Origin of the sequence: Phocaeicola sp. ICN-14070 (genome assembly GCF_037892625.1) — a bacterium.
GTDB lineage: Bacteria > Bacteroidota > Bacteroidia > Bacteroidales > Bacteroidaceae > Phocaeicola > Phocaeicola plebeius.
In genome coordinates this window covers 1-41,857 of the sequence record NZ_JBBKBF010000035.1, presented here as the reverse complement: position 1 = coordinate 41,857, position 41,857 = coordinate 1, and the positions used below count along the sequence as shown (strand labels likewise).

The following is a 41,857-nucleotide window of genomic DNA, read 5'->3' as shown; positions in this document are numbered from 1 at the left end:
CCTTATCTGACAGGAAAGATGGGGTAACTGTCAGGGATGACAGGTAAAAAAAGGGGCAAGCTGAAATCAGCAGGCCCCCCTTGATTGTTATTTGTATGAAAAATTTGGGTTATTGGGCAACTAGTACTTCCGGCTTTTGTTTGTTGCTTTTCAAGATATGCCATACTTCTTCTTCTGTTCCGGAAAAAGGACCGGATTTCTCCAGCTTGATAGTAGACATGGCAGCTGCGAAACATCCTGCTTCTGCGTATGAAGCTCCTTTGTTTCGCATATAAAGATAACCAAGTACGTAGGTATCACCGCATCCGGTGGCATCTACTACTTCTTTAGGAGCGTATGCCGGAATCTTATAGAACTTTCCTTCTGCATAAATAAGTGAGCCAAGGCTTCCTAAAGTCAGCAGGACTTCTTTCACACCCCATTGAGCCAGTTGCTTTGCTGCTTTTTCAGGGTCTTTGAATCCCGTCAGCACTTCAGCTTCATGTTCATTGACTTTCAAAATATCAATGTATTTCAGGGCTTTTTTCTTTTCATGCCAGTCTACAGGGAATACGTGCTCACCTTCCACTTTCCGGAGATAGCCTTGTGCGTCGACAGCCAATGTACCTTTCTGAGCCAACTCCTTTACTACTTCAAGTGGAAAGTCATCCGCCAGCAAACTTCCTAAATGGAAGATGTGTGCATTTTCATCTTTTAAAGCATCTGCAGTGAAAGGGTCAGCCTTAGCCAATACACGCTGGGAACGGTTGTCCTGATTCTCTTCGTATGTATTTTCAAAATATACGGTGTGACGGCTTGGCAGGACTTCTACTTGAAGCCCTTCTTTTCTCATTTCTTCAATAATGCCATATTCACTAGGAGCCACAGCAGTAACCAGCTTGTAGTTTTTGAAATCTTTCAGTCTACGTATACCGTGTGAAAAGTAGTAAGAAGTGCCTCCCGGCATGTAAGTCGTTTGTTTTGGAGTTACAATTTTGTCTAATGTAATGTGTCCAATGCAACAAATATCATTCATGTAGTTGAGTATTTCTTTAAATGCGTCTGCAAAGATACGCATTATTTTACTCTCTGATAAGTCGGTTAATGGCTTTTTCTTCTGAATTTATGGCTTATTTTTACTTATTAGCAAATAAAAAAGCTCATAAAAGCTTTATTGAATCAAACAAAGTCTTAACTTTGAACAGTTTGTTCCTGCTCTTTGGGATAGATTCTTGAAAAAGACTGAGTTTCAAAGGCAAGAATTAATGTAAAGTTACTAGGAGAAAAAGAAATTTAGAAATGGAAAAAATGAATGTAAAGCCCGCAGAAGGTAAGCTGGGCGTATTGTGTGTTGGTTTGGGAGCTGTGGCTACCACGTTTATGACAGGGGTTTTAATGACTCGTAAAGGATTGGCAAAGCCGGTGGGCTCAATGACGCAGTATGATAAGATTCGTGTAGGGCGTGGAGATGCAAAGAAATATTTGCATTATAATGAAATTGTGCCGATGGCCAAACTGGATGATATTGTTTTTGGTGCATGGGATGTATATCCGGCTAATGCGTATGAGTCGGCTATCAACTGCGAGGTGTTGCGTGAGAAGGATATTAATCCGGTGAAAGATGAACTGGAAAAGATTGTGCCGATGAAGGCTGCTTTTGACCGTAACTACGCCAAACGCCTGGATGGAAACAATGTGAAGGATTGTGCTACCCGTTGGGATATGGTGGAACAGTTGAGAGAAGACATTCGTAAATTTAAGGCAGACAACAACTGTGCACGTATCGTTGTGCTTTGGGCTGCTTCTACTGAAATTTACGTACCGGTTTGTGAAAGCGTACATGGCACCTTGGCTGCGTTGGAGAACGCAATGAAGCAGGATGACCGCGAACACATTGCTCCTTCTATGTGTTATGCATACGCTGCTTTGGCCGAAGGAGCTCCTTTCATCATGGGTGCGCCGAATACCACAGTGGATATTCCGGCGATGTGGGAAATGGCAGAACAGACTAAGATGCCGATTGCCGGTAAGGATTTTAAGACTGGTCAGACATTGGTGAAGTCAGGTTTTGCGCCGATTATCGGTACACGTTGTCTGGGATTGTCAGGATGGTTCTCTACCAATATTTTAGGAAACCGCGACGGTCTTGTGTTGGATGAACCGGCTAACTTCCATACAAAAGAAGTGAGCAAGCTTTCTACACTGGAATCTATTCTGGTACCGGAAGACCAGCCGGACTTGTATTCTGATTATTATCACAAGGTACGTATCAACTATTATCCGCCTCGCAATGACAACAAGGAAGGCTGGGATAATATTGATATTTTCGGTTGGATGGGCTATCCGATGCAGATTAAGATTAACTTCTTGTGCAGGGATTCTATTTTGGCTGCTCCGTTGTGTCTGGATTTGGTATTGTTGAGCGACTTGGCTGCACGTGCCGGACGTTATGGAACACAACGCTTCTTGAGCTTCTTCCTGAAGAGCCCGATGCATGATTATACAGAAGGGGAAGTTCCGGTGAATCATTTGTTCCAGCAATATGTCATGCTGAAGAATGCTTTGCGTGAGATGGGAGGATATGAAGCTGACGAAGAAATTGACTAAGGCTTAATGTCTTTTTTGTAAAAAATAAAACCGGCAATGGAGAGCGCTTCATTGCCGTTTTTTTCGTAGGTGAGAGAAGAAATTATATTCTATTATTCATAAAAAAAGGTAAGAATATCGTTTTTCGGGGAGTGAAATTTGTAAGAGATTATTTCACTCTGTATTTTTACAAACTTGATAAGCTGGACTATTAAGGTGTTAATGAGATATATGATAAAAAGATTGCTTTTTTTAATCGTGTTGTGTCTGGGAGTTGTGAAACTTTCTGCGCAAATCAGTGGAGTTGTTACAGACTCTGAAACGGGTGACCCTATCCCTTATTTGAATGTATATTATGATGGAAAAGGGGTGGGAACTATTACAGATATAGATGGTAAATATTCAATAGCTGCTCATACAGGGTGGAATAAATTGACCTTTTCTATGGTGGGTTATGGTACGGAGGTACGTGATGTGTCTGCCAAGACGAAGACATTGAATGTCAAAATGAAGCCCGACTTGGTGCTGGATGAGGTCGTGGTGAAGCCCAAGAAGGAAAAATATTCTCGAAAGAATAATCCGGCAGTGGAAATGATGAAGAAAGTTATTGCAGCCAAGAAACTGAATGATTTGGGTGTGAATGATTTTTATCATTATAATAAGTATCAGAAGATTACATTCTCTTTAAATAATATTACAACCGACTCGTTGCGTGAATCGAACCTGTTTAAGAAGTATCCTTTCTTCCGTGACCAGGTGGAGCAGTGTAGCGTGACGGGTAAGAATATTCTGCCTATTTCGGTGGACGAGACGGTGACAGAAAAATTGTACCGGAAGAATCCTCACGATGAAAAGACAATTGTAAAAGGTATTAACTCTACGGGAGTCAATGAACTGTTTAATACGGGCGATATGCTGTCGACTGTATTGAAAGATGTGTTCCAGGATATTAATATTTATCAGGACCGCTTCCGTTTCCTTCAGTACCCGTTCGATAGTCCGATTTCGAATGCGGGTATCAATTTCTATAAGTATTACATCATGGATACGGTGATGGTGGACAAGGAAAAATGTTTCCACTTGACTTTCGTGCCCAACAACTCACAGGATTTCGGTTTTACCGGTCATTTGTATATCCTTGCGGATTCTACTTTCCGTGTGAATAAATGTATCATGAATCTTCCGAAGAAGACCGATATAAACTTTGTGGATAACATGATTATTGAACAGAAGTTCGGTCAGTTGTCTACGGGAGAATGGGTGCTGATGGAAGATGACATGCTGTGTGAATTGTCTTATTTGAAGAAAATTTTGGGCTCTTTTCAGGTAAGGCGTACCACGCGATATTCTGATTTTGGATTTGACGAGATTCCTGCCAAGATATTCAAGAAGAAGGGAGATGAGATAAAGGATGTCAATGCCATGATGCGTGACGACTCCTTCTGGAAGGAATATCGTCCGACGGAATTGACGAAGTCGGAGGATAATATGGGGCAGTTCGTGGACAATCTGGCAAAAATCAAGGGATTCAAGTACATCATATTTGTGGCCAAGGCCTTTATCGAAAACTTTGTTGAAACAGGAGTGAAGGGAAGACCCAGTAAGGTGGATATTGGTCCGATTAATACGATGATTTCAAGCAACTACATTGACGGGTTGCGTTTGAGAGCTTCTGCACAAACCACAGCGAACCTGAATCCTCATCTCTTCTTGCGCGGATATTATGCCTATGGTTTTAAGGATGAGAAGTCAAAATACAAGGCTGAGGTGGAATATTCTTTCAACAAGAGGGAATACCTTCCCCGTGAGTATCCGATTAATTCGTTGACGCTGTCGTATTCGTACGATAACATGTTACCGTCCGACAAATTTATGGGAACCGACAAGGACAATGTGTTTACTTCGTTCAAGGTGACATCGGTCGACCAGTATAACTACGAGCGTACGGCCAGCGTGAAGTATGAACTGGAGAAGGAAAGCGGTTTGAAAACGACCTTTATGCTGAAGCATACCAATCTGGAGGCTTGTGGAAAATTGTTTTATCGTACCATGGCACAGGAAAATCAGTTGCAGCAGGATTTGGCATCGGGTGCACTGACAGGAACGGAATGGGTACATTCTCCTTATAATACGAAGGATTTTTCACTGGCTGAGGCTACGCTGGCTTTTCGTTATGCACCGGGAGAAACATTCATCAATACCAAGCAGCGCCGTTTGCCGGTCAATCTCGATGCACCGGTTTTTACGTTGCAGCATACGCTGGGGTTGAAAGGTATCTTAGGTAGTGATTATACCTATAACATGACGGAAATGAGTCTCTACAAGCGCTTTTGGCTGAGTTCTTGGGGAAACATTGATACTTGTGTAAAAGGAGGAATTCAATGGAATAAGGTGCCTTTCCCCTTGCTGATTATGCCAGCGGCCAACTTGTCTTATATTCTTCAGGACGAGACTTTCAGCTTGATTAATAATATGGAGTTCCTGAACGACCGTTATGCGTCGCTGGATGTATCATGGAATTTGCAGGGAAAAATCTTCAACCGTATTCCTCTTCTGAAGAAGTTGAAATGGCGTGAATTTATCGGCGTGAAATGTTTATGGGGTACACTTACCGACAAGAATAATCCGTTGCTCCCGCAGAATGCCAATGATACGGAGCTGATGTTGTTCCCGGGACATTACGATGCAGCGGGCAATTATCATACCTCGAGCTATGTCATGGACCCCAAGAAACCTTATGTGGAGGTAAGTGCGGGTATTCATAATATCTTCAAGTTGCTCCATGTGGAATATGTGCGTCGTTTGAATTACAATGAACTGCCTACAGCCAGCAAATGGGGCATACGCTTCATGATTCGTACCGTATTCTAAATTATACTTTTTGGAGTAAATGCATGTACGGGTTTCAAACTTTTTGTAAATTTGCCATATAATCGAAGACTATATGGTGAAATCAGAGATACAGAATGTAAAACTTCGTTTTGGCATCATAGGCAATTGTGAAGGGTTGAACCGTGCCATTGATGTGGCTATTCAGGTAGCTCCTACAGATTTGTCCGTACTGGTGACGGGAGAAAGTGGAGTCGGTAAGGAAAGCTTCCCTCAGATAGTCCATCAGTTTAGCCGGAGAAAACACGGACCGTATATTGCGGTAAACTGTGGAGCCATTCCGGAGGGTACGATTGATTCCGAATTATTTGGTCATGAGAAAGGGGCATTTACCGGTGCCATCAGCGACCGTAACGGGTATTTTGCCGAGGCTAATGGCGGCACCATCTTTCTGGATGAGGTGGGTGAACTTCCTCTTTCTACTCAGGCTCGTTTGCTTCGTGTGCTTGAAAGCGGAGAATATATAAAGGTCGGCTCTTCCAAAGTGCAGAAAACGGATGTCCGGATTGTGGCAGCCACGAATGTGGATTTTACGGAAGCCATAGCGAACGGACGTTTCCGTGAAGACTTGTACTATCGTCTGAATACGGTGCCTATTAAAGTGCCGGCACTGCGTGAACGTCCGGATGATATTCCTCTTTTGTTCCGTAAGTTTGCCGCAGATTTTGCCGAAAAATACCGTATGCCGGCTATTCAGTTGATGGAGGATGCCAAGCAGTTGCTCGTGTCGTATACCTGGCCGGGTAATATCCGTCAGTTGAAAAATATCACGGAACAAATCTCTATTATTGAAACCAACCGTGAGATTACTGCCGAAATTCTTCGGGGGTATTTGCCTGCTCAACCCGTATCAAAATACCCGACATTGCTGGGTGGCGTGAAGCCGCAAGGTGAAAAGGGTTTCCAGAGCGAGAGGGAGATACTTTATCAGGTGTTGTTCGATATGCGGAGGGATGTAACTGAATTGAAGAAACTGGTACATGACATCATGGCCGAACGTGCAGCTGGTGGAACGGTCACGACTCCGTCGTCTATGCCGGTACATTATATTCCTGAAACTCCGTCCAGCCTGATACAGCCTTCTGCAGTGGTGCTAAATCCTGCCGAAGAAGTGGGTAAGGTATCCAGCGTGACTCCAGTAACGAATGTGTCACAAGTAAATCCGAATGTGAAGGTTACGCATGCAGATGTGTCGGATGATGTGCAGGATACGGAAGAATACATTGAAGAGAATCTTTCACTGGATGAAGTGGAGAAGGAAATGATTCGTAAGGCATTGGAACGTCATCATGGAAAAAGAAAAAATGCAGCGAATGATTTGAAAATTTCAGAACGTACCCTTTATAGAAAAATCAAAGAATATGGACTTGAATAAAAAATATAGCAGACTGAGTAAATATTTTCTGGCCGTTTGTTTGTGTATCCTTACGGCATGTACGGTTTCGTATAAATTTAATGGATCTTCCATTAACTATGATAAGGTGAAGACAATCAGTTTCCAGAACTTTCCGAACCGCTCGGCTGCCTTTGTATGGGGACCGATGGAGTCGATGTTCAACACGGCTTTGCAGGATAAATATATGCAGCAGACTCGTCTGAAACAGGTTCGTCAGGGAGGTGACTTGGAATTGTCGGGTGAAATTACGAACTACGATGCTTACAATAAAGGAGTCGGTTCTGATGGTTATTCTACGATGGCAGAGTTGAGAATGACGGTAAATGTGAGATTTGTCAATAATACCAATCATGCGGAAGATATTTCTGATCAGCAGTTTACTGCCAGCCGTGAATACAATGCCAGCCAGCAGTTGTCGTCCGTGCAAGAAGAGCTTGTACAGCAGATGATTGATGAAATTGTGGAGCAGATATTTAATGCAACTGTAGCCAACTGGTAAGAGCAGGAATGATGGTACAACAACGACTACAGCATTGGATTGAACACCCGGAAGAGCTGGGCACTGAAAGCTTGTATGAATTAAGACAGCTTTTGGTACAGTATCCTTTTTTCCAGACAGCCCGTATTTTGTATTTAAAGAATCTGTATCTGTTGCGTGACCCTTCTTTTAAAGATGAGTTGCGCAAGGGGGCTTTGTTTGTAGCCGATTTGAGCATCCTGTTTTATGCCATTGAAGGGGATAAGTTTGTCATTAACCGGCATGTAGCCGAAAAAGAAAACATATCGTCAGAAACATCTGACAGAACGCTGGACCTGATTGACCGTTTTCTGGCTGATGATAAGGACCTTTCTGTGGAAAAACTCTTTCCTTTGCCGGTAGAAGCAGTGGATTATACCTCTGTGCTGATGGAAAAGGAGGAAAATACAGAAACCGCTTCTGTAAATCCCCTGCGCGGACAAGATTTAATCGACCACTTTATAGAACAGGCGGCCTGTGAAGAAGCCGAAGGAGTGGAGCCGATAAAGGAGACTGCTTTGTTGGAGGAGGAATCTTCTTCAGAGACTGTAGAAACGGAGGAGGTGGTGCCTGATACAGAAAAAGAAGAGTCTGATACGGAAGAAGGTGAAGATTATTTTACGGAAACTTTGGCTAAAATTTATGTTAAACAGCAACGCTATGATAAAGCGCTGGAAATTATTAAAAAATTAAATTTGAAATATCCGAAAAAAAATACTTACTTTGCAGACCAAATCAGGTTTTTGGAAAAATTGATTATTAACGCTAAATCAAAATAAAAGAAAATGTATTTATTATTTGTTGTATTAATGGTGCTTGCTGCTGTATTGATGTGCTTTGTGGTACTGATACAGAATTCAAAAGGAGGAGGACTCTCTTCTAGCTTCGCTTCGTCTAATCAGATTATGGGAGTTCGTAAGACAACTGACTTTATTGAAAAACTGACTTGGGGTTTGGCTGCTTTCATGGTAGTAATCAGTGTAGCTACTTCTTACGTAGTTCCTTCTCAGGCAGAAGGTTCTTCAGTAATCATGGAACAGGCTGTAAAAGAGCAGAAAACAAATCCGTTGAATGCTCCTGCAGGTTTTGCTGCTCCTCAGAAGACTGATGCTGCGGCTACTACTGCTCCGGCTGCCGTAAATGATTCTGCAAAGAACTAAGATAAAAATATGAGATAAGGCACATTCTCTTTTGTGGGAGATGGCGTGCCATAATTGTAGAAACGGGAAGCCTGCTTTTTAAAAACAGGTTTCCCGTTTTTTTATTGTTAATTTTACAGACGATGGAAAACATTCAAAAGAAAGAGCGAATCCTGGCTATTGATGCGTTACGAGGATTCGCGGTAATGGGGATTATCCTGCTTCATAACATTGAACATTTTAATTTTTATTCTTTTCCGGAAACTACCTCTCCGGTGCTTGGCGCTTTAGATAAAAGCTTGTGGGACATGCTGTTCTTCATGTTCTCGGGTAAGGCATACGCTATTTTTGCCTTGCTGTTCGGCTTCACATTTTATTTGCAGAGCCGGGGATCGGAAAAAAGAGGAGAAGATTTTAGGAACCGCTATATGTGGCGCTTGCTGCTATTGCTTGGTTTCGGCTTTGTCAATTCTTTGTTTTTCCCGGGTGAAATCTTGGTGCTATATGCCATTTTAGGTTTTATTCTTGTGCCTGTACGTCATTGGAGCAACAAGGGATTGCTGATACTGGCACTGATATTGATGCTGCAGCCCGTAGAATGGCTGAAAGTGCTGTGTGGTTTTGTCAATCCTGAATATGCACCGAAGCAGATGATTTTCTCGTTGGGCGATGTATATCCTCAGTTAGGAGGTGAATCCTGGTGGGAGATGGTGAAGGTAAATTTCACAATCGGTCAGTTGGCCAGCCTGAACTGGGCCTGGTGTTACGGACGAGTTTTCCAGACCTGCTCTTTGTTCATCCTTGGTTTGTGGATAGGACGTGTGGGATATTTTGATTCTTCTTCTGAAGCTACTCTGACAAAGGCACGTACATTCTGGACTTATGTGTTATGCTTTTCACTTCCTTTGGCGGTGATTTTCTATTTCCTTAAAGGTTTTATATTCTCAATAGCTTCACAGCCTTTGGTACTTGACAGTTTGAAGACCATTTTTAATTCCTGGTATAACTTCTGCTTTATGCTGGCCATTGTATCCGCATTCCTCTTGTTGTATTGGATGGGGAAGGGGCGGATACTGAAGATACTTGTACCCTACGGAAGAATGAGTCTGACCGACTATATCATGCAATCAGTGATAGGCAGTTTCCTGTATTTCGGTTACGGACTGGCCTTGCATAAATCTTGTGGCACTACGTTGAGTTTATTGGTCGGAATCGCATTCTTCCTGGCCCAGCTTGCTTTTGCTCACTGGTGGTTCCGCCATTTCAAACGTGGTCCATTAGAAACTGTCTGGCATCGACTGACCTGGTTAGGAAAGACAAACAGTTAATCATTTTTGTAGATATATAAACAAGACAGGGCTGTTCCAAGAGAATTGGGGCAGCCTTTCTTAGTACGCCCAGCATGGGCGTGCGCTATAGGGTGTAAGTCCCGAACGAGCCCTGATAGTGGGAATCGTTAGCCCAAGGCAAGGGTGTCCAGCCGAAGCCATAGTACCTGTTACTCACCATAATGGGGAAGGGCTGAACCTTAATTATGTAAGATACCTGAATGTTACCTTATGATGGGAAGAAAGCAGAACATAGAAACTCTATCCGACCAATCGGCGCAGAGGGTGGAACCTGAAGTGCTGATTGGTATGCAGACTTTCATTGGGATAACTGAAAATCATCTTACAGCCATTAAACAGGAAAAAGGAGAGTTATTGGAATACATTCTTTCCCCTTCTAATCTAAACCTTGCTTATAAACAGGTAAAGAGTAACAAGGGTAGTGGCGGCATTGACCGTATGGAAGTGGACGAGTTGCTTCCTTATCTTCGTTGCCACAAGGATAAGCTAATAGCTTCCATTTATGATGGTAACTACCATCCGAACCCCGTGCGTCGTGTGGAGATTCCCAAGTCGAATGGGAAGACACGTAACTTGGGTATCCCCACGGTTGTTGACCGTTTGATTCAGCAAGCCATCTCACAAGTGCTTCAACCTCTTTATGAACCTCAATTTTCACCAACCAGCTATGGTTTCCGCCCTCATCGTAGTGCTCATGATGCGTTATTAAAATGTGGCGAATATATCTCTGCCGGTTATGTGTTCACGGTCGATATGGATTTGGAGAAATTCTTTGATACAGTCTGCCATAGTAAGTTGATAGAAATCCTGTCACGTACCATCAAAGACGGTCGTGTCATTTCTCTGATTCATAAATATCTGAACTCCGGTGTACTTATAGGAGGCAAGAAAGAGGCCAGTCCGGTCGGAGTTCCTCAAGGTGGTCCATTGAGTCCCTTATTAAGCAATATAATGCTTAATGAGTTGGACAAGGAGCTGGAGAGACGTGGGCATTTGTTCGTTCGGTATGCTGATGACTTGGTCATCTTTTGTAAAAGCCGTCGTTCCGCCCAACGCACATTGGATAATCTGCTTCCCTTTATTGAAACGAAACTTTTTCTAAAGGTGAATAAGGATAAGACCCATGTTGCTTATATGCGTGACATCAAATTCCTTTCCTATGCCTTTGGTCGTAGAAATGGCAAATGCCAATTCTACATCCATGTCGATAGTATCAAGAAGATGAAGATTAAGATACGTGAACTCACCAGCCGTAATAACGGCTGGAGCTACGAATATCGTAAACAACGTTTGACTTGGTATATCCGTGGTTGGCTCAACTATTTTAAGTTTGCAGGTCTCAAAAGTAGGATAAAGGAATGGGACGGCTGGCTCCGTCATCGCATACGGATGTGTATTTGGAAGTCTTGGAAACGAGTCCGAACCCGGTATCGAAATCTGAAGAAGCTTATTCCCGATGAGAGCCGTGTGCGAATGGCTGCCTTTTGTCGTAAGAAATACTGGCGAATGGCAAGTCATCCCACTGTACAAGCGGCTTTGTCGGATGAGCGTTTGCTTCGAGCTGGTTACCTTACTTTTAAGATGTACTATCATCCTGTGTTTAAAGGTTAATTAGGGAACCGCCGTATGCCGAACGGCACGTACGGTGGTGTGAGAGGTCGGAACGGGAATTAATCCCGTTCCTCCTACTCGATTATGTAGAATAATATGTTTTCCCTGTACTTTCAGGGAAATACTTCAGTACTGTAAAGGAAGTACTGAAGTACTGCCGAAGAAGTACTCCGGTACTGCCGAAGGAGTACTGGCTTTGATTAAAGAACTGTGAATTCAGCTTTTATGGTTCTCAAAAAGAAAAAAATAGAGGCCATCCTCGTGATTGAGGTGGCCTCCGTTAGTGATGAAAGCTATACTTTCAATTATTTCTTGAAGTATCTGTTGTACAAGCCTTCGAAACCTTTTCCGTGACGAGCTTCGTCCTTAGCCATTTCGTGAACAGTATCGTGGATAGCATCCAGGTTCAGCTGTTTAGCACGAGTAGCGATACGTTTCTTGTCTTCGCAAGCACCGCATTCAGCGTTCATACGTTTTTCAAGGTTTGTCTTAGTATCCCATACACAGTCACCCAACAGTTCTGCGAATTTAGCAGCGTGTTCAGCTTCTTCCCAAGCATAACGTTTGAAAGCTTCTGCCACTTCAGGATAGCCTTCGCGGTCAGCCTGACGGCTCATAGCCAGGTACATACCAACTTCAGTACATTCGCCCATGAAGTGGTTGTTCAGGTCTTTGATCATTTCGTCGTCGCAACCTTTAGCTACGCCGATTACGTGTTCGTCTACAAACTGCAAACCACCTTCAGCTTCTTCCATTTCTTTGAATTTAGAAGCAGGAGCTTTACACAACGGACACTTTTCAGGAGCTGTTTCACCTTCGTAAATGTAACCACAAACTGTACAGATAAACTTTTTCATAAGTCAAAAATTTTAAGTAGTTAGTTATAATATTAATAAGTTAATTCTTAGTTATTCATCAATCCTTTTTCAGCACATTCGGGGCAAACTCCCTTATAATACTGATGCACTTCTTCCACGATAAAACCTTCTTTGCGGAAAGGTTCTGCCTCACTGAGATTCTGTGGAATCTCTACATCGTAGATTTTATTGCAGACCTTGCATTGAAAATGCGCATGCGGATGCACATCTCCGTCAAAGCAGGCATTTTTTTCATCTATGGTCAGCATTTTGGCCGCGCCGTGTTCTACAAACAACTTCAGCGTATTATATACCGTTGTTTTAGAGAGCGTGGGGATTTCCTTGCACAAAGCTGTATATATTTCATCGATACATGGATGTGTCTTATGGTTCAACAGATAGTCCATGATGGCGATGCGTTGTACAGACGGCTTGATGTGGTAACTGAGCAAGTATTCGTATGCTGTCATATCTATTTTCAATTATGTAACTGTTACAATTCTAATTCAAAGGCAAATATACAAAGATTTTTTATAACCACAAATACTCTCCTCTGTTTTTTATTTTTTTTGCTTTATGCCTTTTCTTTAAAATCTCCCTCTTTATTCTGTGTAGATGTTCAAATATTCTGTTTATTTTTGCATATCTATTTATATATAACAAATTTATATGAGATTTGGTTTTGTAAAAGTGGCGGCTGTCGTTCCTGCAGTGAAAGTAGCCGACTGCAAATTCAATGCACAACAGACGGAAAAACAGATTGTAATAGCCGATGGAAAGGGGATTCAGATTATTGTTTTTCCGGAATTGAACCTGACAGGATATTCCTGTGGAGATTTGTTTGCGCAAAGTTTATTGCTTGAGCAGGCTGAACTGGCTTTGATGCAGATTGTCAATAATACCCGTCAGCTGGACATTATTTCCATTGTCGGTATGCCGGTCGTGGTCAATTCTACGCTGATGAACTGTGCTGTGGTTTTTCAGAAAGGTAAGATTCTAGGTATTGTGCCTAAGACTTATCTGCCTAATTATAAAGAATTCTACGAGAAGCGCTGGTTTACTTCTGCCGTGGCTCATCCGGATTCCATGAATGTACGTTTGTGTGGTCAGGTGGTGCCGATGGGTACAAATCTGCTGTTCGATACGCCGGATGTATGCTTCGGAATCGAGTTGTGTGAGGATGTATGGGCGCCTGTACCTCCCAGCTCTGCACTGGCTCTGAAAGGTGCGGAGATAATCTTCAACCTGTCTGCCGATACCGAAAATATCAGCAAGCATCAGTACCTCCGTTCGTTGTTGGCACAGCAGTCAGCTCGTTGTCTGGCTGGATATGTATTTTCATCCTGCGGTTTCGGGGAATCTACCACCGATGTGGTTTTTGCCGGAAACGCATTGATTTACGAGAATGGAAGCCTGCTTGCCGCTTCCGACCGTTTCTCATTTGAAGAACAGCTTGTGGTCAGCGAGATAGATGTGGAGCGTTTGAGAGGAGAACGTCTGACGAATACCACTTTCTCCAGCAGCGTACGTATGTATCGCGATCAGCATCCTATGCAGCATATCTCTACCGCACTTGTTGCTTCCCGCGATTTGACTCTTACCCGTTCGGTAGAGCCTCATCCGTTTGTGCCTTCTGGTGAACGCCAGCTGGACGAACGTTGCGAGGAGATTTTCTCTATTCAGGTAGCCGGACTGGCCAAGCGCTTGGTACACACCAATTGTAAGACGGTGGTGTTAGGTATCTCCGGTGGACTGGACTCTACCTTGGCGCTTTTGGTTTGTGTCAAGACCTTTGATAAGTTGAATCTGTCTCGTAAAGGTATTGTGGGAGTCACCATGCCGGGCTTCGGTACCACAAACCGTACCTACCACAATGCACTTTCACTGATGAGTTCTCTGCAGGTTACTACGAAAGAAATCAGTATAAAGGATGCCTGCATCCAGCATTTCCAGGATATAGGTCAGGATATGTCCGTGCATGATGTGACCTACGAAAACGGTCAAGCCAGAGAGAGAACCCAGATATTGATGGATTATGCCAACAAGATTGGCGGACTGGTAATCGGTACCGGTGACCTTTCAGAGCTTGCTTTGGGCTGGGCCACGTACAATGGTGACCACATGTCCATGTATGGAGTGAATGCCAGCATCCCTAAAACCCTGGTTCGCTACCTGGTAAACTGGGTGGCCCAGACCGGTGTAGATACGCTTTCACGAAACACCTTGCTGGATATTATCGATACACCTATCAGCCCGGAACTGATTCCGGCCGATGAGAACGGCAACATCAAGCAGAAAACAGAAGATCTGGTCGGACCGTATGAATTGCACGATTTCTTCCTCTTCCATTTCCTGCGCTTTGGTTTCCGTCCGGCAAAGATTTTCTATCTGGCCGAGATTGCTTTCCGTGGGGTGTACGACAGCACGACTATCAAGAAGTGGCTTACCAACTTCTATCGCCGTTTCTTTGCGCAACAGTTCAAGCGTTCCTGCTTGCCCGATGGGCCGAAGGTAGGTTCCGTATCTTTGAGTCCGCGAGGAGACTGGCGTATGCCGAGTGATGCCAGTGCTGCATTATGGTTGAAAGAATGCGAAGAACTTCAGGCATAAGTACCTATATATTATAGAAGGAATAAAAAAACAAACCGGGTGTTTCATTAGTCAAGTTGAAACACCCGGTTTGTTTTTATCTGTTTCAGCGAACATATTTGTCAGTAAACGCTTTTACCTTTTCTGTGTACTCATCCGGATACAGCTTGTAGGAGTGTGCGTGATCTACGCCTTCTGTAATCCAGATTTCCTTAGGAGAAGGCTTGGCGGCATACACCTTGTGCACCATCCATGTGGGTACAAAATCATCGTTGTCGCCATGGATGAAGAGCATGGGCTTCGTACAGCGAGCCACTTGTGAGAGGGCAGACGCCTCCTGAAAGTTCCATCCGTTCTGGAGTTGGCAAATCCAGCTGGCCGTATAGAGTAACGGGAAGGGGGGGAGTCCGAAAAGGCCTTTCAACTCTTTGCTGAACTGGTCCCACACGCTGGTATAGCCACAGTCTTCCACAAAGCAGGTGATGTATTCAGGAGTTTTTTCTCCCGACACCATCATTGTGGTGGCAGCCCCCATCGAAATACCGTGAACCACCGCCTTCAGCGAGTCGCCAAACAAAGCCGGAGCTGTATCAATCCATTGCAACACGTCCTTTCTGTCGAGCCAGCCCATCTGTATGGCATCTCCTTCTGTCAGTCCCGTGTAACGCAGGTCGGGCAGCAGAATGTTGTAATCCAGCGAGTGGTTATATAGGTAGCCGATATGGAACATGCGGATGGCATTGTCTGTATATCCGTGTACGATGATGGCCGTACGTCGGGTAGGGCGGGAAGCACGTGCATAAAACGCATGCATCCGGATTCCGTCTGGTGCGGTGATAAACGTATCCCGCAAGGCATGATGCTGTTGCAGGCTGTCCAGCCAGGGAACAATCTGCGGATATTCAGTTCGCATGAACGCTTCAGATTCCTCCATATTCTTTCCCCGGTTTTCCGGGCGGAGTGAAAAGTCTATCAGGTAAAGGCTTCCTCCTATGCAAATACCCACTATCAGTACAAGCAGAATTCCTGCTGTCCAGCCAATTTTTTTCTTCAGTGTCATGTAGGATAAATGTTTAGCTGTTCCAGATGTCCCAAGCCCCAAAAGCCTGTAGCAGGAGCATTTCCAGTCCATTCTTTACGATGGCTCCCTGGTCGCTGCCTTTTTTCATGAAAAGCGTGGTGTTGGGGTTGTACAGCAAGTCATACAGCAAGTGCTGGGGAGTCAGCAGTTCATACGGAATATTCGGACATTCATCTGCTTTCGGATACATGCCCACCGGTGTGCAGTTGACAATCACCTTGTATTCCTGCATGATTTCAGGGGTAATTTCTTCGTAAGTAATGGTCATGTCATTGTGCTTGTTGCGTGAAACGAACAGCACCTCCAGTCCCAGTTGCTTCAATCCTTGATGAATGGCTTTGGAAGCTCCTCCGGTACCCAAGATCAATGCCTTCTTGTGATAAGGTTCCAGCAGCGCTTCGATGGAACGCACAAATCCGATGATGTCCGAATTGTATCCTTTCAGTTTGGTACCTCCCTTGGTGTGTTCCACTTTAATTACGTTTACCGCTCCGATTTCGCGTGCATCCTTATCCAGTTCGTCCAGATAGGAAATAACTTTCTCTTTGTAAGGGATAGTCACATTCAGTCCTGCAAGCGAAGGATTTGCCTGAATGATGTGCGGAAGTTCATCAATGCTTGGAATTTCAAAGTTCACATATTCGGCATCAATATTCTCGGAATGGAACTTCTCATTGAAAAAATTTCTAGAGAATGAGTGTCCGAGCGGATAGCCGATTAAGCCAAATTTTTTCATAAGGTTCAAAGAATTTAGTTATTTGGTAGCGAAATAGAGTGTGCAAGTACCCATTGTCAGGCGCTTGAATTCTACCTGGCTGAAGCCGGCTTTCCGGATAATTTCCTGCATGATTTCTCCTTGGGGGAAAGCCTTGATAGATTCAGGAAGATAAGTATAGGCACTACGGTCTTTCGACAGCAGTCTTCCCAGTGCAGGTATCACCACCTTGGAGTAAACTGCATATCCTTGTTTCATGGGGAAATGTTCCGGTTCCGACAGCTCCAGGATGACCAGATGTCCTCCGGGAACCAGTACCCTGTACATTTCTTTCAGGCCGAGGTCCAAGTGTTCAAAATTGCGGATACCGAATGCCACGGTAATGGCATCGAACCGGTTGTCTGGGAACGACAAAGCCGTACAGTCCTCTTTCGCAAAAGAAATCTGCTTGTCCAGTCCCAGTTGTTTCACTTTTTCCCGTCCTACGTTCATCATGCCTTCCGAAATGTCCGTACCAATCAGTTCGGCAGGTTGCAGCATCTGGCAGGCCTGAATGGCAAAGTCTCCCGTTCCGGTAGCCACGTCCATGATGCGTTGCGGGTGGTAGGGCTTCAGCAGGCGGATGGCCTTTCTTCTCCAGCTTTTGTCGATTCCCCATGACATCAGGTGGTTCAGGTTGTCGTAGGCCGGGGCGATATGGTCGAACATTTTCTCTACCTGAGCAGCCTTGCCCTCATCTTCATTATATGGCTTGATTTTTTCTTGTGGATAGTGAGACATGCGAAAAATATTAGGATGGGATAAATTTTGAATCTCCCTTTAAGGCAGCACGAGCCACCTTAAAAGGAGATAGGGATATTAAAGAGTCAAATAATCTGTTACGTTCTTTTCGATACGTTTGGTCAGGTCTTCTGTTTCACCTTTCACGAAGCTTTCGCCAGTGATGTGTTCGTACAGTTCAATGTAGCGGTCGCTGATAGATTCTACGATAGCCGGAGTCATTTCAGGAACCTGCTGTCCTTCCTTACCTTGGAATCCGTTGGCCATCAGCCATTCGCGTACGAATTCCTTTGACAACTGTTTCTGCGGTTCTTCTTTTTCGAAGCGTTCTTGGTAGCCTTCAGAATAGAAATAACGGCTAGAGTCCGGAGTATGGATTTCGTCCATCAGGTAGATTTCACCGTTGTGCTTTCCGAATTCATATTTGGTATCCACCAGAATCAAGCCGCGTTCAGCAGCCATCTGAGTACCGCGTTCGAACAAAGCTAATGTATATTTTTCCAGTGTGGCATATTCTTCAGGAGTAGCCAGACCTTTCGCCAGGATTTCTTCTTTAGAGATGTCCTCGTCGTGCAATCCCATTTCAGCTTTGGTAGTCGGAGTGATAATCGGGTGAGGGAACTTTTCGTTTTCTCTCATGCCTTCCGGCAGACGTACACCGCAGATTTCGCGCACACCGCTCTTGTAAGCACGCCATGCACTTCCGCACAAGTAACCGCGTACAATCATTTCAACAGGAAATCCCTGACACATTACGCCCACTGTTACCATCGGGTCGGGAGTAGCCAGTTTCCAGTTCGGGCAGATGTCAGTAGTTGCATCCAGGAATTTGGCTGCAATCTGGTTCAGCATCTGTCCTTTATAAGGGATACCTTCCGGCAATACGACGTCGAACGCCGAGATACGGTCGGTAGCAACCATTACCAACTTTTCGTCATTGATGTTATACACATCACGTACTTTTCCATGATACACACTTTTCTGTCCAGGAAAGTGAAAGTCTGTTTTTGTTAATGCTTTACTCATTGTCTTGTTATGTTTAGTAATGAATAGAATTCATTTATGGTTTATGCCTGCGGCGTTTTTTCCGGTTCTTTAGCCGTACGCGTAGTTTTTCTTTCTGCTTTCTCTTTTTCCTCGAATTTTTCGTAAGCTTCCACGATGCGTGTCACCAGTTTATGGCGTACGATGTCTTTCTTGTTCAGTTCGATGAAGCTGATGCCTTTTACACCCTTCAGAATCTTGATGGCTTGCACGAGTCCGGAAGTCTGCGAAGCGGGAAGGTCAATCTGTGTCATATCTCCCGTGACAATCATTTTGGTGTTCATACCCATACGGGTAAGAAACATCTTGATTTGCTGGGTAGTCGTGTTCTGGGCTTCGTCCAGAATAACTACGGCATCATTCAGCGTACGTCCACGCATGAAGGCCAGCGGGGCAATCTGGATGACATTCAGCTCCATGTATTCCTTCAACTTGGCAGCCGGAATCATGTCCTGCAAGGCATCGTACAGCGGTTGCAGGTAAGGATCGATTTTATCCTTCATGTCGCCCGGCAGGAAACCCAATTTCTCGCCCGCTTCCACGGCAGGGCGGCTCAAGATGATTTTTTTGATTTCCTTGTTCTTCAGCGCCCGTACTGCCAGTGCAATGGCGGTATAGGTCTTACCCGAACCGGCGGGACCGATGGCAAAAATCATGTCATTCTTCTCAAACTCCTGCACCAGTTTCAGCTGGTTCTCGCTTCTGGGGATGATGGGCTTACCCGTCACGCTGAACACGATGGCGTTTCCCGCCTTTTCCGTTTTAGGCGCATTGCCTTTTACGATGTCGAGAATCGTTTCCTCATTGAGCGAGTTATATTGCACGCAATATTTTTCCAGTGCAAGAACGGCTTCTTCGAAGGCACACATTTCCTCCTCATCTCCCATGACCTTGATGACATTGCCGCGTGCCACTATTCTCAGTTTCGGGAACAGGGCCTTGATCATTTGTATGTGGGCGTTGTTGGGGCCGTAGAAGATTACCGGGTCGATATCTTCGAGTACAATATGTTTCTCTATCATTTAGCTTGTTCTGATTCGCTTATATGCTTTATTTTTTGCAAAAATAATCATAACTTTTGATTGTAGAATGAGAAAGCAGCAGAAAAATATCCTACTTCAGCTCTTTCATTTTATAGCGTTCGCCGGTTGCTTTTACCAGTTCCTGCAAGAATTCCTTGCTGTATCCCGGACGGTCCAGCGGAGCCGTGTTTCCTGTTTCCGGACGTTGCAGCTGTCCGTTCTGCATGCGTTTTACCGCACCGTCGTTGTAGCGTACAATCAAAAATTCTCCCAACTTCTTCCAGCTGTCTACGGCGGTCTGAGCCGTCATGTGGGTATAGTTGGTCAGGTATTCTTTAGCCTTGGCCGGATTCTGCTGATACAGTTTCAGGGCTGCACTTTCAATGCCTTCCTGCGATTGTGCATAGGTATCTTCCAGTGCATTCTGTACGGTACGCATGTCTTCCACCATCAGGTTGTAGCGTGGACGAATCATGTCGGCCACCCAGTTGTAAATCCAGAAAGCAGAATCCCATGAGAAAGTCACGCAGTCACCGTTCTCCTGCTGATACGGATAAGGCACCTTGTCGGTGTTGCAGTACACCGGAGTGAACACCGTCATGTTGGCATCGTCCAGTCCGAACCAGAGCACACCCCCGATGGCGTCGGGCAGGGTAGAGCGCATCTGCGATACGAATACGAACGCACTCTGCTGAGTAGAGATGGGGCGTTCGTTGAAATATTCCTGACCGTCAACCTTGAACGTCAGCGGAGACAGACGGTAAGGCATCTGGAAGCAGCCGGCTCCCATGTCTTTTGTAATGTCGAGGGCCGTACCTTCGTAGTGGTCACGCATGGCGTGCTGGATGTCGCGTACGGAAACCTTGTTGTCGGGCTTTACGTACAAAGGCATCGGTTCCTTGCTGTCACCTTGAATGTAAGAAAGGTAAGACTGTCCGGTTGATTTGCTGAACATGTTGTAGAAACTCCATACACGTGCTTCGCAGAAACGCAAGCCGCTGAAGTCGAGTGGGCAATAGGCATCGGCAAAGCTGAAATCTTTGTTTACCCCACTGAAATAACCTTTTTCGCGGGCAAATGAAATGACATCGGGCGAGTACAGACAGTTTTCCTTGTCGTTCATGTCAAATTTATGGATGCGGCTCTGGTTGGCATGTGCGGCAATGCAGTCGTCCGGAATGCGTACAGCCACCCATACGGCTCCTTTCACGCCCGGTCCCTTACCAATCATTTCCATAATCCATGCTTCGTTCGGGTCGGCAATGGAGAAAGACTCACCGCTGCTGTAGTAACCGTATTCCTTCACTAAGTCAGTCATCACCTTGATAGCCTCCTTGGCAGTGCGTGAACGTTGCAGTGCCACGTAAATCAGGCTTCCGTAGTCCATGATGCCGGTGCTGTCCACCAGTTCCGGACGTCCGCCGAAAGTGGTTTCTCCGATAGTAACCTGAAATTCGTTCATGTTGCCGATGACATTGTACGTCTGTTTGGCTTCCTTGATTTTACCGAGGTATTTGCCCGAATCCCAGTCGTAGATGTCGCGCATGGTGCCCGGAGCATGCTGTGCAGCCGGGAAATGGCACAGATAGCCGAACATACCGTAAGAATCGGCAGAGTAAGAAACAATGACGGAACCGTCGGCCGAAGCCTTCTTTCCTACGATGAAGTTTGTACATGCCCATCCGTTGGCCATGTATGCTGTCAGCAGAAGGACAGCCAGCAGTAATCTTTTCATTTTCATACGAACAGATTGTTTTTTATGATTTAAAAATAAAAGGCGGTTTTAAAATTTGTATTCCTTGCGTGCCATATTTCCGCATTGGTCGGTCACCGTCACTTCCAGTTTGTGCGGTACCCCTTTCTTTACTTTCTCCGGGTCCTGAATCACTAAAATGCCTTTTTTTAGGCCAAACAATACGAACTTGCCGTCGATGTATACCTTGTAGCTTCCGATGCCCGATTCCATATCCTTTATCCGGAAACGGATATTTCGGCTGGTGCGCCATCCGCCCTGACCGATAGGAGTGATTTGCGGGGCAATGGTATCCACGTCCACAGAGAAGGTGCCGAGTGAGCGTACGCGCGTCTTTATCCATCCGCTGGCGTATTTTCCTCCCATGGAGCTTCGCCATTTTCCGGCTTTCTGCACGATGTAGTATTTCGTGGTGTCGGCCACGGGCATGTGGCGCAGGCCGATGGACAAGTCGCAGTAGCTGTGGATGGGTGTCCGTCCGGCATCCAGTATGTAATCAAAGGCGATACGTGAACTGTCTCCCCGCATGTCCGTACGGAGCGGCACATCCTCGTACACATAATAGCGTGGCACCACCAGTTCCATACCCGGTTTCTGAATGACGTTGGTTTGGTTCCAGTAAAGCATTTCATTGGCTTCCGGCTTGTATTCAGGAATATCCTGCCGTTTACCTTTTACGATAAATTGATAGGTCCTGCGGTTCCCGAAATTGTCTTCCAGTACATACCGGAAGTGATAATCCCTTTCCTCGTCGATGGTCACAGCCCCCCGGTTCTCATTGGTGTGCAGCAGTCGCAGCCGGTTGCCCGGAAGCTTGTAGGAACGCATGATGAGCCGGCGAGTGCGGGTCAGTTCCTCATAGTCGGTAAAGCCGTTGATCATCCGGTTTTCATCGGGTAGTACCTTGTCGGTCGTGCTGTTGAACACCTGCACGGAGTCTACATATAGTGTAACCGAGTGTACCCCGTAGAAATTCGACGTACCGTCCATGTAATCCTTGGCGCTGATGCCGGTATAAATCTCTCCCCATGCGTGTATAGGCTGTTTCAGGTTGCCGATGGCGAGGAGTTTCTTATGGCTGGACCCGTTGACCACCCCTTTTCCCTGTATGGGATAAATACCGATGAGACTGCCTACAGGTGCCTTGCTGTCTTTCAGCAGATGTTTGAAATACGGCATCGGGTCAATATATTCCCCCGTTTCGGTGCGTCGCAGCTCCAGGTGCAGGTGAGGTCCGGCCGAAGCCCCTTCGTTGCCGCTCAGGGCAATGATGTCTCCCTTCTTCACCGGGAATTGTCCGGGCTGGAATTTCAGGTCGCACACAAACGTTTCATGCGCATACTGATATTGACGTACGCAAGCCTGTATGTTTTTTGCGAAGGAAATCACGTGTCCATATACCGAAGTCAGTCCGTTGGGATGCGTCACGTAAATGACCTGTCCGTATCCTCCGTGCAGCACTGCCACGCGCGACACATGACCGTCGGCAATGCAGTGAATCGGTTTTCCCGTAACTCCTTGTGTCTTGATGTCCAGTCCGTTGTGAAAATGGTTCGGGCGAAGTTCTCCAAAATTGGCACTGAGCAGAATCGGAAAATCAAAAGGAGAGCAGAAGTTGCTCTCCTGGACGTGCTGGGCATGTGCAGACAGCATTCCTCCCAAAGCCAGTGCCAGTATCATTTTTTGTCTCATTTTTTCGTATTTGTTAAGCGGTTACAAAGATATTAAGAAATCCTGAAGCTACAATCTTTTTGGAATGACTCTAAAAAATACGAAGGCTTTTATTAGGATAATTTCTTTGAATCTTTTATTTTTGTCTCTCTTATGGAACGATTTATTATTTATTAAACATTATAATCATGGAAAACAATGAATTAATTAAACAGTGTACAGAGAAGGCTCAAACGTGGTTGACCGCAGCATACGATGCCGAAACACAGGCCGAAGTAAAAGCCATGCTTGAAAATCCGGATAAGACCGATTTGATTGATGCGTTTTACAAAGACCTGGAATTCGGAACAGGTGGTTTGCGTGGTATCATGGGAGCCGGTTCCAATAGAATGAACATCTATACGGTAGGTGCTGCCACCCAGGGCTTAGCTAACTACCTGAACAAATGCTTTGCCGGAAAGAATGACATTTCAGTAGTGGTAGGTCACGACTGCCGTAACAACAGCCGCAAGTTTGCAGAAATTTCTGCCGACATCTTTACTGCTAACGGCATCAAGGTATATTTGTTCGAAGATATGCGTCCTACTCCGGAAATGTCATTTGCCATCCGTCACCTGGGCTGCCAGAGCGGTATCAATATCACTGCTTCTCACAACCCGAAAGAATACAACGGTTACAAGGCATACTGGGAAGACGGTGCACAGGTGCTGGCTCCGCACGATAAGGGTATCATCGACGAAGTGAACAAGATTACCAGCGTAAGCGAAATCAAGTTCCAGGGCAATAAAGAACTGATTCAGATTGTTGGCAAGGAAATTGACGACGAATACCTGCGTCAGGTACACACACTGTCTATCGACCCGGAAGTAATCCAGCGTCAGAAAGACCTGAAGATTGTGTATACTCCGATTCACGGTACCGGAATGACACTGATTCCTCAGTCACTCAAATTGTGGGGCTTTGAAAACGTACATTGCGTAGCCGAACAGATGGTGAAGAGCGGTGACTTCCCTACAGTGGTATCTCCGAACCCGGAAAATGCAGAAGCACTGACATTGGCCATCAAGCTGGCAAAAGAAATCGATGCCGACATCGTGATGGCTTCCGACCCGGATGCTGACCGTGTAGGTATGGCTTGCAAGGACAGCAAGGGCGAATGGGTATTGATTAACGGTAACCAGACTTGCTTGATTTTCTTGTACTACATCATCAAGAACCGTATCGCTATGGGCAAGATGAAAGGCAATGAATTCATCGTGAAGACCATCGTTACTACGGAACTGATTAAGAAGGTAGCCGACAAGAACCACATCAAGATGCTTGACTGCTACACCGGCTTCAAATGGATTGCCCGTGAAATCCGTCTGCGCGAAGGTCAGGAACAATACATCGGTGGTGGTGAAGAAAGCTACGGATTCTTGGCAGAAGACTTCGTACGTGATAAAGATGCCGTTTCTGCATGTTCATTGCTGGCTGAAATCTGTGCATGGGCTAAAGATCAGGGCAAGACCTTGTATGACGTGCTGATGGAAATCTACGTAGAATACGGCTTCTCACTGGAAGTAACAGTCAACGTAGTGAAACCGGGTAAGACAGGTGCTGACGAAATCAAGGCCATGATGGACAACTTCCGTGCATGCCCGCCGAAAGAATTAGGTGGTTCGGAAGTAGTACTGGTGAAAGACTATAAGACGTTGAAGGCTACCGACAATACTGGGAAAGCTACAGACCTGGATATGCCGGAAACATCAAACGTACTTCAGTTCTTTACAGCCGACGGTACAAAAGTTTCTGTACGTCCTTCTGGAACAGAACCTAAGATTAAGTTCTACATGGAAATCAAGGGCGAAATGCACTGTCCGAAGTGCTATGCAGGTGCCGTAGCTGATGCAAAAGAAAAAGTAGATGCAGTGAAGAAATCTTTGGGTATTTAAGATGACGGGCGTGTGAGTGCGCCGCCAAAGATAAATTGAAATAAGGAATGTCATTCCCGCAAAGGCTTTCAGGAGTCTTTCTTGCTTCGGGAATGACATTCTTTTTTTGTTGTTTTAGAAAGAAAATGTACCCCTTAAAAAACTTTGTAGTTTGGAAGAAAACGCAAGTACGTTTTACTTCAAACGCAAAGGCATTTAATCTGAAACGCAAAGGAGTTTTACCTTGAACGCAAGTGCGTTCCAGTCTGAACACAAGTGTGCTTTCCTATGGAAGAAAAAATGTGGAAACTCCAAACTTTGTTTATATATTCGAGTTTAAACTGGATGGAACAGCCGAAGAAGCCTTACGTCAGATAAATGAAAAAGACTATGCGCGGGAGTATGAAGCAGACCAACGTAAACTCTATAAAATAGGAGTGGTGTTCTCATCTGAAACAGGTACGATAGCAGACTGGTTGGCAGAGTAGCAGCGGATGTATTTCAGCTGGTAAAATAAGCTTTTCGGTTAATGTATATAGTAAAGGTCGAGTGTAGACTTAAATAAAGCTATTGTATTATAGGAGGATATACAAGAAAAAGGCCGGATTCTCAAAATTGAGACCGGCCTTTAGTTTTAGGTATATAGGAACTAATACCTTTGGTAAAATATGATTATTTCAGCATTTTCTGAGCTTGTTTCAGCATCTTTTCTGCTTGTTTTACGGCATTTTTCAGTTCCTTGCTTTCAGCACCGTTAGCTTTCTTCTGTGTCTTTTCCAACTGAGTAGAAAGTTGTTTTACGCGTGCTTCAGCTTCTTCTTTTGATACTTCAGCTTTCTTTGATTTTGCCAACCATTCTTTCATACCCTGTGCTTTGAGTGAAAGGGTAGCAGTTTCAGCAGCCAGTTCGGCAGCAGTTTCATCTTCCGGAGTAGCAAATGCATGGTGGAAGCCTTTCACGTCGTTCCAGTGTCCGCGAGTAAAGTCGGGGAATGCTACAGCTGCACATCCGTTGTCCATAGAGATGGCTCCCAGTTCGGCCAATGCACACCATTCAGCCAAGTCGTATACGTCCATATCCAATGGCAGACCGTTCTGCAGACAGTATACCATACGGCTGTCCATGATGAAGTCCATACCACCGTGTCCACCTACTTCTTTTGCCATTTCACCGTATTTCTTCAAGATAGGATGCTGGTATTTGTTGACCAGTGCTTCCATTTCTTTTTCCGGAAGGAATGAGTGAGAACTCAGGTTGTCTACTTTCGGCTGTACGCCAGAAGCTTTCATCTGAGCAGCGTCTACGGCATAGCCTTCTACCGGATATTTATTAGCGAATCCTTTTGTTCCTGTCAGCTGATACAGACGGTTGTAAGGCTGAGGATTCATTACGTTGTGCTGGATTTCGATTACTTTACCGTTTTCTGTACGGATAAGTGTAGTAGTGTGGTCACCGTTACGGAATTCATCGCAAGGTTCGCCGGTTGCTTTTTCTACCAATGCTTTTCCGTGTACCGATTTTGTATCCATTGCTACCAGGGTAGTCATACGGTCACCACGGTGAATATTCAATGCCTGAGCTACAGGGCCAAGGCCGTGAGTAGCGTATACGTCGCCACGGTTTTCTTTGTTGTAACGCAAGCGCCATCCCAGTTTGTCTTCTTTTCCGTTTTTCCAGTAGTAAGGCCAGAAATCATCCAGGTTGTGGATGTAAGCTCCTTGTGCGCGAAGTACTTCTCCGAATACTCCCTGCTGTGCCATGTTCAGGGTGTTCATTTCGAACCAGTCATAGCAGCAGTTTTCCAGAATCATACAGTGCTTGCGAGTGGTTTCAGACAGGTTGATAAGTTCCCAGCACTGTTCCAGATTCATAGCCGACGGAACTTCGATGGCTACGTTCTTTCCATGTTCCATGGCATATTTGGCAATCGGGAAGTGGTGATCCCAGTCGGCTGCAATGTATACCAGGTCAATGTCTTCGCGTTCGCAGAGTGCTTTATATCCTTCTGCGCCTGAATATACTGCAGCTTCGGGCAGACAAGCTTTCTGAAGGTATTTCTGACATCTTTCTGCACGTTCTTTTTCATAGTCGCACAAAGCTACGATTTTAGTTCCGGCAATGTGAGTGAAACGTTCCACAGCTCCCGGACCACGCATTCCCAGTCCTACGAAACCTACACGTACAACGTTCATTTTAGGTACAGTCAAACCGATTACGGATTCCTGACCTGCAGGGCGTTCTGGAGATTTTATAACGATGGTACCTTTGTTCCATTCCCACTGAGTGGAAGGTGAAAGGCTTTGAGCAAGCAATTGAGCAGGTGTACAAGTTAAGGTTAAAACGGTGCAAGCACCAACAATCATTTTTCCAAAAAGTTTCATAGCTTTAGTTGTTTTTAAAGTTGAATTTTAATTGGTGGCAAAGATATAAAAAAACATCAATATACAAATGTTTTTTCTAAAAAACGCGCAGATATTAAAAAAAGAATAAGAATTGGTTTCTTTAAATGAAATAAAATAATGTATATTGAGAGGAGTTCTTAAATAAATGAATGTTGAAAAAGGTCTTTCTGTAGGAGGAGAAAAGTTGAAAGCGTGGAGGTTTGTAGGGGGAGAAGCAGTAGGAATATGTATAGTATATAGAAATAATGGAGGTGATAAACTGACAACAAAGAATGTATTGTTTCTTACGAATAATAATTTATTCGAAAAAAAAGTGTCATTTTATTTGCATGTTACAAAAAACCCTTTACCTTTGCATCTGTAAACAAAAAACGAGAAGAGACAGATATGATTACACTGAATACATTGGTAAACCTGGCAGTCCTGCATATTATTCGCGTCGTGGTCGTGGCATCAAGAGGTGAGAAGGTTTCGTGTATGTAATCATGCAGTTGTGATAATATGGAAAGCCTTTCTCACCAGACGATGAGAGAGGCTTTTTAATTAAAGAGTGAGGAAAATGAAACATCAGTTACGTAGTTCGATGAGCACGGAAGGTCGCCGCATGGCAGGTGCCAGAGCGTTGTGGGTGGCCAATGGAATGAAAAAGGAAATGATGGGAAAGCCGATTATCGCCATCGTGAATTCTTTTACACAATTTGTACCGGGGCATACTCACCTGCATGAAATCGGTCAGCAGGTCAAGGCTGAAATTGAGAAGCTGGGATGCTTTGCGGCTGAATTTAATACCATTGCCATCGACGACGGAATCGCGATGGGGCATGACGGAATGTTGTATTCTTTGCCTTCGCGCGACATCATCGCCGACAGCATAGAATATATGGTGAATGCACACAAGGCAGATGCGATGGTATGTATCTCCAACTGTGACAAAATTACCCCGGGGATGCTGATTGCGTCCATGCGTCTGAATATTCCTACTGTGTTCGTGTCTGGCGGGCCGATGGAGGCCGGAGAGTGGGGCGGACAGCATCTGGATTTGATTGATGCCATGATTAAGTCGGCCGATTCGACGGTGAGCGATGAAGACGTAGCTGAAATTGAACGTCATGCTTGTCCGGGATGCGGAAGCTGCTCGGGTATGTTTACTGCCAACTCTATGAACTGCCTGAATGAGGCTATCGGTCTGGCACTTCCGGGAAATGGTACCATCTTGGCAACTCATGCCAACCGTAAGCAGTTGTTTAAGGATGCAGCCGCATTGATTGTAAAGAATGCTTATAAATATTATGAGGAAGGAGACGACAGTGTGCTGCCACGCAGTATCGCCACTCGTCAGGCTTTCCTGAACGCCATGACGCTCGACATTGCCATGGGTGGTTCTACCAATACGGTGCTTCACCTGCTGGCTGTGGCTCACGAAGCGGAGGTGGATTTCAAGATGGACGACATTGATATGTTGTCACGCCGGGTGCCTTGTCTTTGCAAGGTGGCTCCCAATACACAGATGTACCATATTCAGGATGTGAACCGTGCTGGAGGTATCCTGAATATTCTGGGTGAACTGGCCAAAGGCGGATTGCTGGATACTACGGTTCGCCGTGTAGACGGTACGACACTGGCGGAAGCTATTGCAAAATATGCTGTTTGTGTACCGGAAGTCGATGCAGAAGCACAGCGCATTTATTCAAGTGCACCGGGCGGAAAGTTCTGTATTCAGTTAGGCGCACAGAATGCCACTTATAAGGAACTGGATACCGACCGTGCCAACGGATGCATCCGCGACTTGCAGCATGCGTACAGCAAGGATGGTGGCTTGGCTGTATTGAAAGGAAACATCGCACAGGATGGCTGTGTGGTAAAAACAGCCGGAGTGGATGAAAGCATCTGGAAGTTCTCCGGACCGGCCAAGGTGTTCGATTCACAGGAAGCTGCCTGTGAGGGAATCTTGGGAGGTAAGGTTGTGAGCGGCGATGTAGTAGTCATTACTCACGAAGGTCCGAAAGGTGGTCCGGGTATGCAGGAGATGCTGTATCCTACCTCTTATATTAAATCCAAACATTTGGGTAAAGAATGTGCGCTGATTACCGACGGACGTTTCAGTGGAGGAACTTCCGGACTGAGTATCGGACATATTTCTCCGGAAGCAGCTGCCGGAGGTAACATCGGTAAGATTGTAGATGGTGACATCATTGAAATAGATATTCCTAACCGCTCTATCAATGTGAAGCTCTCGGATGAAGAACTGGCTCAGCGTCCGATGACACCGGTGACACGCGACCGGAAAGTTTCGAAGGCACTGAAGGCATACGCCAGCATGGTGAGTTCAGCAGATAAAGGTGGAGTGAGAATCGTAGAATAAAGAGAGGCTTATGAGTAAAGAAAAAATATCAGGTTCGGAAGCATTGATGCGCTCTTTGGAGCATGAAGGCGTGAAGACGCTTTTCGGCTATCCGGGAGGAGCTATCATGCCGGTATTTGATGCGTTGTATGACCATCGCGACAGATTGAATCACATTCTGGTTCGTCATGAACAAGGGGCTGCACATGCAGCTCAAGGTTTTGCCCGTGTATCGGGAGAAGTGGGTGTTTGCCTGGTGACAAGTGGTCCGGGGGCTACCAATACCATTACAGGAATAGCCGATGCCATGATTGACAGTACACCGATTGTGGTGATTGCCGGTCAGGTGGGAGCCGGATTGCTGGGTACGGATGCCTTTCAGGAAGTTGACCTGGTGGGTGTGACGCAGCCGATTTCCAAATGGAACTATCAGATTCGCCGTGCGGAGGATGTGGCTTGGGCAGTGGCTCGTGCGTTCTATATCGCACGTAGTGGACGTCCGGGACCGGTGGTACTCGACTTTGCCAAGAATGCGCAGGTGGACATGACGGATTATGAGCCGGTAAACGTCGATTTCATTCGCAGTTATGACCCGGATCCTGAAACTGATTCTACGGCAGTAGCTGAGGCGGTTGCCTTAATCAATGCAGCCAAACGTCCGTTGGTGCTGGTTGGCCAGGGAGTAGAATTGGGTAATGCTCAGAAAGAGTTGCAAAATTTTGTAGAAAAGGCAGACATCCCGTGTGGATGTACCTTGCTGGGTTTGTCGGCTTTGCCAAGCAATCATCGCTTGAATAAAGGTATGCTGGGTATGCACGGTAATTTAGGCCCGAATGTGAAGACCAACGAATGTGATGTGCTGATTGCCGTAGGTATGCGTTTCGATGACCGTGTGACGGGAAAACTGGAAACCTATGCCAAACAGGCCAAAATAATTCATTTGGATGTGGACCCTTCGGAAATCGGAAAGAATGTGGCGGTAGATGTACCGGTATTAGGAAACTGCAAACGCACCTTGTCTTTACTTACTGAATTGATTCAGCCGCAGAAACATGAGGAATGGATTGCAAGTTTCAAGCCATACGAGGAGAAGGAGTTCAATCAGGTAATCGAAAAAGAAGTATTCCCGAAAGAAGGACCGATTAATATGGGTGAAGTGGTGAATGCAGTCAGCGAAGCTACCCATAATGAAGCGATTTTGGTGACCGATGTAGGTCAGAACCAGATGATGGCTTGCCGTTACTTCAAATTCACTAAACCTCGCAGTATCGTTACTTCCGGTGGTATGGGAACCATGGGATTCTGTCTTCCGGCTGCCATTGGGGCAACATTCGGTCGTCCGGACCGTACGGTGTGTGCCTTTATGGGTGACGGAGGTTTACAGATGACCATGCAGGAGCTGGGCACGGTGATGGAACAGAAGTCTCCGGTCAAGATTATATTGATGAACAACAATTACCTGGGTAATGTGCGTCAGTGGCAGGCTATGTTCTTCAATCGCCGTTATTCCTTTACTCCGATGATGAATCCGGATTATATGCAGATTGCTTCGGCTTATGGAATTGCTTCACGAAGAGTGATGAGCCGTGAGGAGCTGAACGACGGCATTCAGGAAATGTTATCGACCGACAGTCCTTTCCTGTTGGAGGTTTGTGTGGTAGAAGAAGGAAACGTGTTGCCGATGACTCCTCCGGGAAGTTCGGTCAACTATATGTTAATGGAATGTTGAGAGGAGAAGGAGGTGAATTATGAATAGCAACAAGACTTTATATACAATCATCGTTCATTCGGAAAACATTGCCGGTATATTAAATCAGATTACGGCTGTGTTTACCCGTCGTCAGATAAACATTGAAAGTCTGAATGTGTCGGCTTCTTCCATAAAGGGAGTGCACAAATATACCATTACTTGCTGGACTACTCCAGATGTGATAGATAAGGTGGTGACACAAATCGAGAAGAAGATAGACGTGATTCAGGCGCATTATTTCACGGATAAGGAGATTTTCCAGCGTGAAGTAGCCATGTACAAGGTTGCTACTCCGGAGTTTCAGGCCAATCCGGAAGCTTCGAAGGTGATTCGTCGTTACAGTGCTCATATCGTAGAGGTGAATCCTACTTTTTCAATCGTGGAAATGGTGGGAATGAGTGATGACATCACGTCGTTGTATCAGGAACTGAAACAGCTGAACTGTGTGTTGCAGTTTGTACGCTCCGGGCGTATTGCCGTTTCGACAAGTTGCTTTGAACGGGTGAATGAGTATCTGGCACACCGCGAAGAACGGTATCAGAATCAAAAAGATTGAGATATGACAGAGGACAGTAAAGTTGGAACTTACCGGTTTGTAGCCGAACCGTTTCATGTGGATTTTATGGAACGGCTGACTATGGGCGTATTGGGCAACCATTTGCTGAACTGCGCCGGGTTTCATGCAGCCGACAGAGGATTTGGTATTGCCACGCTGAATGAGAATCATTACACGTGGGTGCTTTCTCGACTGGCAATTGAACTGGAGGATATGCCTCGCGCATACGAAAGTTTCTCCATACAGACATGGGTGGAAAATGTGTACCGTCTGTTTACGGACCGAAATTTTGCCATCCTGGATAAAGACGGAAAAGCCATTGGTTATGCCCGTTCGATATGGGCCATGATCAGTATGGAAACCCGCAAGCCGGCCGATTTGCTGACACTGCACGGTGGGTCGATAGTTGACTATGTATGCGTGAAGGACTGTCCGATTGACAAACCCGGACGCATCAAGGTGAGTCATCCGGAGCTGGTGGGCGAATGTCAGGTGAAATACAGTGACATTGACTTGAACGGCCACGTGAACAGCATCAAGTACATTGAGCATATTCTGGATTTGTTCCCTATGGAAATGTTCCGTGAAAAGCGTATCCGTAGGTTTGAGATGGCCTATGTGGCTGAAAGTTATTACGGAGATACCTTGAGCTTCTATCGGGAGCAGACAGGCGAAAACGAATACGATGTAGAGGTGAAGAAAAACGGCTCGGAGGTCGTAGTCCGGAGTAAAGTGATTTTTAGAGATTAACATTATACTAACAACTAGCAGCTTCAGGCTGCGTAAAAAGATTGTAAGAAAATTATGGCACAAATGAATTTTGGCGGAGTTATTGAAAATGTAATGACCCGCGAAGAGTTTCCATTGGAAAAAGCACGTGAAGTATTGAAAGATGAAACCATTGCAGTTATCGGTTACGGTGTACAGGGACCGGGTCAGTCTTTGAACCTGCGTGACAACGGTTTCAACGTCATTGTCGGACAGCGTCAGGGTAAGACCTACGACAAAGCTGTGGCTGACGGATGGGTACCGGGAGAAACTTTGTTCAGCATTGAAGAAGCTTGCCAGAAAGCTACTATAATTATGTGTTTGTTGTCGGATGCAGCTGTGATTTCTGTATGGCCTACTATCAAGCCTTGTCTGACTGCAGGAAAAGCACTGTACTTCTCTCACGGTTTTGCCATTACTTGGAATGACCGTACAGGCGTAGTTCCTCCGACAGATGTAGATGTAATCATGGTAGCTCCGAAAGGTTCAGGTACTTCTTTGCGTACCATGTTCCTGGAAGGCCGTGGCTTGAACTCTTCTTATACTATCTACCAAGATGCTACGGGTAAGGCATACGAACGTACCATCGCATTGGGTATCGGTATCGGTTCAGGTTATTTGTTTGAAACTACTTTCCAGCGTGAAGCTACTTCTGACTTGACTGGTGAACGTGGTTCTTTGATGGGAGCTATCCAGGGATTGTTGCTGGCACAGTATGAAGTACTTCGTGAAAACGGACATACTCCGTCGGAAGCATTCAATGAAACAGTTGAAGAACTGACTCAGTCATTGATGCCGCTGTTTGCAAAGAACGGTATGGACTGGATGTATGCTAACTGCTCTACTACTGCACAGCGTGGTGCACTTGACTGGATGGGTCCGTTCCACGATGCTATCAAACCGGTTGTACAGAAATTGTATCAGAGCGTGAAGTCAGGAAACGAAGCTCAGATTTCTATCGACAGCAACTCTCAGCCTGACTATCGTGAAAAACTGAATGCAGAATTGAAAGCATTGCGTGAAAGCGAAATGTGGCAGACTGCAGTAACCGTACGTAAACTTCGTCCGGAAAACAACTGATAAAAGTCAGTCGAAAATAAATGCATTGGCCGTCCGGTATCCGAAAGATGCCGGACGGCTTTTTTTATTTGGATGAACAAGAGTCTGTGATATTTTGTACCTTTGTGGCAACCCTATAGAATGTGTATGAATAAATTTGCTATTTTGCTGCTGGGTTTTCTTTGTCTGGCAGGGGCGGTGTCCGGACAAAGTCTGGAACAGACCACAGAGCAACGTCTGAAAGATTTTTTTACCAGTTATGAGACTTCGTATGCCCGTATCGGTAAATGCAAGCTGGAACGCTTTGAGGTGGAGCATGAGAAGAAGCTGCTGCGTGTGTATGCCAATCCGGCTTTTGGCTATCAGCCGTTTACGGAAGAAAATGTGTCGGCCATCTACCGTTTGTTGAAGCAGTCGCTACCGGGACCGGTGAATTATTATACCTTGCAGGTGTATGCCGACGGCAAGCTCATTGAAGACCTGGTGCCCAATGCGTACCGCAAGAAACAGGACAAGACGCGTCTGTATGGCAAATTGGAGGCGAAGGGAAATCCGTGGGTGACGAATGTGTCACGTCCGTATGAAATCAACCGGGGACTGGAGGGACGGCATATAGCCTTGTGGCAAAGCCATGGCAAGGTGTACCGGAACGAGCGGAATGAGTGGCGCTGGCAGCGGCCCAGACTGTTCTGTACTACGGAAGACCTGTTTACGCAGTCGTTCGTGGTGCCTTACCTGATTCCAATGCTGGAGAATGCCGGGGCAGTAGTCTTTACGCCACGTGAGCGCGACTGGCAACGTCATGAAGTGATTGTGGACAACAATACCTGCACAAAAGGCAGTCATTATCTGGAAGTGGAAGATAAAAAATACCGCTGGCAAGATACCGATAAACCGGGTTTTGCCCAAAAATACCAGCAGTATCCCGACAACTATAACCCGTTTACAGACGGTACCGCCCGCTTTATTCCTACTCAGGGGCAGCCTGAAAAAGCCTTTGCCGAGTGGATTCCTGATATTCCGGAAAAAGGGGAATACGCAGTGTACGTAAGTTATCAGACCCTGCCGGAGAGTGTGTCGGATGCCAAGTACCTGGTGTTCCATAACGGCGGGGTGACGGAGTTCAAGGTCAACCAGCAGATGGGAGGGAGTACCTGGGTGTACTTAGGTACCTTTGAGTTCGACAAAGGCCGGAACGACTATGGCATGGTGGTGCTGAGTAACGAAAGTTCCCAGAAAGGAGTGGTTTGTGCTGATGCCGTCCGTTTTGGTGGCGGTATGGGAAACATTGTGCGGGGCGGACAAGTGAGCGGAGTACCCCGTTACCTGGAAGGAGCGCGCTACTGGGCGCAGTGGGCCGGAATGCCTTATCCGGTATACAGCAAGAGTGAAGGAAAGAATGATTATACGGACGACATCAATGCCCGCTCGCTGACGGTGAATTACCTGAGTGGCGGTTCAGTGTACAATCCGACGGAAAAAGGATTGAAGGTACCGTTTGAAATGACACTGGGACTGCATAGTGATGCCGGATTCAAGACCGATGATGAACTGGTGGGTTCGCTGGGCATTTATACCACAGATTTCAATGACGGAAAGCTGAACAGTGGCGTATCCCGTTATGCTTCGCGCGACCTGACCGACATGGTACTGACCGGATTGCAGCGTGACATCTCTTCCCGTTTTGGTGTGCAGTGGGCCCGACGAAGTATGTGGAACCGGAACTACAGTGAAACCCGTCTGCCGGCTGTGCCTTCCATGATTCTGGAACTGCTCTCACACCAGAATTTTGCTGATATGAAGTGGGGACATAATCCGGATTTCAAGTTTACGGTGGGACGCTCCGTGTATAAGTCTGTGCTGAAGTATCTTTCTACCATGCACGGTACGGACTATGTGGTGCAGCCGCTTCCGGTGAATCACTTTGCCATCCGTGAAGGAAAGAAGAAAAATACCTTTACGCTGAACTGGAATCCGGTGGAAGATGTGATGGAACCCACTGCCAAGCCGCAGGGATACATTGTCTATACTCGTATCGGTTACGGAGGATTCGATAACGGGGTGTATGTGCGCAAGCCGGAATATACGGTGAAAGTGGAGCCGGGACTGGTCTACAGCTTCAAGGTGACGGCTGTGAACCGGGGAGGAGAGAGTTTCCCTTCCGAAATTCTGTCTGCTTATAAGGCCAAAAGAAGCAAAGGTACCCTGCTTGTCGTCAACGGATTCGATGCTACATCGGGGCCGGCAGAAGTCAACTCTGCTCTGTTGCAAGGGTTCGACTTGAAGGCCGATCCGGGAATTCCTGACGGACAGACACCTGCTTATTGCGGATACCAGCAGGGATTCAACCGCGACAAAGCCGGACTGGAAACGGGCGACGGACTGGGAGTAAGTGATGATGTCTTGGAAGGAAGACTGATTGCAGGCAATACCCGTGACTATGTATTCGTACATGGCAAGGCCATTCAGCGTGCCGGACGCTATTCGTTCGTGTCATGCAGCGATGAAACCCTGGAAAGTGGAAGTACCGATTTGACTCACTATGACATGGTCGATTTGATTTGCGGTGCCGATGCCAAGACCTTTTCCGCTTCCATGCGAGAAGCACTGGCCAGTTATTGCCGTCAGGGAGGCTGTTTGCTAGTCAGCGGTTCGAAGTGGGGAACGAATTTGCAGAAAGACGATTTCGGCAAGAATGTGTTGAAATGCACGTACGGAGGTCGTTTCAGTAACCTTTCTTCCGCTCCGGTGAAGGGAGCCGGTACAAGCTTCCGTATTCAGGGTGGAGCTAATGAAAGCATTTATGCCGTTCCGTCCATGGAGTGTGTGATGCCGGTGGAAGGAGCTTACTCTGCGTTTGCCTATACCAATGGAAATTACGGTAGCGGTACGGTTTATCGTGGAGAAGATTATCGTACTTTTGTGCTGGGATTCCCTTTGGAATGTGTGGAGAATACAGACGTTCGCACTTACCTCATGCAGACTATTGTACAAACCCTGTTGCCCAAAAAACGGCGGTAGGGCAAGTCATAAAAAAGGAATGTAATATTAATAATAAAATAAGAGTGACAATATGGAAAATGATTTTTTGAAAGTAATTGAAACACGCCGTAGCTGCCGCAAGTATAAACCGGAGCAGATTACGGATGAAGAGTTGAAAGCCGTACTCGAAGCCGGTACTTATGCGCCGACCTCACGCGGTATGCAGTCGCCCTATATTGTGGCAGTGCAGAAGAAGGAAGTGCTTGCCCGGTTGGCAAAAATGAATGCCGAGATTATGGGAGTGACTTCGAATCCTTATTACGATGCACCTACCTACGTGCTGGTGTTTGCGCCCTCGCTGGCCAACAATCCGGTGCAGGACGGAAGTTGCGTACTGGAAAATATGATGCTGGCCGCTCATGCGCTGGGACTGGGCAGCTGCTGGATTCACCGCGAACGGGAAATGTTTGCTACGGAAGAAGGCAAGCAGCTGATGGAAGAGTGGGGGCTTCCGGAAGGATTGATGGGAATCGGTGCCCTTTCTTTGGGTTATCCTGACGGAGAGTCGGCTCCGGCAAAACCCCGCAAACCGGAATATTTCCGGGTAATAAAATAAGGCATAAAAAACGCAAGGACGTTTCATTCAAAATGTCCTTGCGTTTGCTTTTAAACGCCCTTGCGTTTTTCCTAAAACGCCCTTGCGTTTGGTTTCAAACGTCAAAGCGTTTTGGAAGAAACGTAAAGGCGTTTTTTTATGTATGTTTTCAAATTAGTCAATTGCCACAATTTCAAATACTTCCGCAACTCCTTCCAGGCGAATCTTAGCTACGTTCTTGTTGGCCAGTTCGATTCTTGCAAAAGGAGTTTCAATCATGGTTTCCGACACGACCTTGCCCTTCTTGTCCAGCTGGATGCACTTCAACGGGGCAGACAGGCGGTTCATGAGCAGGGTATATGCCTTGACATTTTCCTTTACTCCGAAAGTCAGTGTCTTAGTGCTCTTGTAAGAAGTCGCCAGGTTGTTGTCGAAAGCATAGATGGTCTTGTCCAGACTGTCTGCTTCAAGTGAGAATCCCATGTTTTCTGGACGCAACGGATTGACGTCGAACGAGCGGACAGACGCATAGTTGGTGCGTTTGGAGTCCAGTCGTTTCAGGCGTACGTAGCGTGCTTTTTCCGGAGCTCCCTGCCAGTGGATGATGTATTGCTTGTCGAGTTCTCCGGTCAGTGCCTTCCAGGTTTTTCCGTCTGCCGAGCATTCTACGATGGCATGGTCGAAATAGTCCACATCATCCTTGGAATTTCTTCCCTGAAGAATCGAAATTTCTGTCACGTCACGCACGTCGCGCAGGTCTACACCAATCCAATCGTTTGCTTTCTGAGCAATTCCCGAGGTATAGAAGGTAGTAGAATCATTGTCGAACATCAGCTTGGTTTGTACGGTATGCGCACTGCTGAAAGAACCGATACCTCTGTAGTCAGTCGGTACCTTGCCTGACAGTTTTTTCAGGTACTCGTGTGCCATATCATCCATGGCATTCTCATAGAACGGCTGAAGTTTCAGCGTACCCGATTTGTGAGCCTCATAGCTTCTCCGGTCTTCGGGAGTCATGATATTCTGTATGTATTTTTCCCAGAACAGCGCATCGTCTTTACCTGAGCGGTAGATACGTGCCAGTTCGATGGCCTGCTTGCCGCGTGTACCTAATTTACCGAACTCTGTCAGCCAGGGGCGGAGCTCGTTAATCAGGGCCGCGTTCTTGCAACTGCTTTCCAGGCGTGCCGGTGCACTTTCTACTTTCTTGAATTCTTCTTCCAGTGCGTTAGCCGCTTCGTCTGTCCAGTCAGCCAGGCGGAAAGTCTGGGTTTCCCACGACTCATCCCGGCGGTATCCGTTTTCGGTATCACTGGAATGGATGGCAAAGGTGCGGTAGGCATCGGTTGCTTCCGGAACCAGTTCCGCCAGTCCGCGTTCCCAGTTGTCGATGGCATTGTAGTCGGCAATGTTCCAGGTATAATCGGCCACTCCGTATAAAGCCAGCTTGGAGGCTTCCCCGTGTTCCATCGGGTTGCTCACGATACCGCAGGTTTCATTAGCCGTGAGACTGGTGTCCAGTCCGTACACCGGACCCTGAAGCAGGAAGTTGCGGATGTAGTCGGTTACCGGATAGTTCCACCAGTAATAAGCCGGACGCTTGATGCGCGAGTTGATGAAATCGAGTGTTTCGGGTGTCAGGTCGCTGCACACCACGTCGCCCGTCCAGAATACCTTGATTTCAGGATTAAGCGTTTTTCCGTAGATGGCCAGACTACCTTTCTCGGTCGGGTTCGCCCAAAGTTTGGAGTAATCGGTAGGGCAGACCGTAAGCGGAGAAACATCGCCTTTCACCTTCACAAACTCTTCTGTCAATCGGTTGAGCAGTTCTGTCTGCTTCAACGGGTTGGTACCCTCTCCGGAAATATCGTCAAAGAAGATGGCAAAATGGCGTACTCCTAAGTCGTACATCCAGTTGAACTTGTTGATCAGGTTCTGATAGTCTTCCTCGTTCCACTTGATGTCCTGTCCCGGATGGATGGCCCATACAAAATCCACGTAGTTGCGGTTGCAGGCATCCACCAGCTCCTTGATGTGTTGCGCCTCTTTCTCCGGATAAGGCAGTCGCCAGTTCGGACAGCTGTGATAAGGGTCGTCTTTCGGACCGTATAAGTAAGAATTCATCTTGAACTTTCCGTAGAAGTCAATGAGCGACAAGCGTACCTCGTGCGACCACGGAGTACCATAGAAGCCTTCCACGACTCCACGGTTAGGAAGGTCGGGATAATCGTTTATTTCTACAAAGGGAAGAGCACTGCCGGAAGAAACCGGGCTTTCCACCAGTTGCTTCAAGGTTTGTATGCCGTAGAAAGCACCGCGTTCGTCAAATCCCGTGATGGTGATTCCTTTTTCATTGACAACAAGGGCATAGGCACCCGACACTGCTTTTACATTGGCCTTACTGGCAACTTTCTGTCCGAAATCGATGGTTAGTTTAACTCCTTTCTTGTTCGGGGAAAGGAAATCAAGGTAACCCGCAAATTTATCCTGCTTGTCTTTCAGGTTGATACCCTGAGACAGGTCGCATGTTTTTCCTGCCATCGTCACAATCCGATGAGGCTGCGGATTCAGGATAAGTCCTTTGTGGTCTACTTTTTTTCCGGGAACAGCTTGTACATCTTGCTTCTCCGAGCGCTGGGAAGACAGATCGAATGTGTCTTGCGCGCATACATTGCCGTACATCAGTGAACACACAATGCCGGCGGTTACGCATTTTACATAATGATTCATTTTCATGATATGGATAATTTGAGGTAAATACAAGGTATTTGCTTGATTAAAACTCTGATTCAAAGATACGATTTGTTTCTGAATCGTGCAAACTGTAAGGGATTGGGATTTGGGGTACGTGTGGTTTTTTATAATCTGTACTTATATTACATTAAATATTAAATGAATATCAATATTAAATATATTTAACCTGTTTTTTTGTGGGCTTATATTTTAAAATTATTTATTTTGAACGAAATCAATAAATTCTATTGTTAACTTAAAATTGAACTATGAAAAGAACAGAGTTTAAACTCTTGGCAATAACTACATTATTGTCAGGATTCTCCGTTGGTTACATTCATGCTGAAACCCATTCGGAGGCAGTCAGAATGTATGTGTCTCAACAAGAAAACGAATGTAAAGGAGTTGTGTTGGATGAAACCGGTGAAACAGTAATTGGAGCCTCGGTTTTGGTAAAAGGAACTTCTAATGGTACTATCACCGATTTGGATGGTAACTTTGTGATTCAAAATGTAAAAAAAGGTGATGTAATTGTTGTGTCATACGTAGGTTATAAAAATGTTGAAACTGTATGGGATGGCACAAACCTTAGGATTCTTTTGAAAAGCAATGCGGAAGAGCTGGACGAAGTTGTAGTTGTAGGTTATGGTGTGCAGAAAAAGGTAAATCTTACCGGTGCTGTATCTTCTGTAAAGGGTGAGGCTTTTGAGACTCGTCCGGTGGTCGATGCCACACAGGGGTTGCAGGGTATGGTGCCAGGCCTGAATGTCAGTAACGGTAATTCAGGACGTCCTGGTGCAACTGGAACGTTGAGCTTACGTGGTCAGGGAAATTTGTCAGGAAATGCTTCCCCTTATGTACTGGTGGATGGTGTAGAAATGTCTCTTTCTGACATTAATCCGAATGATATTGAAAGTATCTCAGTATTAAAAGATGCGGCAGCTTGTTCTATATATGGAGCGCGTGCGGCATATGGTGTGATTCTTGTTACTACTAAAAAGGGTCAGGAAGGAAAAATGCGTGCAAATTATCAGGGAACCGTAGGTTGGAGTACACCTACAGTATTGCCTGATATGGTTAATTCCCTTGATTTCGTAAAATTCTGGAATGATGGAGTAACTAATGCGGGTGCAGGGGGTAGAGCTTATTCTGCAGAGAAGATTGCTCAATTGGAACAATATATGAGAGACCCTTCAAGTCTCAATCCGTGGGCAGAATTGCAACCAGGACAGTCTCTTAATGCAGCTTTTGAAAATTCTGAACTGGGATTGGGTAATACAGACTATTTTGACTTGCATTACAAGAATTTCAGTTTCAAGCAGAGCCACAATTTGAGCTTTAGTGGCGGTAATAAGAAAGCACAATACTATGTTTCTGCAGGCTATTATAATGAAGATGGTATATTGAGGTATGCGGATATGGATTATACCCGTTATACAGTAAATGCAAATATTACCTCTGAACTTACTAAGTGGATGAAATTAAAGTTCAATACAAAATATATGCATTCGGACAATAGAACTCCATTTAATCAAGGAACTGTCAATGGGGTTTCGCTTGACGGAGGTTTGTCGGAAGGTTTTTATCATAGCTTGGCGCGTTTCCGCCCTACGGTATCTCCTGTAGATCCGAATGGTCATTTTACAGAATTGTCATTAATACCTTATTTACAGAGCGGAACATATACTGACACTCAAAATGACCGCTTTAATTTTACTACAGGACTTGAATTCCAGCCTGTCAAGAATTGGTTTATTTTCTTTGATTATACTTATAAAC

The 41,857-nt window shown here is 45.8% G+C and carries 31 protein-coding genes and 1 pseudogene; 20 read left to right on the top strand and 12 right to left on the bottom strand.

The window, feature by feature from the left end; all coding sequences use genetic code 11:
• Window positions 1–109 precede the first annotated feature (109 nt).
• Window positions 110–1,015, bottom strand: a complete 906-nt coding sequence (locus WKT20_RS10625; protein WP_040313111.1) for a PfkB family carbohydrate kinase — start codon at window positions 1,013–1,015, stop codon at window positions 110–112.
• A gap of 263 nt (window positions 1,016–1,278) precedes the next feature.
• Between WKT20_RS10625 and WKT20_RS10620 the strand changes: the two genes are divergently transcribed.
• The 8 genes from WKT20_RS10620 to ltrA all read left to right on the top strand — a co-directional run bounded on the left by WKT20_RS10620 (window position 1,279) and on the right by ltrA (window position 11,466).
• Entirely contained in the window at window positions 1,279–2,586 is a 1,308-nt protein-coding gene (locus WKT20_RS10620) for an inositol-3-phosphate synthase (protein WP_118441271.1), read from the top strand.
• Window positions 2,587–2,787: 201 nt separating this feature from the next.
• A complete protein-coding gene (locus WKT20_RS10615; protein WP_370859387.1) occupies window positions 2,788–5,436 on the top strand; it encodes a DUF5686 and carboxypeptidase-like regulatory domain-containing protein in 2,649 nt (882 codons plus the stop codon).
• Window positions 5,437–5,509: 73 nt separating this feature from the next.
• Window positions 5,510–6,829 (top strand): sigma-54 interaction domain-containing protein, encoded by a 1,320-nt coding sequence (locus WKT20_RS10610; RefSeq protein WP_118165464.1) that lies wholly within the window; start codon window positions 5,510–5,512, stop codon window positions 6,827–6,829.
• The gene (locus tag WKT20_RS10605; RefSeq protein WP_007562379.1) at window positions 6,816–7,349 is read left to right on the top strand and encodes an LptE family protein; all 534 of its coding nucleotides are present in this window, start codon (window positions 6,816–6,818) and stop codon (window positions 7,347–7,349) included. The genes WKT20_RS10610 and WKT20_RS10605 overlap by 14 nt, the downstream gene beginning before the upstream one ends.
• 11 nt (window positions 7,350–7,360) lie before the next feature.
• On the top strand, window positions 7,361–8,146 hold the full coding sequence (locus tag WKT20_RS10600; protein WP_118242551.1) for a tetratricopeptide repeat protein: 786 nt from the start codon (window positions 7,361–7,363) through the stop codon (window positions 8,144–8,146).
• Between the two features lie 6 nt (window positions 8,147–8,152).
• Window positions 8,153–8,527: a preprotein translocase subunit SecG gene (gene secG / locus WKT20_RS10595; RefSeq protein WP_007562383.1), complete on the top strand. Its 375-nt coding sequence runs from the start codon at window positions 8,153–8,155 to the stop codon at window positions 8,525–8,527.
• A 122-nt stretch (window positions 8,528–8,649) separates the two neighbouring features.
• Window positions 8,650–9,834 (top strand): DUF418 domain-containing protein, encoded by a 1,185-nt coding sequence (locus WKT20_RS10590; protein WP_340417341.1) that lies wholly within the window; start codon window positions 8,650–8,652, stop codon window positions 9,832–9,834.
• A gap of 231 nt (window positions 9,835–10,065) precedes the next feature.
• The gene (gene ltrA / locus WKT20_RS10585; protein ID WP_340417340.1) at window positions 10,066–11,466 is read left to right on the top strand and encodes a group II intron reverse transcriptase/maturase; all 1,401 of its coding nucleotides are present in this window, start codon (window positions 10,066–10,068) and stop codon (window positions 11,464–11,466) included.
• A 305-nt stretch (window positions 11,467–11,771) separates the two neighbouring features.
• On the opposite strand, the gene WKT20_RS10580 is transcribed toward ltrA, so the two are convergent.
• Both WKT20_RS10580 and WKT20_RS10575 read right to left on the bottom strand, forming a co-directional pair.
• Entirely contained in the window at window positions 11,772–12,323 is a 552-nt protein-coding gene (locus WKT20_RS10580) for an NADH peroxidase (RefSeq protein ID WP_007562386.1), read from the bottom strand.
• Between the two features lie 47 nt (window positions 12,324–12,370).
• Window positions 12,371–12,793 (bottom strand): Fur family transcriptional regulator, encoded by a 423-nt coding sequence (locus tag WKT20_RS10575; protein ID WP_007562388.1) that lies wholly within the window; start codon window positions 12,791–12,793, stop codon window positions 12,371–12,373.
• 199 nt (window positions 12,794–12,992) lie between these two features.
• On the opposite strand from WKT20_RS10575, the gene WKT20_RS10570 reads away from it, so the two are divergent.
• Window positions 12,993–14,933, top strand: coding sequence for an NAD(+) synthase (locus WKT20_RS10570; RefSeq protein WP_118166038.1), 1,941 nt, complete (start codon window positions 12,993–12,995; stop codon window positions 14,931–14,933).
• Window positions 14,934–15,018: 85 nt separating this feature from the next.
• On the opposite strand, the gene WKT20_RS10565 is transcribed toward WKT20_RS10570, so the two are convergent.
• The 7 genes from WKT20_RS10565 to WKT20_RS10535 form a co-directional block, all read right to left on the bottom strand.
• A complete protein-coding gene (locus WKT20_RS10565; RefSeq protein WP_118026263.1) occupies window positions 15,019–15,972 on the bottom strand; it encodes an alpha/beta hydrolase in 954 nt (317 codons plus the stop codon).
• Window positions 15,973–15,985: 13 nt separating this feature from the next.
• Window positions 15,986–16,729, bottom strand: coding sequence for a shikimate dehydrogenase family protein (locus tag WKT20_RS10560; RefSeq protein WP_007562393.1), 744 nt, complete (start codon window positions 16,727–16,729; stop codon window positions 15,986–15,988).
• An 18-nt stretch (window positions 16,730–16,747) separates the two neighbouring features.
• A complete protein-coding gene (gene ubiE, locus WKT20_RS10555) occupies window positions 16,748–17,488 on the bottom strand; it encodes a bifunctional demethylmenaquinone methyltransferase/2-methoxy-6-polyprenyl-1,4-benzoquinol methylase UbiE (RefSeq protein ID WP_007562395.1) in 741 nt (246 codons plus the stop codon).
• 78 nt (window positions 17,489–17,566) lie between these two features.
• Window positions 17,567–18,514 carry a phosphoribosylaminoimidazolesuccinocarboxamide synthase gene (locus tag WKT20_RS10550; protein WP_007562397.1) on the bottom strand — a complete coding sequence of 316 codons (948 nt, stop codon included), beginning with the start codon at window positions 18,512–18,514 and terminating at the stop codon, window positions 17,567–17,569.
• Between the two features lie 41 nt (window positions 18,515–18,555).
• The gene (locus WKT20_RS10545) at window positions 18,556–19,554 is read right to left on the bottom strand and encodes a PhoH family protein (protein ID WP_007562399.1); all 999 of its coding nucleotides are present in this window, start codon (window positions 19,552–19,554) and stop codon (window positions 18,556–18,558) included.
• 91 nt (window positions 19,555–19,645) lie between these two features.
• On the bottom strand, window positions 19,646–21,295 hold the full coding sequence (locus WKT20_RS10540; RefSeq protein ID WP_303239840.1) for a C69 family dipeptidase: 1,650 nt from the start codon (window positions 21,293–21,295) through the stop codon (window positions 19,646–19,648).
• Between the two features lie 42 nt (window positions 21,296–21,337).
• Window positions 21,338–22,999 carry a M23 family metallopeptidase gene (locus WKT20_RS10535; RefSeq protein ID WP_340417339.1) on the bottom strand — a complete coding sequence of 554 codons (1,662 nt, stop codon included), beginning with the start codon at window positions 22,997–22,999 and terminating at the stop codon, window positions 21,338–21,340.
• Window positions 23,000–23,166: 167 nt separating this feature from the next.
• Between WKT20_RS10535 and WKT20_RS10530 the strand changes: the two genes are divergently transcribed.
• Both WKT20_RS10530 and WKT20_RS10525 read left to right on the top strand, forming a co-directional pair.
• On the top strand, window positions 23,167–24,912 hold the full coding sequence (locus tag WKT20_RS10530) for a phospho-sugar mutase (protein ID WP_304195689.1): 1,746 nt from the start codon (window positions 23,167–23,169) through the stop codon (window positions 24,910–24,912).
• Between the two features lie 257 nt (window positions 24,913–25,169).
• A pseudogene (locus WKT20_RS10525) lies at window positions 25,170–25,379 on the top strand (PD-(D/E)XK nuclease domain-containing protein); the annotation flags it as partial.
• Between the two features lie 184 nt (window positions 25,380–25,563).
• Here the strand turns inward: WKT20_RS10525 and WKT20_RS10520 are convergent.
• Window positions 25,564–27,273 carry a Gfo/Idh/MocA family oxidoreductase gene (locus WKT20_RS10520; RefSeq protein WP_445323278.1) on the bottom strand — a complete coding sequence of 570 codons (1,710 nt, stop codon included), beginning with the start codon at window positions 27,271–27,273 and terminating at the stop codon, window positions 25,564–25,566.
• A 166-nt stretch (window positions 27,274–27,439) separates the two neighbouring features.
• On the opposite strand from WKT20_RS10520, the gene WKT20_RS10515 reads away from it, so the two are divergent.
• The 8 genes from WKT20_RS10515 to WKT20_RS10480 all read left to right on the top strand — a co-directional run bounded on the left by WKT20_RS10515 (window position 27,440) and on the right by WKT20_RS10480 (window position 37,366).
• Complete coding sequence (locus tag WKT20_RS10515) at window positions 27,440–27,658, top strand: hypothetical protein (protein ID WP_117702898.1); 219 nt, start codon at window positions 27,440–27,442, stop codon at window positions 27,656–27,658.
• A 195-nt stretch (window positions 27,659–27,853) separates the two neighbouring features.
• A complete protein-coding gene (gene ilvD, locus WKT20_RS10510) occupies window positions 27,854–29,656 on the top strand; it encodes a dihydroxy-acid dehydratase (protein WP_118166030.1) in 1,803 nt (600 codons plus the stop codon).
• 10 nt (window positions 29,657–29,666) lie between these two features.
• A complete protein-coding gene (ilvB, locus tag WKT20_RS10505; RefSeq protein WP_340417338.1) occupies window positions 29,667–31,364 on the top strand; it encodes a biosynthetic-type acetolactate synthase large subunit in 1,698 nt (565 codons plus the stop codon).
• 19 nt (window positions 31,365–31,383) lie between these two features.
• The gene (gene ilvN / locus WKT20_RS10500) at window positions 31,384–31,941 is read left to right on the top strand and encodes an acetolactate synthase small subunit (RefSeq protein WP_007562574.1); all 558 of its coding nucleotides are present in this window, start codon (window positions 31,384–31,386) and stop codon (window positions 31,939–31,941) included.
• A 3-nt stretch (window positions 31,942–31,944) separates the two neighbouring features.
• Window positions 31,945–32,691 carry an acyl-[acyl-carrier-protein] thioesterase gene (locus tag WKT20_RS10495; protein ID WP_007562576.1) on the top strand — a complete coding sequence of 249 codons (747 nt, stop codon included), beginning with the start codon at window positions 31,945–31,947 and terminating at the stop codon, window positions 32,689–32,691.
• A 54-nt stretch (window positions 32,692–32,745) separates the two neighbouring features.
• Window positions 32,746–33,789: a ketol-acid reductoisomerase gene (gene ilvC, locus WKT20_RS10490; RefSeq protein WP_340417337.1), complete on the top strand. Its 1,044-nt coding sequence runs from the start codon at window positions 32,746–32,748 to the stop codon at window positions 33,787–33,789.
• Window positions 33,790–33,915: 126 nt separating this feature from the next.
• Window positions 33,916–36,789 (top strand): golvesin C-terminal-like domain-containing protein, encoded by a 2,874-nt coding sequence (locus WKT20_RS10485; protein WP_340417336.1) that lies wholly within the window; start codon window positions 33,916–33,918, stop codon window positions 36,787–36,789.
• 52 nt (window positions 36,790–36,841) lie between these two features.
• The gene (locus tag WKT20_RS10480; protein ID WP_118028291.1) at window positions 36,842–37,366 is read left to right on the top strand and encodes a nitroreductase family protein; all 525 of its coding nucleotides are present in this window, start codon (window positions 36,842–36,844) and stop codon (window positions 37,364–37,366) included.
• Between the two features lie 153 nt (window positions 37,367–37,519).
• Here WKT20_RS10480 and WKT20_RS10475 read toward each other — a convergent pair whose 3' ends face one another.
• Window positions 37,520–40,081, bottom strand: coding sequence for a beta-N-acetylglucosaminidase domain-containing protein (locus WKT20_RS10475; protein WP_340417335.1), 2,562 nt, complete (start codon window positions 40,079–40,081; stop codon window positions 37,520–37,522).
• Between the two features lie 365 nt (window positions 40,082–40,446).
• Between WKT20_RS10475 and WKT20_RS10470 the strand changes: the two genes are divergently transcribed.
• A partial coding sequence (locus tag WKT20_RS10470; RefSeq protein WP_340417342.1) for a SusC/RagA family TonB-linked outer membrane protein occupies window positions 40,447–41,857 on the top strand: 1,411 nt, incomplete at its 3' end.

Bases quoted from the DNA above. Each gene is read 5' to 3' on its own strand.
- WKT20_RS10625 (WP_040313111.1), bottom strand. From the start codon at position 1,015: ATGAATGATATTTGTTGCATTGGACACATTACATTAGACAAAATTGTA.
- WKT20_RS10620 (WP_118441271.1), top strand. From the start codon at position 1,279: ATGGAAAAAATGAATGTAAAGCCCGCAGAAGGTAAGCTGGGCGTATTG.
- WKT20_RS10615 (WP_370859387.1), top strand. From the start codon at position 2,788: ATGAGATATATGATAAAAAGATTGCTTTTTTTAATCGTGTTGTGTCTG.
- WKT20_RS10610 (WP_118165464.1), top strand. From the start codon at position 5,510: ATGGTGAAATCAGAGATACAGAATGTAAAACTTCGTTTTGGCATCATA.
- WKT20_RS10605 (WP_007562379.1), top strand. From the start codon at position 6,816: ATGGACTTGAATAAAAAATATAGCAGACTGAGTAAATATTTTCTGGCC.
- WKT20_RS10600 (WP_118242551.1), top strand. From the start codon at position 7,361: ATGGTACAACAACGACTACAGCATTGGATTGAACACCCGGAAGAGCTG.
- secG (WP_007562383.1), top strand. From the start codon at position 8,153: ATGTATTTATTATTTGTTGTATTAATGGTGCTTGCTGCTGTATTGATG.
- WKT20_RS10590 (WP_340417341.1), top strand. From the start codon at position 8,650: ATGGAAAACATTCAAAAGAAAGAGCGAATCCTGGCTATTGATGCGTTA.
- ltrA (WP_340417340.1), top strand. From the start codon at position 10,066: ATGATGGGAAGAAAGCAGAACATAGAAACTCTATCCGACCAATCGGCG.
- WKT20_RS10580 (WP_007562386.1), bottom strand. From the start codon at position 12,323: ATGAAAAAGTTTATCTGTACAGTTTGTGGTTACATTTACGAAGGTGAA.
- WKT20_RS10575 (WP_007562388.1), bottom strand. From the start codon at position 12,793: ATGACAGCATACGAATACTTGCTCAGTTACCACATCAAGCCGTCTGTA.
- WKT20_RS10570 (WP_118166038.1), top strand. From the start codon at position 12,993: ATGAGATTTGGTTTTGTAAAAGTGGCGGCTGTCGTTCCTGCAGTGAAA.
- WKT20_RS10565 (WP_118026263.1), bottom strand. From the start codon at position 15,972: ATGACACTGAAGAAAAAAATTGGCTGGACAGCAGGAATTCTGCTTGTA.
- WKT20_RS10560 (WP_007562393.1), bottom strand. From the start codon at position 16,729: ATGAAAAAATTTGGCTTAATCGGCTATCCGCTCGGACACTCATTCTCT.
- ubiE (WP_007562395.1), bottom strand. From the start codon at position 17,488: ATGTCTCACTATCCACAAGAAAAAATCAAGCCATATAATGAAGATGAG.
- WKT20_RS10550 (WP_007562397.1), bottom strand. From the start codon at position 18,514: ATGAGTAAAGCATTAACAAAAACAGACTTTCACTTTCCTGGACAGAAA.
- WKT20_RS10545 (WP_007562399.1), bottom strand. From the start codon at position 19,554: ATGATAGAGAAACATATTGTACTCGAAGATATCGACCCGGTAATCTTC.
- WKT20_RS10540 (WP_303239840.1), bottom strand. From the start codon at position 21,295: ATGAAAATGAAAAGATTACTGCTGGCTGTCCTTCTGCTGACAGCATAC.
- WKT20_RS10535 (WP_340417339.1), bottom strand. From the start codon at position 22,999: ATGAGACAAAAAATGATACTGGCACTGGCTTTGGGAGGAATGCTGTCT.
- WKT20_RS10530 (WP_304195689.1), top strand. From the start codon at position 23,167: ATGGAAAACAATGAATTAATTAAACAGTGTACAGAGAAGGCTCAAACG.
- WKT20_RS10520 (WP_445323278.1), bottom strand. From the start codon at position 27,273: ATGAAACTTTTTGGAAAAATGATTGTTGGTGCTTGCACCGTTTTAACC.
- WKT20_RS10515 (WP_117702898.1), top strand. From the start codon at position 27,440: ATGAATGTTGAAAAAGGTCTTTCTGTAGGAGGAGAAAAGTTGAAAGCG.
- ilvD (WP_118166030.1), top strand. From the start codon at position 27,854: ATGAAACATCAGTTACGTAGTTCGATGAGCACGGAAGGTCGCCGCATG.
- ilvB (WP_340417338.1), top strand. From the start codon at position 29,667: ATGAGTAAAGAAAAAATATCAGGTTCGGAAGCATTGATGCGCTCTTTG.
- ilvN (WP_007562574.1), top strand. From the start codon at position 31,384: ATGAATAGCAACAAGACTTTATATACAATCATCGTTCATTCGGAAAAC.
- WKT20_RS10495 (WP_007562576.1), top strand. From the start codon at position 31,945: ATGACAGAGGACAGTAAAGTTGGAACTTACCGGTTTGTAGCCGAACCG.
- ilvC (WP_340417337.1), top strand. From the start codon at position 32,746: ATGGCACAAATGAATTTTGGCGGAGTTATTGAAAATGTAATGACCCGC.
- WKT20_RS10485 (WP_340417336.1), top strand. From the start codon at position 33,916: ATGAATAAATTTGCTATTTTGCTGCTGGGTTTTCTTTGTCTGGCAGGG.
- WKT20_RS10480 (WP_118028291.1), top strand. From the start codon at position 36,842: ATGGAAAATGATTTTTTGAAAGTAATTGAAACACGCCGTAGCTGCCGC.
- WKT20_RS10475 (WP_340417335.1), bottom strand. From the start codon at position 40,081: ATGAAAATGAATCATTATGTAAAATGCGTAACCGCCGGCATTGTGTGT.